The following is a 56,669-nucleotide window of genomic DNA, read 5'->3' as shown; positions in this document are numbered from 1 at the left end:
CCGGCACCCTGAGAGGCGAAATTGCTTTAGCGGAAAATCAGCCAAAGGAGGCTCTGAAAGCACTCCAACAGCCTGGCTTCGAACACCTGAGCGAGCTGCCTGTCGAGCAGCAGATCAGTGTATCCATGGTAAAGGCACGCGCCCTGCAGGCAGACAACCAGACCCTGGCGGCAGTCAAGGAGCGCATTTTCATTGCCCCGCTTCTCAAAAGTGATCAGGCCAGCGCCAACCACGAAGCCATCTGGAGTCTGATTTCGGCTCTTCCTGCCGACCAACTCCAACCTGTGGCAGGCAACAATGAGCTTAATGGCTGGCTGGCACTGGCCGCTATCACTCATTCAAACGGCTCACTGGATGATCAGCTCGCCGCCATTGACGACTGGCGCAAGCAGAATCCAAATCATCCAGCCGCCTCGCATCTTCCGCAAGCGCTTGAAAAGCTGCGCAACCTGGAGCAACAGCCGCTGACACATATCGCCTTGCTGCTACCGCAACAGGGACAACTTGCCAATGTATCCCGCGCCTTACAGGACGGCTTCATGGCTTCGCTTTACGAGAGTCAGCAAAACGGCCAGACACCTCCTGCCGTATCCTTTTACGACAGCACACAGGTCCGCTCCATTGACGACTTTTATCGTCAGGCCAAAGCCGACGGCGCCCAGCTGGTGGTTGGTCCGTTAGAGAAAAGCTTGGTCAAGCAACTCAGCGATCATCAACAGCTACCTTTGCCTACTCTTGCGCTCAACTACAGCGACAGCCAAGGCGTAGGCCCAAAGCAGCTCTATCAGTTCGGTCTGGCGGCAGAGGATGAGGCACGCGAAGCGGCCGACCGCGCAGCGGAAGAAGGCAAGCACACTGCGGTAGCGATGGTTCCGCGCGGCGATTGGGGCGACCGTGTACTGGCAGCCTTTGACCAGGAGTGGCGGGCAAAAGGCGGCATGCTGCTTGGAGCCGAGCGAATCGATCAGCCGGTAGAGCTGGCACGCCAGATTACGCGTCTGCTGCAAAACCGTCAGGGCGGGCAAAGCATCGACTTTATCTTCCTTGCAGCAACACCCCAACAGGCTCGCCAGATCAAGCCTACGCTGGCGTATCAATATGCTGGAGATATACCCGTCTACGCCACTTCACACCTGTATTCCGGCAGCAGCAACCCTGCTCAGGATCAGGACCTGAACGGAATTCAGTTCTGCGAAACACCGTGGCTGCTTAATACCAACGATCCTGTTCGCCGCAAGGTCGTTACCCAGTGGCCCCAAGCGTCCAGCAGCCTGGGTCGCCTATATGCCATGGGAGTAGATGCCTACTTGCTTTCTACTCGTCTGCCACAGCTCAAGGCGCTCCCCAATACGCAAATAAATGGCCTGTCAGGTGACCTGACGCTAAGCCCAACGCAGCGCGTGGTGCGCAGACTACCTTGGGCCCAGTTCGTCAATGGGCAGGTTCAGCCCGTTTCACAATCCGGTACGCTGTGAAAACCACGACGCGAGAAAGTGGGCAGGCCGCCGAAGATCAAGCGCTTGCCTACCTGCAGAAACAAGGGCTCAAACTTGTAGTCCGCAACTGGTCGCGGCGTAGCGGCGAGCTTGATCTGGTCATGCTCGACAGGGATACAGTAGTATTTGTGGAAGTACGCTCCAGGCGTCATATTGCCTGGGGCGGAGCCGTTGAAAGCATTGACGCCAGAAAGCGTCAACGTCTGATTGCAACCGCACAGCTTTTTCTTCAAAGCGAGTCTCGTTGGGCTAAATCCCCTTGCCGCTTTGATGTTGTTGCGCTCAGCCCTGCTGTCGGCAGTACCTCTTCGCATCTCGAATGGATAAAGAACGCATTCGATTCCTGAGTAGTTTTACAAGGTCAAGCAAACCCGATGGACACGCAAGCCCGCATTACCAAACTCTTCCTGGACAGCATTGAGACCAAGCGTCAGGCCATGGATGTGCTTGTTCCTCACATCGAGCATGCCAGCCAGGTAATGGTCAATGCACTATTGAATGAAGGAAAAATCCTGTCCTGCGGAAACGGTGGCTCCGCAGGAGATGCCCAGCATTTTTCATCAGAGCTTCTCAATCGTTTTGAGCGTGAGCGCCCAAGCCTGCCCGCCCTCGCCTTAACAACCGACAGCTCGACCCTGACCTCAATTGCGAACGACTATAGCTACAACGAAGTCTTCTCAAAGCAAATTCGGGCGCTGGGCCAGCCTGGCGATGTACTGCTTGCCATTTCCACCAGCGGAAACTCAGCCAATATAATCCAGGCCATACAAGCTGCCCATGACCGCGAGATGACAGTTGTAGCGCTTACCGGGCGAGACGGGGGCGGCATGGCCTCGCTGCTTCTGCCAGAAGATATCGAGATTCGCGTCCCAGCCAAAGTAACAGCACGCATTCAGGAAGTGCATCTGCTAGTCATCCACTGCCTATGCGACCAGATAGATCAGCAACTGTTCGGGAGTGAAGAATGAAAAAATGCTTGGCACTGTCCTGCCTCGCCCTCACCGTCGTACTCAGCGGCTGCAGCGGCTTTCTAAGCGCAACCCGTGACGACCCCATCGCGGACAACCGCGGCACGCGGACCATCGGTAGCAAGATTGATGATTCACTGATCGAGACCAAGGCAAAAGTGAATATATCTAAGGCCAACCCTGACCTGGATAAGTCGCACATTGTCGTTGTCAGCTATAACGGAGTAGTTCTACTGGCCGGCCAGACTCCACGTCCAGAACTCAAGGCGCAGGCCGAGCAGGTTGCGCGCAATGTACAACGTGTAAAGCTGGTTCATAACGAACTCCAGGTACTTGAGCCTTCCTCACTACTGGCTCGCAACAACGACACCTGGATCACCACCAAGATCAAAAGTAAGATGCTTACTGATAACAGTGTGCCTGCCTCTCGTATCAAGATAGTCACGGAAAATGGCATTGTTTACATGCTTGGCCTGGTGACGCACCAAGAAGCCAATCTGGCCACAAACGTTGCTCAGAGCGTCTCTGGTGTTCAAAGGATCGTGAAACTCTTCGAGTACATTGACTGATTCGAGCATAAAAAAACCCGCCATATGGCGGGTTTTTTGTGGTCACTTTTCTTACTGTACGGAAGCAGTCTGCTCGGCCAATACCAGCTGACCACCCTGTACGGGGATCTGCTTACCGGGATCACGATCCATGCGGACTTGCCCCACCTTGCCATCCAGTAGATACTTGACGTCGTAAGCCACCACTTTTTCGCTCGCGTCTGTAACCGTGCTGCAGCGCTTTTGCGTGGTGGTATAGGTATCGGAGTTCTGCATGTGCTCCTGGGTTTTGTTACCTACGTAACCTCCACCCACAGCCCCGGCGACAGTGGCAAGCTTCTTGCCATTACCCCCGCCGACCTGATTACCCAGCAGACCACCGACTACAGCGCCGATGGCAGTTCCGGCAATCTGATGCTGATCCTGTACAGGCCTGCGATGTGTAACCGCTACATCCTTACAGACTTCACGGGGCGTTTTGATCGTTTCCTTGACCGGTTGGACGGCTACGACCTCAGCGAACTTTGGACCTCGATCTGAAACACCATAGGCAACAGCACCTCCAGCCGTAACCAGAACTGCGCCCAATACCGTTCCAACGAGCATCGATTTATTCACGTCAATCTCTCCTGATTTACCAACAAGGCATCCACCTTATTCCGAGCCTTGGACATCAAGGCCTGTCATCAAGTTCCTTTGCTGCTGGTGGTATCAGGTCTTCCGAGTTCAAATTCAGCCAGATCAACACAACGTTTGCGATATAGATCGAAGAATAAGTTCCTGCGAGCACACCAATAAACAAGGCAACCGAGAAACCGAAGAGGTTATCGCCTCCAAAAACCAGCAATGCTGTAATTGCCAACAACGTGGAAATGGATGTCGCCAAGGTTCTGAGAAGTGTCTGCGTAGTAGAGATGTTGATGTTATCGATCAGGCTTGCTTTGCGTAAAACACGGAAGTTTTCACGTACCCGGTCAAACACCACGATGGTGTCGTTCAATGAATAGCCAATGATAGCCAGTACTGCAGCCAGAACGGTCAGATCGAACGTAACCTGGAAGAACGACAGCACACCAAGCGTAACAATAACGTCGTGCACGAGAGACAGGATCGCGCCCAACGCAAACTTCCATTGGAAACGAAAGCCGACGTAAAGCAATACCCCGCCCAGCGCCAGAAGCATTCCGAGTCCACCCTGGTCCCGCAGCTCTTCCCCTACCTGGGGACCTACGAACTCGACACGCGTAACAGAAGCCGGATTATCGTTACTGGCCTGCTGCAGCGCAGCCGCAACCTTCTGACCTAGCTGCGCATCGTCGCCAGGCATACGTACCAGCACATCGGTAGTCGCACCAAAGCTCTGAACAACAGCATCCTTGAAGCCCGAACGCTCCAGTTGAGTACGAATGCTTCCCAAATCCGCTGCTTTCTCATAACGCAGCTCAATCAGGGTTCCGCCTGTGAAATCCAGGCCGAAATTGAGTCCCTTGATAGCTAGGCTACCAATGGCAATCAATGTAAGCACCAGTGTCAGGGCGAACGCAACATTGCGTACGCCCATGAAATTAATGGTTCGTTTCATCGCAGCTCCTCAAATCCACAGCTTCTTGATGTTACGGCCGCCAAAGCTCAGGTTGACCATTGCACGAGTCACCATGATGGCTGTGAACATGGAGGTGAAAATACCGAGCGACATTGTGACAGCGAAGCCCTTGACCGGGCCGGTGCCCATTGCAAACAGGATCGCGCCGACGAGAAGCGTAGTCAGGTTGGCATCGACAATCGCACTGAACGCCCTGCTGAAACCTTCATGAATTGCTCGCTGTACGTGCATACCATTCGCCAGTTCTTCGCGGATACGCGAGAAGATCAATACGTTGGCATCAACCGCCATACCCATTGTCAGAACGATACCGGCAATACCTGGCAGCGTAAGCGTTGCATTAAGGACAGACATCAACCCGATCAAAAGAACCATGTTGAAGCCCAGCGCCACTGTCGCGATCACACCAAAGACGCGGTAGATCACGATAATAAACAGGGAGACAAAAGCCATTCCCCAGAGCGCAGCATTAAGGCCCTTGGCAATATTATCTGCACCAAGGCTTGGACCCAGCGTTCGCTCCTCAGCGAAATACATGGGCGCGGCAAGACCACCAGCACGCAACAGCAGCGCAAGTTCGGAGGCTTCACCAGAACCATTCAGCCCTGTAATACGGAAACTGTTGCCCAGCGCTGACTGGATGGTAGCCAGACTGATAATACGGCGATCTTCCTGGAAGCTTGGTACAGCGACATCCTTTTCAACACCATTAACGGTCTGACGCTCGTAGCGAGTCACCGGCTTCTGCTCAATGAACACAACGGCCATGCTGCGTCCAATGTTTCCACGCGTAGCACGACTCATCAGGTCACCACCGTGACCATCCAGTTTGATGTTCACTTGCGGGCGACCATTTTCATCAAAGCTTGCAGAAGCGTCTGTAACCTGATCACCCGTGATGATTACACTGCGTTCCAGCGGAACGGATTGACGACCGGCATCACGGAACTCAAAGCTTTCTGTAGCACTGCGCGGAGTGTCTTGCGTTGCTGCCAGACGGAACTCCAGGTTTGCCGTCTTGCCGAGAATACGCTTCGCTTCTGCAGTGTCCTGTACGCCAGGCAACTCTACTACAATACGGTTGGCGCCCTGGCGCTGAACAAGCGGCTCGGCCACACCCAGCTCGTTCACACGGTTACGAACAGTAGTAAGGTTCTGTTTGATGGAATATTCACGAATCTCCGTCAGCTTCGCCTGAGACAGTTCAAGGCGTAGCACCTGAAGATTGTCACGCGCTTCATTTGTCAGAACGAAGTCGTTGTAATTCTTTCGGATCAGATCGGACGCTTGTTCCAGTGCTTGCGCATCAGCAAAGCCCAGCTGAATGACATTGCCCTGCTGGGGAAGACTGCGGTACCGAACTCTCTCGCGACGAAGCAGTGTCTTCACTTCGCTGTCGTACACCTTCATACGCGCATCGACAGCCTTGTCCATGTCAACGGATAGCAGGAAATGCACGCCACCCGACAGGTCAAGACCCAACTTCATTGGACTTGCGCCAAGCTTGCGCAGCCATTCGGGCGTAGTCGGGGCCAGGTTAAGCGCAACGACATAGTCATCACCCAAGGTCTTGCGCACTACGTCCTGAGCCGGCAATTGATCATCTGCCTTACTCAACCGAATGAGCCCACGCTTACCGTCACTGGCAAGATCGACAGCCTTTACGCTGATATTGGTGTCGGCCAGCGCCTTGGTAATGTTATCCAATTCCGCCTGACTCACCGTCAGCTCCGTGCTTGAGCTGCTGATTTGAATAGCAGGATCATCGGGGTAGAGATTGGGCGCGGAATAAATGAAGCCGACCACCAGCACTGCCAGGATCAGCAGGTATTTCCATAAGGGATATTTATTGAGCATGACACCGCCCGGATTAAGAAACGAGGCGCCTTGCGCGCCCCGTGCATATACCTAGAGGTAGGATTAGATTGCTTTCAACGTGCCCTTGGGCAACGTAGCGGCAATCGCACCTTTCTGGAACTTGAGTTCGACAGTATCGGATACTTCGATAACCACGAAATCATCCGTCACCTTTACTACACGTCCAGCGATACCACCGGACGTTACCACTTCGTCACCCTTCTGCAGATTGCCCAGCAGGTTCTTGTGCTCCTTGGCACGCTTGGCCTGCGGACGCCAGATCAGAAAGTAAAAAATGACCACGAAACCGATCAGGAAAATGAATTGAATATATTCACCACCTGGTGCGGCAGCCGCCGGAGCAGTCTCCTGGGCATAGGCAGCGGGGATCAGAAAGCTCATTGCAATAACTCCTGTTGCAAAGTCTGGAAATCAATCTGCCAACGGCGGGGTAGGCAAGCCGCGGCGCGCATAGAAGGAATCGACGAAGTCGGCCAATTTACCCTGTTGAATAGCATCACGTAAACCAGACATCAGCCGTTGATAGTGACGCAGGTTATGGATTGTATTCAGCATGCTGCCTAGCATTTCGCCGCATTTATCCAAGTGATGCAGATAAGCACGGGAAAAGTTGCGGCAGGTATAGCAGTCGCAGGTCGGATCCAAGGGTGAATCGTCATGCCGGTGGACAGCATTACGAATCTTGAGAACGCCGGTATCAATGAATAAGTGCCCATTACGTGCGTTACGTGTAGGCATTACACAATCAAACATGTCGACGCCACGCCGCACACCTTCGACCAGATCTTCCGGCTTTCCAACACCCATGAGGTAACGAGGTTTGTCAGCAGGCAGATGCGGCGGAAGAAAGTCCAGAACCCTGATCATTTCTTCCTTCGGCTCTCCCACTGAAAGCCCGCCGATGGCGTAACCATCGAAACCGATGTTTTCCAGCCCCTCCAGCGAACGCAGACGTAGCTCCTCATGCATTCCGCCCTGGACAATGCCGAATAACGCCGAAGGGCTATCACCATGGGCAATACGTGAACGCTTGGCCCAGCGCAGCGACAGCTCCATGGAGCGCTTGGCTGTATCGAAGTCGGCAGGATACGGCGTGCACTCATCAAAGATCATGACGATGTCCGATCCCAGCGCTCGCTGAACGGCCATGGACTCTTCCGGCCCCATGAAGACCTTGGCACCATCGACTGGCGACGCAAAGTAGACGCCCTCCTCCTTGATCTTGCGCAGCGCCCCCAGGCTGAATACCTGAAAGCCGCCAGAATCCGTAAGGATAGGGCCCTTCCATTGCATGAAGTCATGCAGATCGCCGTGACGACCAATGACTTCGACCCCAGGCCTCAGCCAGAGGTGGAATGTATTCCCCAGGATGATATGTGCCCCAATCGCCTCAATGTCCCGTGGCAACATGCCTTTGACGGTGCCGTATGTGCCAACCGGCATGAACGCAGGGGTTTCGACTACGCCGCGAGGAAAGCTCAGTCGGCCTCGACGGGCCCGGCCTTCGGTCGCCAGCAACTCAAACTTCATGAAGCTCATTTCAGGACTCTGGCCCTTTGGCGTTTGGGTTACGGGTAATGAACATGGCATCACCATAACTAAAGAAACGGTAGTTTTGCTCAACGGCAGCGGCGTAGGCGGCCATTGTCTCAGGATAACCTGCAAAAGCCGAAACCAGCATCAGCAACGTCGACTCGGGCAGGTGAAAGTTGGTCACCAGCGCATCGACAACGTGAAAAGGCTTGCCAGGATAAAGGAAGATATCCGTATCGCCACTAAAAGCCTTGAGTTGACCGTCTCGCGCAGCGCTTTCCAAGGAGCGGACACTGGTCGTGCCCACTGCAATGACGCGCCCGCCACGGCCCTTGCAGCGCTCGACGGCATCGACGACCGCCTGACTGACCTGCAACCACTCTCGATGCATATGATGATCTTCGATGCGATCGACCCGAACGGGCTGGAACGTACCGGCCCCCACATGCAACGTCACGAATTCGGTTTCGATACCTTTTTCGCGAATGGCTTGCAGCATGGCTTCGTCAAAATGCAGCCCTGCCGTCGGTGCAGCCACAGCCCCTGCATTGCGGGCATAAACGGTCTGATACCGTTCACGATCCTCTTCATCGTCCGGGCGATCAATGTAGGGCGGCAGCGGCATGCGCCCTACCCGCTCCAGAAGCCCCAGCACAGGCTCTGCAAAGCGCAGCTCAAACAGCGCATCATGCCGCGCCAGCATCTCCGCCTCTCCGCCACCCTCGACATGGATGACTGCACCCGGCTTGGGAGACTTGCTGGAACGCACATGAGCCAAGACCCTGAATTCATCCAGGACACGCTCGACAAGTATTTCAAGCTTTCCGCCACTGGCTTTTTGCCCAAACAATCGCGCAGGAATAACCCGCGTATCGTTGAAGATCATGAGATCCTCTGGACGCAGATAGTCCAGCAGGTCGGAAAACTGCTGATGATTGATCGCTCCAGAAGGTCCGTCCAGCACCAGCAGCCGGCTTGCGCGGCGCTCGGATAGCGGATGACGTGCTATGAGCGATTCAGGTAGTTCAAAATAAAAATCGGAAACTTGCATGCAGGCTCATCTCGAAAGGTCGCACAGCTTACCGGAAGAGATGAAATAAGACCATTTAAAGCGTTGACTCGAAACAATCTCATCCCTATACTGCGCCGCCATTGCCTCGGTGGCGGAATCGGTAGACGCGGCGGATTCAAAATCCGTTTCTGGCGACAGAGTGAGAGTTCGAGTCTCTCCCGAGGCACCATACAAAGTTTTCAGGACTTTCCAGCAAGTCCTGAAACATCAGAAGAACCGGCCCTAGAGCCGGTTTTTTTGTGTCTCTCTATCCTGCCCTCTTCTGGCTCTCCCAAGTAATAACTACTTCCTTGGTATAAAGCGCCTCAGGCGTGCCTTGGAGTAGATCATTACAAGCCAACGCGAAAGATTCATCCTCCCGATCTCTCTATGCATCGTTCTGCACCGTTTAACGCAGGCTTGAGCGGTCTTCCTGCCTCACCTCTTTACCCAACCTTTACCTGCCTTGACGTCACGCGACAGCCGTACGGTGCTTTATAGCAGCGAGGCAAAAGCTCTTGCTGAAGGAGGTACGTATGCCAGGTCGAATATTGAAGGTAACCTTACTCATCGGCTGCCTTATCAGTGCAGGTGAAGCCGCGGCTTTTGAGCGTGAGCGGGTTTATGGGCCGCCGCCTCACCATGAGAATTACAAAGCCCCTATTACTTACCGTCAGCTTCAAAGGCTGCACTACCATAGGCTCCACGCAAGACACTATTACGCTCCGCCGCCACGTCATCGTGCCCATTATCAAAGCCTGCGCCGACGTATTACAGGCCCGCTTTCCAATGGTGATTAAAAGCCAGTTGACGCTTTGTCTTTAAAGTCTCGTCTTGCACGAGGCCTTTTAATAGTGCATGAACGCCAGGCACACTCCTCCAAGCCTCTTCCGCCAAACGGCGAGAACTCAGGGACCGGAAGTCATGTCATTCTGATACATCTGAGGGGATATGGATATGAAGAACCTGCTGGCCGCATTAGTCAGTCAACTCGCTTGCGAAGGCAAGGTGGAATGCCTGGAAAGAGATGAGAATTTCGCCAGAGTCATTGTCACGACACCCCACGGCATCATTGTCGAGAGGGATCTACACGCCACCCAGCTTCATCATGCCGTTCTGCTCAAGGCTGTCGCCGATGAGATAAAAGAAGAAATTCAGGAACGAACCCTGCGTCTTTATGGTGATATTTCCGAATGCTAGCGGCACTCGGCTGACGCCCACTTCCCACCGTTTGGTATTTGAGCATAAGGGTTAGCATGATCGTACGCCCTCAGACCCCATCGCTATGGGTGCTGCTGTTTTCTCTGAAAGGCTCCATTATTCCCGCCATTTGGAAGCGAGTGCTCTACACGGTGCTGCTAAGCTCCTTTGTCGTAGCCACGCATGGCACCCTCTACCACTACAAGGTTATTTTGACAGCTACGCCTTTTACACTTTGGGGACTGACGCTGGCGATATTCTTGGGCTTTCGTAATAGCGTGGCCTACCAGCGCTTTTGGGAAGCGCGGACCCTGTGGGGAGAATTGCTCATCGTCTCTCGCAACCTAGTGCGGCAAACGTTGAGTTTTTTTCCTGGAATGACTGTTGAAGAGCGACGCTCCATAGCTCTTCAACTGACCGCATTCAGCCATGCGCTTCGCGACCACTTGAGAAACGATGACCCAACGCCCGACCTGAAGCGCCTTCTGACACAGAACGACTGCGCCCGGGCGCTGGCAGCCGCCAATCGGCCTAATGTGATACTGGGTCTTATTGGACAGAACATCAGTCAGTTGATGCGGCAACACAACTCCAGCGAAATTCTTCTTAGCTCTGTAGATCAACAGATCAGTCGCCTCTCCTATGTGCTGGGAGGCTGTGAACGCATCAGAAATACACCTATCCCCTATCCCTATATTCTGATGCTGCATCGCACCGTACACATTTACTGTTTTCTACTACCGTTCTGCCTGGTGGATAGCATTGGCTGGTTTACCCCACTTGCTGTTTGCGTACTGGCGTATACCTTTTTTGGACTGGATGCCCTGGGAGATCAGATAGCGGACCCTTTCGATAAGATGCCAAACGACCTGCCACTCAATGCCATGTGCAGAGGTCTGGAAATCTCCCTGCTTGAACTGCTGGATGAACGAGACCTCCCGCCCCCTCTACACCCTCAGGACGGTTTATTGCTGTAAGCCTTTCGAGGAAAGACAGGCTTGCCATGCTAACTACCAAGTGTTGCAGTAGAACGCTTATTACGAACAGCAACGCCTCATGCCACGAACCCTATCCCTGCCTACCAGAAAATACCCATCCGCCGGTCTTGCCAGGCGACTAGCTGCAAGCCTCTATGACAGCATTCTGCTTGTTGCCTTGATAATGGTGGCTACATTGGGTTATTTCGGCGGGTTGGCGGCCTGGATGGGAGGTTCCCGCCTCAAGGCAATGGCCGAACAAGGGGAGCTGATAGGCGACCCTATATTGAGCATCCTGATTGTATTGGTCAGCTTTGCTTACTTTGCGGGCTACTGGATACATAACGGCCAAACGCTCGGCATGCAGGCCTGGAAGATCCGAATACAAAATACCGACGGCACAAGGATTAGTCTGCCTCAAGCCGCCCTGCGCTTCGCCGCCGCTCTTTTCTCGTATCTCTGCCTAGGGGTAGGCCTTTTATGGATACTCGTCGATACACGCAGGCGAAGCTGGTCTGATCTGGCTTCCAAGAGCCAAACCATACATATCTTGGAGTAGGACACAAAAAAGGCCGAACAGATGAATGTTCAGCCTTTTTCGTGAGGACATCAGCCCGCTTTACGCAATAACCATATGCCTGCCAATGCACAGACTCCTGCAGGCACCAGGACCGCCAATATGGGTGAGAATCCAAATACCAGACTGGAGGGCCCCAACAGGTCCTGAGCAATACGGAATACGAATCCTACTACCACACCGGTAAAAATACGCTGACCCAATGTTACCGAGCGCAGCGGGCCGAAGATGAATGAAATGGCCATTAATACAAGTGCCGCTGTCACCAGCGGCTGGAATACCTTGCCCCAGAACGCCAGCCAGTAAGAGGCATTATTAAGCCCCTGATCCGCCAGGTAATGGATGTACCACCACAAACCAGAAATGGACAAAGCATCGGGCTCCATCACAACGGTGTCGAGTATTTGTGGTGTCAGTTCGATGTCCCAATTTTCTGTTGGAGCTGTTATGACTTCGGTGTGACGATCACGGAAGTGGGTCGTGGAGATCGTTTGCAGCTCCCAATGGTCGCCTCGGTACTCGGCACGCTTGGCAAAGCTTGCCGACAGCAAATGGCGCTGCTCATCAAACTGATAACGTGTAATACCAAACAGAACACCGTTGGGCTGCACCGCATTGATATGAACGTACTCACGTCCCTGACGATGCCACAGGCCATGCTTGGAACTCTGGGCATCACCGCCGCCCTGCGCCATTGCACGGTTGCTCTGAGCAATGTTTTCCGACCAGGGAGCGACATATTCACCAATAAGCACGCCTGCAAGCATGATCAGCAGCATAGGCTTCATGACAGCCCAGACAATTCGAGCCAGCGAGACACCAGCGGCTCGCATGATGATCAGCTCGCTGCTACTGGCCAGCGAGCCCAGGCCAATCAGACAGCCTATCAGCGCTGCCATGGGCAGGAGCTCATAAGCCCGCCGCGGGCCAGTCAACAGTACATACGTAAGCGCCTGCAGGGCGCCGTAGTTATCATCGAAATCCCCTAGCTGATCGATATAGGCAAACAGCAAGGCCAATCCAAGAATAACGCCAAGAACAGCCAGAATACTGACTAGAACCGAGCGACCTATATAACGATCGAGTTTACTCATGACCTTTCTCCGTAGCACGGCGGCGCATGGACAGGCGCAACGGCTCCCAGAAGGCCAGCAGCAAACCTAACGCAAGAAACAACAGATGAACCGGCCAAAGACCGATGGCAGGCGGAAGCTTGCCCTTATCGAGCGAGCCACGGGCGGCAATCAGCAGGGAAAGGTAGGCCATATAAAGCAGGATGGCGGGCAGTAGTTTAAGGAAGCGTCCCTGACGTGGATTGACACGCGATAACGGCACGGCAATCAGCGTCACGATGAAAACCAGCACCGGAATGGAAAGACGCCACTGCAGCTCGGCCTTCTGACGGATGTCATCGCTGGACATCAGGGCACGTGTCGGAATCGCTTCGCGCGCACCTACATCCGTACTGACTTCAGGCTTAGGAAGCAACACTCCGTAGGTATCGTATTGAAGCGCACGATAGTCCGCCTGACCTGGGGTACCGTCATACCGGAAACCATTTTCCAGAATCAGGTAACGACTGCCATCGGAATGGATTTCCTGGTGGCCCTTATCGGCGATCAGCACACCAATGCCCCGATCAGACCCGGCCTTGGCTTCATTCTTTTCAGAAATAAAGACGCCCGAGAGCTGGGTACGATCATTGCTGAGCGCTTCGGTATAGGTCACCCGCGAGCCATCACGCAGCGACTGGAAGCGACCGGGCGCCAGGGTATCGAACTCGGTCAGCGCATCCTGCTGATTCAAGATCTCACCCACACGCTGAACGCCCATAGGGGTCAGCGACAGACTCAACCAGGCAACAACAAACGCAATGAGTGTTGCCGGTGCCATCGTATAGGCCAGGAGGCGTTGCTGACTCATTCCGGTAGCGGAAAGGACCGTCATCTCACTTTCCAGGTACAGACGGCCATAGGAGAGCAGAATCCCCAAAAATAGACCAAGCGGCAGAATCAGCTCTAGGAAACCGGGAATCCGGTATCCCATGATCATCATCAAGGCGCCAGGATCCAGGATACCCTGCGCAGCTTGAGCCAGATATTTAATGAAGCGACCACTCATGATGATCACCAGCAAAACGGCGCTTACCGCGCCCATGGTGGTGAGAACTTCACGTGCTAGATAACGAAAGACGATCAAACAAGGCTCTCCAGGGTTGTCAGGCTCAGGCGCGTACGCTCAAACTAGCCGCCGTTGCTAAACCGACCCGCGCAAGGCAGCCCGCAGGGCGGCCCCGGCGAAAATAGCTGGCATTATCCTGCAAACCTACTCGTTTGTCTTGGGGAGCTTCTCGTAATGGAATTTCTCGTTAAAAGTGCAAGTCCGGAAACACTGAAAACAGCCACACTGGTTCTTGCTGTTGGTGAACATGGTTATATGGACGCTTCGGCGGCCACGGTCGATACCGCTACCGGTGGCGCCCTGAGCGCTGCAGTCAAGCGCGGTGATCTGGCAGGCAAACCGGGGCAGACGCTGCTGCTGACCGGCCTTACCGGTCTGAAAGCCGAGCGCGTTTTGCTGGTGGGCACTGGAAATACTGAAGAAGGCCTGGGCGATCGCGCATATCGCAAAGTGGTCAGCGCAGCATTAGGCGTACTCAAAGGTTTGGGCGGTACTGATGCTGCCTTCTTCCTCGGCGATGTCAACGTCAAGCAGCGTGACAGCTATGCGAAGGCTCGCCTGCTGGCTGAAACGCTGGCGGATGGCCTGTATGTTTTCGATCGTTTCAAGAGCAAGAAAACCGAGCCTCGTGCTCTGAAGAAAATCATTCTGGCAGGCAGCAAGGCCGCTCAAGTTGATATGGAGCGAGGCCTTGCCCACGCCCAGGCCATTGCTGCAGGCGTTGCCTATGCCAAGGATTTTGGCAACCTGCCACCAAACATCTGTAACCCCGCCTACATTGCGGACGAAGCCAAAGCACTTGGCAAGCAGTACAAGGAAACCGGCCTCAAAGTCGATGTACTGGACGAAAAGAAGATGCGCGAGCTGGGCATGGGTTCGTTTCTCGCCGTGGCACAAGGCAGCGAGCAACCGCCCCGCCTGGTAGTGCTTCAATACAAGGGTGCTGCAAAAGACACAGCCCCCCATGTTCTGGTCGGCAAAGGCATTACGTTCGATACCGGCGGCATCAGCATCAAGCCCAGCCAGGGCATGGATGAGATGAAATACGACATGTGTGGTGCTGCCAGCGTACTGGGTACATTCCGTGCCGCGCTCGAGCTCAAGCTCCCAATCAACCTGGTAGGCCTGTTGGCTTGCGCCGAAAACATGCCTAGTGGAACGGCGACCCGCCCTGGCGACATCGTCACAACCATGAGCGGTCAGACGGTGGAAATCCTCAACACAGACGCTGAAGGCCGTCTGGTGCTGTGCGATACACTAACCTATGCCGAGCGCTTTAAGCCCCAGTCCGTGATCGATATCGCTACACTGACCGGCGCCTGCGTCACAGCCCTGGGGTCGGTTGTCTCTGGCCTGCTAGGTAACGATGACAACCTGATCCAGCAGATCAAAGCCGCCGGCGATGCGGCTGATGACCGCGTATGGCAGTTGCCTCTGCATGATGAGTATCAAGAGCAACTCGACAGTCCCTTCGCTGATATCGCAAACATTGGTGGCCCTAAAGCAGGCACCATTACGGCAGCGTGCTTCCTGTCGCGCTTTGCCAAGAACTACAAATGGGCTCACCTGGATATCGCTGGCACCGCCTGGATCAGTGGTGGCAAGGACAAGGCCTCTACCGGCCGCCCCGTCCCATTGCTTATGCAGTATCTGCTAGACCGCAGCCAAGGCTGAATCGGTGCAGCGCGATAGGGTTCGCTTCCCTATCGCGCCGCTGCTGCCAGCCATACTCCGGAGCCAGACATGACCCGTGTCGACTTCTATGTTCTTCCCAGCGACGACCCTGACGCCCGACTGACGTTTGCATGCCGCCTCGCCGAAAAAGCGTGGAGACAGCAGATGCAGACGTATATCCATTGCGCTGACGAAGCCCAACGCAGTCAGCTGGACGAACGGCTTTGGGACTTCCGTCCCGACAGCTTCCTGCCTCACGATTTTGCCGAGGACAAGCCGGATAGCCCAGTCCTGCTGGGTATTGACACCCAACAGGAGCGAACCGGCGAAATGTTGATCAACCTGGATACTCGTATTCCTGCTTTTTTTGCCGGCTTCAGCAGAATTGCCGAACTGGTCATCGAAGAGGCTTCAATACGCAAAGCGGCTCGTGAGAATTTCCGCTTTTACCGAGAGCGCGGCTATGCTTTACAAGACCATCGTCTGTCGCGAGTCTGACAATCATGGACAAAGACCTCCCGCCTCGCCCGGCACATCTCATGAATGATCTGGAATCGATCCGCCAGCTACTGGATAAACACGACCTTCCCATGCTTACCGACCGGCTGGACCAGGATGGTATTCCTGTACTGTCCGATGTAGTCGTACCCTCTATTGAACGGCTAAGCGCTATTCCTCCGCTGCTTGATCAGATCGAGCCGGAGCGCGTTTCTCGACAGGATGAGGAATCCCTGGAGGAGCTACTTCGCCAGGAAGCGCGCCTCATACTCCAGGAGGTCATTGCCGAATTCGCACCTAAAGTTGAAGCCGAACTGCAAAAACGCCTGGATGCCCGCCTCGATGAACTGATCAGGCAGCGCGAGCAGGTCTGATTACAAGACGGTCAGTGTTGCGATCAATCGCACCTGACCGTTATCCCCGTTATACTCAAAGGCTTTCCCTCTTCAGACGCCTTTGCCAACGTACATGGACAAGACTTACCAGCCACACGACATCGAAACCTCTTGGTACCAGACCTGGGAATCCAAGGGATACTTCGCGCCTCAGGGCTCCGGCGAGCCCTATACCATTATGATTCCGCCGCCCAACGTCACCGGCAGCCTGCACATGGGCCATGGCTTTAACAATGCCATCATGGACGCCCTGATCCGCTTCCGCCGCATGCAGGGCCGCAATACCCTGTGGCAGCCCGGCACGGACCACGCAGGCATTGCCACCCAGATGGTGGTGGAGCGCCAATTGAGTGCGCAGGGCGTCAGCCGTCATGATCTGGGTCGCGAGAAGTTTCTAGAGAAAGTCTGGGAATGGAAAAACGAGTCTGGCGGCAACATCACTCGCCAGATTCGTCGCCTGGGCTCTTCCGTAGACTGGTCACGCGAACGCTTCACGATGGATGACGGTCTGTCTGAAGCAGTCAAGGAGGCCTTTGTCCGTCTACACGAGGACGGCCTGATTTATCGCGGCAAGCGCCTGGTCAACTGGGATACCAAGCTGCATACGGCTATCTCCGATCTGGAAGTCGAGAACCATGATGAGAAAGGCTCATTGTGGAACCTGCGCTATCCCCTGGCTGATGGTGCCAAGACGGCAGAGGGCAAGGATTACCTGATCGTTGCCACGACCCGCCCGGAAACCATGTTGGGCGACTCCGCCGTAGCGGTACATCCTGAAGATGAGCGCTACAAGGCACTGATCGGCAAATTCATCGAGCTGCCGCTGGTAGGCCGTCGCATCCCGATCGTGGGCGACGATTATTGTGATCCAGAATTTGGCACAGGTTGCGTCAAAATCACCCCTGCTCACGACTTCAATGACTATGAGGTCGGCAAGCGCCATAACCTGCCCCTGATCAATATTTTCGATAAAAACGCAGCGGTACTCGCCACCGCACAAGTATTCAACCTGGATGGCAGCGTAAACACTGAAGTCGACGCAGGGATTCCGTCCGCATACGCGGGCCTGGATCGTTTCGAAGCCCGCAAGCAGATCGTAGCGGCCTTTGACTCTGCCGGTCTTCTAGAGAAAATTGAAGACCATGCGCTGAAAGTACCCAAGGGCGATCGCTCCGGCACTGTTATTGAGCCTTGGCTGACCGATCAATGGTACGTCTCCACCAAGCCTCTGGCTGAAAAAGCCATTGAGGTCGTGGAAAACGGCTCTATTCAGTTCGTACCCAAACAGTACGAGAACATGTACTTTTCCTGGATGCGTGATATTCAGGATTGGTGCATCAGCCGTCAGCTCTGGTGGGGCCACCGTATTCCGGCGTGGTATGACGAGGCTGGCAACGTCTACGTTGGTCGCGATGAAGCGGAAGTCCGCAGCAAGCACAATCTGGGCGAGATCGCGCTGCGCCAGGACGACGACGTTCTCGACACCTGGTTCAGTTCGGGTCTGTGGACATTCTCTACCCTTGGTTGGCCGGAACAGACCGAATTTTTAAAGACGTTCCACCCCACCGACGTTCTGGTAACCGGTTTTGACATCATCTTCTTCTGGGTCGCCCGGATGATCATGCTGTCTACTCACCTGACTGGGCAGATTCCGTTCAAAACCGTCTACGTTCACGGTCTTGTACGCGACGGTCAGGGCCAGAAGATGTCCAAATCCAAGGGCAACGTGCTTGACCCGCTGGATATCGTCGATGGCATTGATCTGGAGAGCCTGCTGCAGAAGCGCACCAGCGGCATGATGCAGCCAAAGCTGGCGGAAAAGATTGCCAAGCAGACCCGTGCTGAATTCCCGGAAGGCATTGCCAGCTACGGTACTGATGCCCTGCGTTTCACATTCTGCTCCCTGGCCTCCACCGGCCGCGATATCAAATTCGATATGGGCCGTGTCGAAGGCTTCCGCAATTTCTGCAACAAGATCTGGAATGCGGCCAACTTCGTGCTGGAAAACACCGAAGGCAAGGACTGTGGCGTCAATGACGAACCGGTCGAATTGTCTTCTGTGGATTGCTGGATCATCTCTCAACTGCAGCGTACAGAAGCTGAAGTGACTCGCCAGCTAGAACAGTTCCGCTTCGACCTGGCTACTCAGGCACTCTATGAATTCATCTGGGATGAATACTGCGCTTGGTATCTGGAGCTAGTGAAGCCGGTATTGTGGGATGAGAATGCCTCTATCGAACGTCAGCGTGGTACGCGTCGCACGCTAGTACGTGTGCTGGAAGTTGCGCTGCGTCTGGCACATCCGTTCATGCCCTTCATTACGGAGGAAATCTGGCACCGTATCGCGCCGCTGGCCGGCCAACAGGGCGAAACCCTCATGCTGCAGACTTGGCCCATTGCCAATGAGGCCCGTATCGATAGCGCAGCTGAGGGTGATATCGAGTGGATCAAGGCGCTGATGCTAGGAGTGCGTCAGATTCGTGGTGAGATGAACATCTCCATGGCCAAGCGCATCGACATTCTGCTCAAGCATGCCAGCGCTGAAGATCAGCGACGCATGAGCGAAAACGAGCCCCTGCTCAAGAAGCTGGCCAAGTTCGAGTCGATCCGCATTCTGGCTGCCGATGAAGAGGCACCGCTTTCTGCTACAGCGCTTGTTGGCGAGATGGAAGTGTTGGTACCGATGGCAGGTCTGATCGACAAGGCTGCTGAACTGGGTCGTCTGGATAAGGAAATCCAGCGTCTGGAAGGCGAGGTAAAGCGCGTCGGAGGCAAGCTGAACAACGCCGGCTTCGTGGACAAGGCGCCAGCCGAGGTGATTGCCAAAGAACGCGCCAAGCTGGCCGAAGCCGAGCAGGCGCTCGCCAAGCTGGCCGAACAGCGTGGACGAATCGCCAGCCTGTAACGGTTGAATGCCACCATAGGCCCGCTTAGGCGGGCCTTTTGATTTGTTATCGATGGATGCTCAAGGATTGGACAATGGACGTAAGCAAAACCAAGACAAGCTTCTACCGCCGCCTGTACGTCGCCTGGCTGGTCGACTCTGGAGTCGCAACGAGTGTACCGGCCCTGATGGAAGCGACAGGCATGCCCAGACGTACTGCACAGGACACCCTTTCGGCGTTGAGCGATCTGGATATCGACTGTGCATTTGAGCAGACCGAAGGCGCTCGCAACCATGCAGGACATTATGTCATCCGTGATTGGGGCGCTATCGATAAGCGCTGGATCCGCTCCAACCTCCCCACCATAAAAGCCCTGCTGGGCTACCCCTAATCGTTCGAGCCTTTTCATGACTCAGCCACCCAAGCGCCCCGCTGCCCCCAACCTGAATAAAGGGGTTCTGCATCCCCGCAACCGTCACCAGGGGCGCTATGATTTTGCCAAGATGATTAAGGCCTGCCCTGAACTGGCGCCCTTCGTCATCATCAACCCCTACGGCAAGCAAAGCATCGACTTTGCCGATCCTACCGCTGTCAAAGTCTTCAATCGCGCCCTGCTCCGGCAATATTATGGAATTGCCCACTGGGACATCCCGGAAGGCTATTTATGCCCCCCTATTCCAGGCCGCGCCGATTATGTTCATTCCTTGGCAGACCTGCTGACTGAACGTAATGAGGGTATTGTTCCTCGTGGCGCTATGATCAAGGCGCTGGATATAGGGGTTGGCGCCAACTGCATCTATCCGCTGATTGGCCATCACGAGTACGGCTGGCATTTCGTTGGGGCCGATATCGACGCAACGGCGCTGGCCTCCGCCAAGACCATCCTGCAAGGCAATCAGCTGACCAAGGCTATATCGTTACGGCAGCAGACCGAGCCGAACCGCACGTTTCGAAACATCATCGCCCCAGATGATCGTTTCGATATAACTCTCTGCAATCCGCCCTTTCACACCTCTCTGGAAGAAGCGCGCAGCGGCAGTCAGCGCAAGTGGAAAAACCTTGGCAAACTGGACCCGAAGCGCAAATTGCCCGTACTCAACTTCGGCGGTCAGGGCGCTGAGCTATGGTGCAAGGGCGGTGAAGCCCGCTTTGTACGCACCTTGGCAGAAGACAGTGCCTGCTATGGTCCGCAGGTGTTCTGGTTTAGTACTCTGGTGTCCAAGGTCTCTAATGTCGACAGTCTGGTGGCTGCTCTAAAGCAGGTCCATGCGGTAGATATCCGTACGATCGACATGTCCCAAGGTCAGAAACGCAGCCGGCTGGTGGCCTGGACTTTTCTTTCACCGGATGCTCAAGACCAATGGCGCCGCACACGCTGGATCAAGAATGCCGATTAAGCCCGTCGCACGGGTGCGGTACACTATCAGGCCACATCTGATTTTCGCGGCAATGTCGCCTGCGCTTCATTGATAGAGAGTCCCATGCCCATTCGCCATGCTATCGTTCACCTGATCGACAAGAAACCCGACGGTCAGCCCGCTACGCTGCATGCCCGTGAAGCCGAGCTCGAGGCATCCCAGGCCATCGAAAACCTGATGGCCGATCTCAACGAAAGCTATAACGCCAAACCCAACAAGGCCTGGGGGCTGTTCCACGAGGAGTCTGGTGCCTATCCCTTCAGTGGCTGGCTCAATGAGTATCTGGACGGCGGCAAGAACTTTGTTGCATTCAGCCAGCAGGCCGTCGAGCACCTCAAGCAGCTTATGGAAGGCTCAAACCTTTCAACAGGCGGCCATGTTCTCCTTGCCCATTATCAGCAAGGCATGACGGATTACCTTGCCATTGCCCTGCTGCATCATAGTGAAGGCGTAACCGTAACCGACACCCTGGACGTAGCGCCCGCCAAACACCTGGACCTCGGGCAGCTTCATTTGGCGGCACGCATCAATATTTCCGAATGGCGTAATAACAAGCAGTCCAAGCAATACATCTCCTTTATCAAGGGCAAGGGCGGCAAGAAGGTCTCGGATTATTTTCGTGACTTCATTGGCTGCCAGGAAGGTGTCGATGCGCCCAGCGAGACGCGCACCCTGCTCAAGGCCTTTAGCGACTATGTAGAAAGCGAAGACCTGCCTGAGGAGAAAGCCAAGGAAAAAACCGACACCCTGGTCGACTATGCCAGCACCCAGGCCCGTATTGGCGAGCCCATTGCCCTGGATGAACTGTCGGAGCTGATGAGTGAAGAGCAGCCCAAGGCCTTCTATGATTACATCCGCAACAAGGACTACGGACTTGCGCCTGAAATCCCTGCAGACAAGCGCACCCTCAACCAATTCCGCCGCTTTACGGGGCGCGCCGAGGGACTATCCATCAGCTTCGAGGCTCACCTGCTTGGCTCCAAGGTAGAGTACGACGAGTCTCAGGACGTATTGATCATCCGACAAGTCCCTACCCAGCTAAAAGATCAGATCAAGCGCCGCAAGGACTGACCGCCAGGCAGAGTGACAGCCCTGATCGCTCTGCCTGTCAGCCTCATCGCGTTTCGATATTGAATCCTATCCTGGGAAAGTGAACATGGACAATGCCGGCACGCTCGTCCTCACGTCTTAGAATTACTTCCTCTGTCCCGGCATAGAGCAATTCACCTTCTACCTCCTCCAGTCCATAATCCTGAGCTGAAACCGCTACACGATCGCCTTGAGCAAGGCCCGCCGGCAAGAACATTTCCCCTTCTGGAATAGGGGCAGGATCGGAATCATACGCAATGCGTATGGCCTCCTCTGCGCTCAGGTCGGAATAAGTGCCATGACCGAATCCCAGCACTCGACCTAGCCAGGTGGATACTTCAGGATAAGTGTCCACCAGAGGCGCAGTCTGGCGAGCTGACTGCAAAAACCAGAGGCAATGCGCCAGCGAGAAATCTGCGATAGAGGGAGCATTGAAGAGGTATTCGCCACTGCTGCGCGCCAATTGCTCCTCAAGTCGTGCCATTAGGGTGGGCCAATGTTGGGCCGCCTGCCTTGCCGTAACCCGAGGTGCATTTCCCTTTTCAAAAAGCGCCTTACGGTCCGCCATGAACGCGTGAGCCTGCTCAGGCGGAACATTGGCCATGCGCTCGGCGATGACGTCGGGCTGGAAAATCAGTGCCACGGCGTGCTGGAACACTACACTATCGGCCCAGGCTGCAAAGGCGCGACAGGCAAACTCCTGGCCCTCTGGAAAGAGCGTGGGAGTGGCCTTAGCCTGCTCCAGGCGCTGCGCGATCAGCGCCGTATCACAATAGATATCCGCCCCGACCTGAAGCACAGGCGTCTTGCGATAGCCGCCGGTCAATGCGGTGAGATCCGGCTTTGGCATGACACGGGGAATAATGACGGAGCGCCAGGACAGCTGCTTGAATCCCATCAGCAGATGCACTTTCTCGGCAAAAGGAGAGGTCCAGTAGTGATGCAGGATGAGATCGGTCATGCGCACGTCCTCTTATTGGAGAAGCGCAGAGTAACCGCCCTCCCCCTTAAAGACTATCCTCCCTGAGCCACTATCATGGCTTCCTTGATGTTCTTTTTGAGTTTTTTAACGGCGCGTTCACGGCGAAGCGCTGCAGATTTGTCTACACACGGCTCCGTATAGACCAGTGCCTTGGCAGGACTTGAATGAAAAAAGCGAGCCCCCTTGCCTTGCTGGTGAGCCTTGAAACGGCGTTGAGGGTCATCGCTGATGCCGCAGTAGAGTGAGCCATTTTCAGCTCTGACCAGATAGACGAACCACGGCCGCAGCGGATGAGTCATGGTCAAGGATAAGGGTAAAGCGTCCACGTACAGCAAGCCATTCAACCAGAGAGCGTAGCTGTATTCTCCCGCTTGGCCCGATAAAAGGACAGCCTAATAAGAAAGGCGCCCTGAGGCGCCTTTCTTGATGGATCAGTGGAGGATCTGACCCAGGAAGAGCTTGGTACGCTCGTTTTGAGGATTATCGAAGAACTGATCCGGCGGGGCCTGCTCGACGATTTCACCCTTGTCCATGAAAATCACACGGTTTGCTACCGTTCGGGCAAAGCCCATTTCGTGAGTCACGCACAGCATGGTCATGCCATCCTGAGCAAGGCCGATCATGGTATCGAGCACCTCCTTTACCATTTCCGGGTCAAGCGCTGAGGTAGGCTCGTCAAACAGCATGATCTTGGGCTTCATGCACAACGCACGGGCAATGGCCACACGCTGTTGCTGACCACCGGAGAGCTGTCCTGGATACTTGTGAGCCTGATCTGGAATGCGTACGCGCTTCAGATAATGCATCGCGACTTCTTCGGCTTCCTTCTTGGGTAGCTTACGTACCCAGATAGGGGCCAGCGTACAGTTTTCCAGTACCGTCAGATGAGGGAATAGATTGAAATGCTGGAAGACCATCCCGACTTCACGGCGAATGGCCTCGATGTTTTTCAGGTCCCCATTGAGCTCTACATCATCAACGACAATATTGCCCTTCTGATGCTCTTCCAGGCGGTTGATACAGCGGATCGTGGTCGACTTGCCTGACCCTGACGGGCCGCAGAGCACGATACGCTCGCCCTGTCGGACCGTCAGGTTGATGTCCTTAAGCACGTGGAACTGACCGTACCATTTGTTCACGTCTTGCATCTGGATCATGATCTTGTCACCGATGCCCAGAGTCTTGGCATTTTCACTCATGCTGATTCGCTCCTTAGCGGCGATGGCCGGTGTCGAGACGGCGTTCCAGACGCTGACTGTACTGCGACATACCGAAACAGAAAGCCCAATAAATCAATGCGCCAAAGACATAGCCTTCGGTCGACATACCCAGCCAGGCTGGATCAACGGTAGCCTGGTGCAGGCTGTTCAAGAGATCGAACAGACCAATGATGATCACCAGACTGGTATCCTTGAACAGCGCGATAAACGTGTTCACGATTCCCGGGATCACCAGCTTCAATGCCTGAGGCAGTATGACCAGCCCCATGGCGCGCCAGTAGCCCAGTCCCATGGCTGACGCCGCTTCGTACTGCCCTTTCGGGATCGCCTGCAAACCACCACGCACGACTTCGGCAATGTAAGCTGACTGGAACAGGATGACGCCAATCAGTGCCCGCAATAGTTTGTCGAAGCTCATGCCTTCAGGCAGGAACAACGGCAGCATGACGGATGACATGAACAACACCGTGATCAGCGGAATGCCCCGCCAGAACTCGATAAAGGTCACGCACAACACGCGTACGGCCGGCATCTCCGAACGACGTCCCAATGCCAGGAATATACCCAGCGGCAGCGCACCGGCAATACCGACAGAGGCAATGACCAGTGTCAGCGTCAGGCCACCCCAACGGCTGGTGGGCACCGCGTCGAGACCCAGCACGCCGCCATGCAGCAATACCCAGGCAACAACGGGATAAACGATCAGGAAAACGATGCCATAAACTACCTTTCGGGGCATCGCCTTGATAAACAGCGGTGCAGCACCCAAAACCGCGAGCACCAGCGCCACATCCACACGCCAGCGCAGCTCCGGCGGGTAAAACCCGTACATGAACTGACCAAAGCGCATCTTGATGAATACCCAGCACGCGCCTCCTGGCGTACAGTCGGAGCGTTCGGTCCCGCTGAACGTTGCATCCAGGAAAGCCCATTTGATCATGGGCGGAACCAACAGCCAGACCAGATACAGAGCAAGTAACGTAAGCAGCGTGTTGTAAACGCTGGAAAACAGATTGGCCCGCATCCAGGCCCACGCACCGACCGAGCGATTCGGCGGCGGCAGATCAGGTTTGAACGTATGTGTAGTCATGATCGCCTCTTATCGCTCACGCAAAGCCATTCGCTTGTTGTACACGTTCATCAACAGCGAAATGCTCAGGCTGATAACCAGATAGACTGACATCGTGATGGCAATGGTCTCGATCGCCTGCCCGGTCTGGTTCAGTACCGTACCGGCAAACAGCGACACCATGTCCGGATAGCCAATACCGGCAGCCAATGATGAGTTCTTAGTCAGGTTAAGGTATTGGCTGGTCAGTGGCGGGATGATGACCCGCATGGACTGGGGAATGATGACCAGGCGTAGCGTCCGACTAGGCTTCAGCCCCAGGGAATTGGCTGCTTCGGTCTGCCCATGGCTCACCGACTGGATACCCGAACGAACCGTTTCAGCAATGAATGCTGCGGTATAAACGGAGAGTGCCACCAGCAAGGCGAACAGCTCAGGAATCACCACCCAGCCGCCCTGAAAGTTGAAGCCCTTGAGCTGCGGAACGATCCAATGGAACGGTGCACCAAATATCAGGGCTGCCAAACCTGGCAGAACGATCAGCAAAGCGATAATCGAGATCAGCAGCGGAAAGCCTCTTCCGGTCCTGTCACGCCGAACCTTTACCCAGCGCGCCAGGGCAATACTGGCCACAACAGCTAGCGCAATCGCCACCAGGAACGGTACGACACCTTCTGCCGACACGGGTGCTGGAACGTACAGTCCTCGGTTGTTCAAAAACAACGTGTCGAAGAAGCTGAGACTCTGTCGGGGTCCAGGCACCAGACGCAACACAGCGAAATACCAGAAGAATATCTGGAGCAGTGGCGGAATGTTGCGAAAGGTCTCGATATAGATCGCGGCGAGTTTACGTACCAGCCAGTTCGGCGAAAGACGAGCAATACCGATGATAAAGCCCAGCACAGTGGCCAGGATGATACCCAGGATGGATACCAGAAGCGTATTCGCCAGGCCGACCAGAAAGAGTCGGCCATAAGAATCCGATTCCTTGTAGTCGATCAGACTCTGGCTAACGCCAAAGCCTGCGCTATGCTCAAGAAAAGCAAAACCGGAGGTGATCCCCCGGTGTTCCAGGTTGGTTTGTGTGTTGTTGAATAAGTACCAGCCAAGTGCAGCGACCGCCACAATAGCCAGTATCTGAAACGCCCAGGCGCGAGCGCGCGGATCGTTGATCAACGACCCAGACGTGCCTATTGATTTAGACATGATGTTTTCCGAGATGCGATGAAACAAAACGCCGCGACCTGGCTATTAACCAGGCCGCGGCGATAGGCAAATCAGCGCACGGGAGGTGCGTACAGGATGCCGCCTTTGTTCCATTGAGCATTCAGGCCGCGCTTGATCTTGAGCGCGCTACCCATGCCGACGTTACGCTCGAAGACCTCGCCATAGTTACCAACCTGCTTGACAATCTGAACCGCCCAATCTTTGGGCAGCTTCAGGTCGTTACCAAAGTTGCCTTCGGCACCCAGCATACGAGCCACATCAGGATTCTTGGCGTTCTTGGCCATGTCTTCCACGTTGGCAGAGGTAATACCTAGTTCCTCAGCGCCGATCATGGCGAATAGCGACCATTTCGCAATGGCAAACCATTCATCATCACCTCGGCGTACAGCAGGACCGAGAGGCTCCTTGGAGATCACTTCTGGCAGAACCACGTAATCGTCCGGGTTGGCTAGCTTGATACGCTGGGCATAGAGTTGAGACTGATCGGACGTCAGTACGTCACAACGTCCGGCTTCAAGGGACTTGGCGCTTTCGTCAGAACGATCATAAGTGATCGGGGTGTACTTCATACCATTGGCACGGAAGTAGTCAGAAACGTTCAGTTCAGTCGTGGTACCCGCCTGAATGCAGATCGTTGCACCATCGAGTTCTTTAGCGCTGGAAACACCTAGCTTCTTATTGACCAAAAAACCAACGCCGTCGTAGTACGTTACGCCCGTGAAATTCATACCCATGCCAGCGTCCCGTGAACTGGTCCAGGTAGTATTACGGGAGAGAATATCGATTTCGCCAGACTGCAACGCCGTGAAGCGCTCCTTGGCAGTCAATGGTGAATAGCGGACTTTCTCGGCGTCACCGAATACGGCAGCAGCCACTGCCCGGCATACATCAACATCAAGACCTGCATACTTGCCACCCGCCTCTGCATAGGAGAAGCCAGGCAGACCATCACTGATACCGCACTGCACGAAGCCCTTTTTCTTCACGGCATCCAAGGTCGCACCTGCATGGGCGAAGCCACTGACACCCAATACAGCCGCAGTGGTCAGAATCGCCAGGGTGGATTTCACCATTTTCATCGATAACCTCCAGTTGTTATAAAAGTCAGCATCCGGTCCCGCTTGCCCTTTAGGGCTTGTACGCAGCCATGAGAGCAACGTATACATCGCAAGAACCATCGAGGAATTGAGAGGTTCAACCCCTTCGCTCTCGGCTCGCTGCTGGAAATATTTGTTTTTATTTGCTTGACCGAGTGGCCTTTAATACACCAGACAACATGACAACGTTGTGTTACCTGTCGGTGCATCAAAAAGCACACATTGCAGATACAGCAAAAGGCGGACCACTTATAGCGACATGGCAGAATCGAAGCGGCTTAGTAAACTTCACTGAGACTGCAAAAGAATTTATATAAATGCGACACCCTCTTAACGCACCATTTGTTACCGCTGCCGATCAGAACGCACTTTTATGGAGCACACATGCCTGAAATAACTCCGCTGATCATCGAATCCCCCCAACCCGCAGACTCATGCGTGATCTGGCTACACGGCCTGGGCGCAGATCGTTATGATTTTCAGCCGGTGGCCGAAATAGTGCAGCGCGTGCTCACGACGACCCGTTTTGTACTGCCTCAGGCCCCTTCACGCCCAGTCAGTATCAACGGCGGATGGGCCATGCCGTCCTGGTACGACATCCTGGCCATGTCACCTGCACGCGCCATTGATCATTCACAACTGGATGAGTCGGCCCGCTATGTCGATGAGTTGATCACGCAGCAGATGGACATGGGCATTGATGCCCGACGCATTGTGCTAGCAGGCTTTTCACAAGGCGGAGCAGTCGTGTTTCATACTGCTTTCGCCATTGCCCACAAACCTCTGGGTGGCGTACTGGCTCTTTCGACCTATGCACCCGGCTTCCAGGAAACGCTTGCCAGTGAGGCTCAGCGAGACATTCCGGTGCTATGCATTCATGGCACGCTCGATGATGTCGTACCGCTGGGGTTGGGACGTGAAGCCTATGACTTTCTCGCCAAGGAGCAGGTGCCTGTTCAATGGCAGGACTATTCCATGGGCCATGAAGTAACACAGGAAGAAATCGCCTTGATCGCTCAGTGGTTACAGGACCGTTTGGCTTGAGAGTGACGGCTCAACGTCTGTTGTCGTTGAGCCTTTGTACCAGTTCATATACAAAACAAGATAACGCTCACAGTACTGAACAATGGATGAAGAACTTTCTTTACTTATCTCAGTCAAGAAGTGATCTCTATACGTCCGCTTTCTGTAGTTTTGGAGCGACCATGCCTTCTGGCGCCGTTTTCACCCTTGTAATGCCATGCTGATGATGGCTATTCCTCAGTGGCAGGAAAACCTTCAGCATATACGCCATCTACGGTTGTTCCGGGATGTTGATCTGTCGCACCTTGAAAAACTGGCCCGCACGCTGACCAAGCGTGTTCTAAACCCAGGCGAGATGCTTCTGTCGCCCAGCGAACATAATCACTACCTTTATATGATTGTCCAGGGCCGCTTCAGGGTTCATTTGGAGTCGCTGGATAATCAACCTGTATCCGTTCTGAGTGAGGGCGACTGTGCAGGTGAGGTCAGCTTTCTCGACAATTACAAGCCAACGGCGTACGTGATCGCCGATGAAGTCTGCGAAGTCATAGGCCTGCACCGCAAGGATCTGTTTCAACTGATGGAGCATTCTCCTAAAACCACTCAGAACCTGCTTGAAATCCTGTGTGAGCGTGTCCGCCAGAACAATCGAATCATTCTGGATACCGAGCGCAACGCGAATGTCGACACGCTTACCGGCCTGTTCAATCGCAGGCGCCTTGAACAACTCTATGAGCGCGAAAGTACCCGCTGCGCATTCAACCAGCAGCCGCTTTGCCTGTTGATGCTCGATGTGGATCATTTCAAACGCTATAACGATACGTATGGGCATCTGGCAGGCGACTACGCACTTTGCATGGTAGCCAATACCCTGCGCTCCCAGTTAAGGCCTAAGGACAGCATGTCGCGCTACGGTGGAGAAGAATTTGTCATTCTGCTTCCCGAGCTGGATAAGCCTGAAGCTCGAATGATTGGCGAGCGTTTGCGGGAAAGCCTTGCCAGTATCGCCGACTTTTACTCTCCTGCCGGCAAATTACCAGGCGTTACCATTTCAATCGGCTTGGCTGAAATGCATAAACAGGATACGCTCGAGAATCACATAGAGCGTGCAGATAAAGCGCTTTATGAAGCCAAGCGCAACGGAAGAAATTGCCTGTTTGGCTAAAACAGGCAACACTCCCCTCCCTCCTCTCGATCAAGCCTCATTTGCCAGGCCCGTAACTTGCTTTACACTCCTGGCTTAATTTCTATTCAAATTACGAGATAAACCGTGCTCAAGGCACTAAAAAAACTATTTGGCAAAGGAGATGCGCAAGCACCTCAGCCCACCCCTGAAAAGGTTGCGCCCCTTCAGCGCGACGAAACCCCGTTACAGCCTGAACAGGCACAACCCACGACTCAGGCGAAAGCCGAGCGTCAGCCCAGGCCACCGAAGAAAGAAAACGGGAAACCTGCAGCGACCAGATCACCAAAGCCACGACGCGAGCGCAAGGCGCCTGTCAGCAACTGGACGCTTAATGACTTTGCAGTAGAGCCTCAGGAAGGCAAGGTCCGCTTCCACGACTTCAACCTTGCACCCAGCCTGATGCATGCTATCCATGACCTGGGTTTTCCTTATTGCACGCCCATCCAAGCACAAGTGCTGGGATTTACACTGAAAGGCCAAGATGCCATAGGTCGAGCTCAAACCGGGACGGGCAAGACAGCCGCGTTTTTGATTTCGACCATTACCCAGCTGCTTACCACCCCGCCGCCTGAAGAGCGCTACATGGGTGAGCCACGTGCACTTATTATTGCGCCGACTCGAGAGCTGGTCGTACAGATTGCCAAGGATGCAGAAAATCTGACCAAGTACACGGGCCTCAATGTGATGACCTTTGTAGGCGGAATGGATTTCGACAAACAGCTCAAGCAACTGGAGTCGCGGTTCTGCGATATCCTTGTCGCAACACCAGGGCGTTTGCTGGACTTCAACCAGCGTGGCGAGGTTCATCTGGATATGGTGGAGGTATTGGTTCTGGACGAGGCGGATCGCATGCTCGACATGGGCTTTATCCCCCAGGTCCGCCAGATTATTCGCCAGACTCCCCACAAGAACGAACGTCAGACCTTGCTGTTCTCGGCCACCTTTACCGAGGACGTCATGAACCTTGCCAAGCAGTGGACAGTCGATCCAGCCATTGTGGAAATCGAGCCTGAAAACGTAGCCAGCGAGACCGTTGACCAACGCGTATATGCAGTGTCTTCAGATGACAAGTATCGTTTGCTATACAACCTCATCAGCCAGAACAACTGGGAACGCGTGATGGTTTTCGCCAACCGCAAGGATGAGGTGCGTCGCATTGAGGAACGTCTGACTAAAGACGGCATCAGTGCAGCGCAGATGTCAGGCGATGTTCCGCAGCATAAACGGATCCGAACGCTGGAAGGCTTCCGTGAGGGCAAGATTCGTGTCCTGGTCGCTACAGATGTCGCGGGTCGTGGCATTCATATCGACGGCATTAGCCACGTTATCAATTTCACGCTACCGGAAGATCCAGATGACTATGTACACCGGATAGGACGTACAGGTCGTGCAGGTACCAGCGGAATATCAATCAGTTTTGCAGGCGAGGACGACGCATTTGCCCTACCGCCAATCGAGACATTGCTAGGCCGCAAAATCGCATGTGATATGCCTCCGGCAGAGCTACTCAAGCCAGTCCCACGCAAGCATTCCTGACGACTCGGGGGCGGAGTCGAACACTCTGCTCCCCTTTGCGCGCCTCAAAAGCCAAAAGGTGCCAGCGGTGCCAACAGGTTCAACAACCAGACCTTAACGATACTCCTGTGTGTTGGTTTAAAGCCCACACAACAGAACGAAGGGTCGCTGGTGCAATAGTAAACCTTGATCCTATCGCCTACTGCTACCTGCTCCGCCAAGGCTTTTAGACTGGAAGACGAATACCCCATTAGCGTATCCAGGAAGTTCAGGCTGTAGCGCTGCTCTTGGACCTGATAGCTGAATGTCAGCCGATAGAGTGGGGCCTTTTCCAGAGAAACGATATACCCGTCTGTCAATGCGCTGTCTGTCAGCTTCAGCCATTGCCACAGCTGACAGAGGCTTATGACAAGTACCAGCCCAAGAATGGCTCCCATCGCACACAGCCAAACCATACCTGCCCTCCGGTTTTACGCTGTCAGAGCATGGGCCTACTTCCAGCGCTGGGCAGCGCTGATATCGCTGCTCTTGCCTTCAACCCAGCGTGGGCCTTGGGGAGTGTCTTCCTTCTTCCAGAAAGGCGCCCTTGTTTTCAAATAGTCCATGATAAATGCACAGGCTTCGAACGCCGCCTGACGATGTGCGCTTGCCGTACCTACGAAAACGATGGGCTCACCAGGCTCCAGACGCCCTACCCGATGGATGATATTCACCTTGAGTAGCGGCCAACGAGAGCTTGCCTCATAAGCAATCTTCGCCAGCGACTTTTCAGTCATGCCAGGAAAATGCTCCAGATAAAGACCGGATACATCTAGTCCGTCATTGAAATCGCGTACATAGCCTATGAAGGTTACGACGGCACCTACGCCTACATTGGCCGCATGCATTGCGCTGGCTTCGACGCCAGGGTCGAACGCCTCGGCCTGCACTCGTATGGTCATGTCTAACCTCCCGTTACAGTCGGGAAGAAAGCCACTTGATCACCGTCAACCAACGGCTCATCCAATGTGCACAGCTCTTCGTTACGTGCACACATCAGGTTCCGCTCGCCTAACACTTCAGCCCACACCCCACCTCTAGCGATCAGGTGAGCACGAAGATCGTTTAGCTGAGTAAATTCATCCTGCCATTGAATGCGCTCGTGCTCGCATTGCAATGCTTCACGGTACCGTGCGAAATAATGCACTTCGATCATGCGTCGTGCTCCACTTTGAAATGGCCGCTCTTGCCACCCTTCTTTTCCAGCAGACGAACCGCTTCGATACTCATACCCCGATCCACAGCCTTACACATGTCATAGATCGTTAAGGCCGCCACGCTGGCAGCAGTCAAGGCTTCCATTTCCACGCCCGTCTGGCCTGACAATTTGCACGTTGCCTGAATATGAACGCTATCGGGCTCGCAGGCAGTGAGCTCAACTTTCACGCCTGTCAGCAGAAGCGGATGACACAAGGGGATCAATTCATGGGTTTTCTTGGCCGCCTGAATACCGGCTATACGCGCCACCGCAAAGACGTCACCTTTCGGGTGGCCGCCCTGCTGAATCATTTGCAGCGTTTCAGGGAGCATGCGCACTTGTGCTTCAGCAACAGCCTCACGAAACGTTACCTGCTTGTCGGTAACGTCCACCATGTTGGCGCGGCCCTGGGAATCAAGATGGGTCAGCATGTTTGGCCTTCCGTTATACAGAGGCCCTTGATTCTACTATGGACGAACGGGATAAGCAGGAAACTGGCAATATCCTTTGCCGGTTTCCTGCCAGGAGGTCATTACATATGCGCTTCGGCGTACTCGGCCAGCACCGAGCGAGGCACGCCTTGCAACGTGATATGCACCCCGTGGGGGAAGCCCTTGAAACGCTCGCTCAGATACGTCAATCCTGAACTGGTTGCTGACAGATACGGCGTATCGATCTGCGCCAGGTTACCCAGACAGATGACTTTTGAGCCGGCACCGGCGCGGGTAATAATGGTTTTCATCTGATGCGGCGTAAGGTTTTGGCACTCATCAATAAGGATCAGACTCTGCTGGAAACTACGCCCACGAATGTAATTCAAGGATTTGAACTGAAGCGGCACCTTACTCAGGATGTAGTCGACGCTGCTATGAGGACTTTCATCATCCATATGCAGCGCTTCCAGGTTGTCGGTAATGGCGCCCAGCCATGGCTCCATCTTTTCCGCCTCGGTGCCGGGTAGGAAGCCGATATCCTCATCCAGTCCCTGAACGCTACGCGTCGCGATGATTCGACGATAACGCTTGGTAACCATGGTTTGCTCAATGGCTGCGGCCAGGGCAAGAATGGTTTTCCCCGACCCGGCTGCCCCGGTCAGGTTTACCAAGTGAATGTCAGGATCCAACAGAGCGAACAACGCTAGGCCTTGGTAGATGTCTCGAGGTCGAAGACCCCAGGCCTCTTGATGCAGCAGAGGCTCCTGATGCATATCGAGAATGATAAGTTCATCATCCCGAACAGCCTTGACCCAACCAACGAACCCCTGCTCGTCGATAATGAAGTCATTCAGGTGCATTGGCGGCAAACTATCGGACAGCTGTACCCGATGCCAGACGCGCCCTACATCCTGCCGTGAATCGACCTTGCTGACGCGATCCCAGAAAGAACCTTCAAGGGTGTGATAGCCACGCGACAACAGTGCAATATCATCTACCAGCTGATCGGTATGGTAATCCTCAGCATCAATCCCGCATCCCCGCGCCTTTAAACGCATGTTGATGTCTTTGGTTACCAGTACTACGCGCTCACCGGGATGGTGAGTACACAGTTCAACCAGCTGATTGATGATGCGGTTATCATTGTGATTATCAGGCAGCCAGGTAACAGGGGCCGCCCGCTTGTTCATCAGAATGGAGAAATACCCTTTCGTCTCCCCTTTGCCGCGCGGTATGGGCACACCTTTTTCGACATCCTGAGGAGAGGCCTCAGCAAGAACGGTATCAATCAGCCGAATCGCCTGACGGCACTCGGCAGCCACGCTATGTTTCCCGGTTTTTAACTTATCGAGCTCCTCCAACACCGTCATCGGAATAGCAACGTGATGTTCTTCGAAGTTCAGTAGTGCATTAGGATCGTGAATCAGTACGTTGGTGTCGAGCACATAGAGGGTGGGCTGGGTGGGGCGGGAGCGTCCATGATCATCCATACTCGTTCACCTCATCGAGAATCCCAACGGGACTCTTGTGGCCAGTCGACGGAGGCCAATACGGCGCTCCGCAGCGAAAGGTGCCACCACACCTCGGGGCTTCAGGGCCAAGCCTGCAACTCAAGGGCAACCCCGTTCGTGCAGCGGACATCTTGGTAATACCCTAATCTTTGAGCAGGCAAAACCCCTTTTTTCTAACTGGACACCATTTTTTTCTTATTGGCTAATACCACTGGCAACGTTGCCGATGTGGTACTAAAGTTTTTACCCGCTGTTTACAGAGCCTCCTACCTTCATATGCCATATAGCTTTTTCCAACTGGAGCTACGTTTTGTGCACGGCCTACAATGAGCCGTTAATCGAAAGGAGCTCTATACCATGCTGATGGTGATTTCACCCGCCAAAACCCTTGACTACGAAACACCGCCAGCCACTCGGCGCTATACACAGCCTGAATGCCTCGACGACGCTCAAGCGTTGATCAATCAGCTCGTTACGCTTTCGCCTGCCGATATCGCAAAACTCATGGGAGTTTCAGACAAGATCGCCGGCCTTAACGCTGCACGCTTTGCCAGCTGGTCTCCAGACTTTACGCCTGAAAACGCCAAACAGGCTCTACTGGCCTTCAAGGGTGACGTCTATACCGGCTTAGCGGCTGAGGATTTCGACGACGCTGACTTTGACTTTGCCCAGACACACTTGCGCATGCTGTCCGGCCTTTATGGCATCTTGCGTCCTCTGGACCTTATGCAGCCCTACCGGCTGGAGATGGGAACCAAGCTGGTCAACTCACGCGGCAAGGACCTTTACGCCTTCTGGGACACGCACATCACACAGCGATTAAATGATGCGTTGGAAAATCAGGGCGACGATATTCTCATCAACCTGGCCTCGAACGAATATTTCGGCTCCGTCAAACGTGCACAACTCAAGGGCCGCGTTATCGATATCGAGTTTAGGGATCTTAAAGGCGGTCAATACAAGATCATCAGCTTCTATGCAAAAAAAGCCCGCGGACTCATGACGCGTTACATTATAAAAAACCGGTTACGAGACCTTGCCGATTTAAAGTCATTTGATGTTGAAGGGTATGTTTTTAGTGAACAATCTTCTACTCAGGAAAAATTGATCTTCCTGCGAGACAATATTGTTTAAATGAACAGATAATTTCTTCATATAAGCCTTCCCTATTAATCATGCTTTAGTTTCGCCTGCCTGCTTTTGTTAAAGCAGATGAAAATTTTACAATGGAGATAGATCCAATGAGCGCACCCGACACCAGTTCTACACAAAGGCAACACCTACGCGTTCAGCTACCAGCCAGGATCCGGTATCAAGGCGCCCACCGTGAAGGCATGGAGCATCAATTGCTTGAGCTTTCCATAGGCGGATTTAGCTTTATCTCAAAATCGATTACCGCCCGTACTGGCGATAACCTCAAGGGCAAACTGTTTTTTTCAATCAACTCCCTTAGTCTTGCTATTGACGTAACATTTGAAATCAAATCAGTTGACCGGGATACAGGTCGGGTGGGTTGCGCCTTTTATAACCTAGCCCCCAAAGAACTTTCTGCGCTTCAATATCTGATTGAGGCTTATCGCTTTAATGATGACGTTACCGTCAGTCATATGATCGACTCGGCATTTGCCCAGAAACGGCTAAGCAGAGGAGCCGCCGGGCTTATAAAAGAAAGCGGAACAGTACCACTCATCGAAGGACGGTTTGAATTCGATGAGTATCGCCTTGTTCTGCCAGGCTCGTCAGTCGACTTTTATCTGTTCGATGAGCAACAGCCAAGGTCAGGGATCATTACCTCCTTAACGCTTGAGGCAGCTGGCGCCACTTACGTAGTCATTGCGACCATTGAGCCTAGAACACAAATTCCCGCGGCCTATACAGGTACCCCTGTAAAGATCTTCGCTGCCTCTCACGCCTAGCCGTACCTCCTCTCTTGCAGCTCTAAACAAGGGCTGCTTTTCTCCTTCGTGGCTTGACCCAGATCACAAAAAGAAAAGAAGCCACTTTTTTCGGTGAACGATTCACAGAAAAGAAGTCTCAGAGGAACTAGCGTTACTACAGTTGATTCCTGCCCTGGCATTTTGGAGTGCTTAGGCTTTAATGAACTTTTTTAAGAGCACTATGTCAATGAAGACCTTGATGGCACAAAGGAATCATTCGAGCCATCTTCCTAAATTATCATTCTAATCAGCGGTAACGATCATCGTTTGGGTGGAGCAATTCAATGCTTATTAGCCTGGGGATGATGTACTGCCTATAAGCTGTAATTAATTTGTAACTAAAAAAGCTAACTAATTAGCCTGGCTTTTATTTTTTATTTCATAACCCTGCTCAAGCAGGAACTAGAAGCACGGACGCTTCGTCCCGCCCGAAGGGACTGCGACCTACAACTCAGCAAGCGCTGAAGGAGAATGCCATGATTCCAGTGATTCTTTCCGGGGGAAGCGGTTCACGACTCTGGCCGCTATCTCGAAAAATGTATCCAAAGCAGTTCCTAGCTTTGGCAAGCGAAAAGACCCTATTCCAGGAAACCATATCAAGACTGGCCTGCGAAGAACGCATGCAGCAGCCCTTGATTGTTTGCAATATCGAGCACCGCTATATTGTTGAGGAGCAGCTCAAGGCTGTTAAGTGCCAGCCTCAGTCCTTGATCATGGAACCGTTTGGTCGCAATACGGCTCCTGCCGTAGCGATTGCTGCCATGAAGTTGTTGGCCGATGGCAAAGATGAACTGATGCTGGTTCTGCCAGCAGACCATGTCATCGAAGATATCGATGCGTTTAAAGCATCCTTGAATTCGGCCACCGAAGCCGCTGAAAAAGGCGAAATGGTGCTGTTCGGTATTCCTGCACTGCGCCCGGAAACCGGCTACGGCTATATCAAGGCAACCCACTCAGCCAACCTGCCTGAAGGGGTCAATCGCGTCGAGCGCTTCGTAGAGAAGCCAGACGCCATTCGCGCGACCCAATACGTAGAATCTGGGGATTACTACTGGAACAGCGGTATGTTCATCTTCCGCGCCAGCCGCTTCCTGGAAGAGCTGAAGCTGCACGATCCTGATATTTACGATACCTGCCTGCTTGCGCTTGAGCGCAGCCAGGTTGATGGCGATCACATCATTATCGACCGCAACTCGTTTGCCGTCTGCCCGGACAACTCCATTGACTATGCTGTCATGGAAAAGACCACTCGCGCTTGTGTAGTTCCAATGTCTGCCGGTTGGAACGATGTAGGCTCCTGGTCAGCCATCTGGGATGTGCATGACAAGGATAGCGATGGCAACGTTACCAAAGGTGACGTGGTTCTGCACGAAGCCCGTAACTGCCTCGTTCACAGCACCAACAAGCTGGTCTCCCTGATCGGCATCGAAGATGTCGTGGTTGTAGAGACCAAAGATGCGGTCATGATCGCACACAAGGATAAGGTCCAAGACGTCAAGAAGGTGGTCAACAAGCTCGAAGCGCAAGGTCGCCAAGAGGTCAAGAGCCATCTGGAAGTGTTCCGTCCTTGGGGCTCTTACGATTCCGTCGACATGGGTCAGCGCTTCCAGGTCAAGCGTATCACTGTCAAACCAGGCGCTCAGCTGTCTCTGCAGATGCACCACCACCGCGCCGAGCACTGGATCGTGGTCTCTGGCACAGCGCAGGTCACGTGCGATGACAAGACCTTCCTGCTGACCGAAAACCAGTCCACTTACTTGCCGATGACGTCTGTACATCGCTTGGCCAATCCTGGCAAGGTACCGCTGGAAATCATTGAAGTACAATCAGGTGGCTACCTGGGCGAAGATGATATCGTTCGCTACGAAGACGTTTACGGTCGCGTCGACGCACCACAGACCAAGAGCACTAACGCTGTAGCGCGTTAATCGCTCTGAGCTGAGCCAAGAGAAAAATAAAAATAAGAGTCCTCTTGTCTCCAGATTCAACAACACCGGCCCAGCGCCGGTGTTGTGCTTTCTAGGCCGAAGTGATCTCAATCGCTAAAGCAGGTACCCTGGATCCTTTCAGCTCTTGCAACCTTATCAGGACGTTATTTTCCATGACGCCATCCACGCCCCTTCCTCACCTTGTTTCCCATTCTGATCTGGATGCTGTATGCGATCAGTACGATGGATTTATTCTCGACCTATGGGGGGTACTGATTGACGGCTACGACGCCTTTCCCGGTGCGCAGAACTGGCTGGCACGGCGTGCAACCGAAGGCAAACCTGTCTGGTTCCTGAGCAACGCATCCCGTGATGCCGCTTCCATGACGGATCACCTGGTTGAACTGGGTATCGCTCGAGAGCAATTTGCCGGTATAACGACCTCAGGGCAGCTGGCCATCGACGCCATTAGCCAGGAACCAGCACTGGCACAGGGGGGTATCTATCTGACCGGACCTGGCGAAGGTCAGACTGGCTGGCCCGAGCACATACGCAGCCGATTCGTAATCGACATCCAACAGGCATCCCTCATCCTAGGCGTAGGGAGCTTCCCTCAGGATGAGCTGGCGCTTCGTCAGGCCCCGCTCAAGGACTTCACACATTTACCGTTTCTCTGCGCCAACCCTGATCGCACAGTAGTCTCTGGCGGCCTACCCTACTACGCCGCCGGTAAGCTGGCCGACTACTTCGCTTCGCTGGGCGGAAGTGTGCGCTGGTACGGAAAGCCTGATCCCTATGCGTTTCTTTGTGCTCAACGAGAACTGGCAACTTTAGGCGCCACCAAGCTGCTGTTTGTGGGTGACTCACTGGTCACCGACGTACCGGGTGCAGTTTCGGCCAACATTGATTGCTTATGGCTGGCGTCAACTGGAATCCACCGCGAGGCATTGGGTGCAGAGTTCAATGAGCAACCGGAGCAAGAGCAACTTGAGCGCTTCCTGATGGATTATTCGATACGCCCTCAATATGTCGCTGCTGGTCTAGTCTAAAGAGACTAAACCCTAACGGAGATCCGTTGCCCGTGAGAAAGAATGTCGTTATCTATAATCGTCTTCCCGCTCCACTGGTTCAACAGTTGAGCGAAGCCTTTAACGTTACCGTCATTGATACTCAGGGCAATGTCGATGAGCAGTTCCAGCATGCCCTCCTTCACGCACACGGCCTGATTGGTGCCAGCAAGACACTAGGCCGCCATGAGTTGCAACATGCAGAAAACCTGGAAGTGATTTCCAGCGTTTCGGTTGGATATGACAGCTATGACGTGCCCTACCTGTCCGAGCAGGGCATTCTACTGACCAACACCCCCGATGTACTGACCCAGACCACAGCAGACCTTGGATTTGCTCTGCTGATGAGTACCGCTCGCCGCCTGCCTGAGCTGGATGCCTACACCAAAGCAGGGCAATGGACAAAAGGCATAACGGAAGAACATTTCGGTACAGACGTTTATGGAAAGACGCTGGGAATCGTAGGTATGGGTCGCATAGGTGCAGCCATTGCAAAGCGCGGCCACTTCGGCTTCGACATGCGGATTCTTTATCATGCAGGCAGCCGCAAGCCCGAGCTGGAGAAAGAATTCAAGGCAGAGTATCGAGACCTTGAAGCTCTGCTTCAGGAATCCGATTTTATTTGCCTGGTAGTCCCTCTGACAGACTCCACTCGCCAGATGATCGGCGCACGTGAACTAAGGCTCATGAAGCCCAGCGGTATTCTGATCAATATTGCACGCGGGCCAGTGGTTGATGAAGCGGCTCTAATCGAGGCGCTTTCCAACCAGCACATTCGCGGCGCAGGCCTGGATGTTTTTGAGCAGGAACCACTTTCATCATCGCCCCTGTTTTCGCTGAAGAATGTCGTCACCTTACCGCATATTGGTTCAGCGACTCACGAGACACGGTATGCCATGGCAGAGCGCGCTGTCTCCAATCTGACAGCCGCCTTAAGCGGTAATCGGCCACAGGACTTGGTTAATCCTGAAGTATGGAAGGGTTAAATCAAGCCAATCTGAAACCAGCGCTTAACAGCAGACTCTTTAGATAAGCCATGCTGTCGTAATTAAGTGATATCTATTTGAGCAACCTGAGCGACTTCAGTACGGGGACGCTTTCGGTCTGTGGCACAATTACCCGTTTGTGCTTCGTGTTACAGGCTTCATATGCGTCTACGTTTCGACCATCTGCACTGGCAAGACTGGAAAGGCTCCTTTACTGAGCGCAACTATGAGCGTGGCCGGCGCTATGCTCAAGAAGGTTACGCCACGGTCCGGTCAGCCGCCGATGGGCTGGTCTATGCCATATGCAGCAGTCCTTCGGGATTGGATTACCGCCAATCCATCACGCTCAAGCCTGGTCCAAGAGGTTGGTTTGTTGATGGCCGGTGCACATGTGGGGCTGGCAGAAACTGCAAGCATACTGCTGCCGTGCTGTTCGAGCTGGAGCGCCTTCAGCGGGCCGGCAGCCCTCCTCCGCGCCGCGAAGCGGCCGAGACAGCCATCAATCTGGTCAAGCCGCCCAAGCCATTGTTGGTATTGGGTAGCCACACACAGGTTGACTATGATCGGCAAACCGCACGCATGCGCCCCGTCACCCGCCACAGGGCTGCCCTGGCGTTTCTTTACGACGGTAAAAAAGTGTTCGGCAAGCCTGTACCGGGTCGTAGTAGCGCGGCAACGCTGCCAACACGCCACAGTGAAGCCGAGCAGCGCCTACGACAAGTCTTACAGGACGCAGGCCTCCGAGTAGCGACACGGCGAAGCGCAGCCTTGCCCGAAGATGCGGGCGAGATGTTTGAAATGCCTGATGACTCCAGTTGGCTGCGCTTTATCGAAGTCACACTTCCGCAGCTGCGTGAAGCGGGCTGGCAGATAGATATGCGTCCAGAATTCGCCTTTGAGCTGACCGAGGTGGAGAATTGGTACGGCGAAATTGAGGAGGCGCCTGATCATGAATGGTTTGATCTGGAGCTCGGCATCGTCGTACAAGGGCGGCGCGTCAGTCTGCTGCCTATCCTAATCGATCTTATCCGGCGGGATCCTCAATTATTCGAACCGGGAGCACTGGCCAGACGCTCTGACGATGAGCGCCTGCTGCTCCGCGTGGAAAGCCCTGCTGCGCGCAAGCAAGGACGCCCCGCACGTATCGCCCTGTCTCTAGGTAGACTAAAGCCCTTGCTTGCCGCACTCATGGAACTGCATGGGCATTCGTTACCTGCTAATACCAAGCAGATACGCCTGTCTCATCTGGACGCCGCACGGCTGGCTGAACTTGAAGAAAATATTCCACTGACATGGCAGGGTGGTGAGCAGCTCAGAAACTTCGCCCATCGACTACGCCATTACTCAGCTTCGCCCCTGCACGTCCCGGAAAGCCTGCGTGCCGAGTTAAGACCGTATCAGCGCGATGGCCTGGCTTGGTTGCAGGCACTTCGCGAGCTGGATGTGGGCGGGATCCTGGCCGATGACATGGGTCTTGGTAAGACCTTGCAAACCCTGGCTCATATCCTGGTAGAGAAAACGGCTGGCCGGTTGACCAGCCCTGCCATGATCGTCATGCCTACCAGCCTGATACCTAACTGGCAGGACGAAGCAGCCAAGTTCACACCTGAGCTGAAAGTACTGGCCCTCCACGGTACTCAACGGCGTAACCTGTTCGAGCGGATACCTGAGCACGATATCATCCTGACTACCTACGCCCTGCTACCGCGCGATGCCGAGCAGTTGGCCAGCTTCTCCTTTCATCTTCTGGTATTGGATGAAGCACAATCCATTAAGAATGCGGCAACCAAAGCGGCGCAAGCGGCGCGGGGACTCAATACGCGACACCGTCTATGCCTGACGGGCACCCCGCTGGAAAATCATCTGGGTGAGCTTTGGTCTCAGTTCCACTTCCTGATGCCAGGCTGGTTAGGCGATATAAAAGACTTCAAGCGCGACTACCGAACACCGATCGAGAAAAATGGCGATACCCAACGCCTCGCCCAATTAAAGGGACGAGTAAAGCCTTTCATTCTGCGTCGTACCAAACAGCGAGTAGCCAGCGAGCTGCCACCCAAGACAGAAATTGTCCAGTTGGTCGAGCTGACTCAGCCACAGCGCGATCTTTATGAAACGGTACGTGTTGCACTTGATGAGAAGGTCCGTAGCGAAATCTCCAAGAAAGGCTTGGCCAGAAGCCAAATTATCGTTCTTGATGCACTGCTGAAACTCCGCCAGGTCTGCTGCGATATCCGACTAGTCAACGGCAACGAAACATCCGCCAAGTCGTCTGGAAAGCTACTCGGCTTGCTGGAACTGCTCGAAGGCCTATTGGCCAATGGCAGTCGTGTCCTGCTGTTCTCGCAGTTCACTTCCATGCTGGCGCTGATCCAGCAGGCGCTGGATGAAAGACGGATCGACTATGTCACCCTTACCGGTGAAACCCAGGATCGCCGTACGCCTGTCGAACAGTTTCAGTCCGGTGAGGCCCCGGTTTTCCTGTTGAGCCTTAAAGCAGGCGGTACGGGACTCAACCTGACTGCGGCCGATACGGTGATTCACTTCGACCCCTGGTGGAACCCTGCGGCGGAGAGCCAGGCCACAGACCGTGCCTATCGCATAGGGCAAGATAAGCCGGTTTTTGTGTACAAGCTCATTGCAAGAGGCACCCTGGAAGAGAAAATCCAGCAATTGCAGCATGAGAAATCTCGCATTGCCGCAGGGATTCTTGAGGAGAACACAGCCGACTGGCGAATGTCGGAAGCGGATATCGAAGCGCTTTTCACCCCATTGGGTAAATAGACTTTCCTCCTTGGCCGTTCTGCTTGCCTGAGCAGAGCGGTGCATCACTCGAGAAGCGGTCTAAACTTGTCAAACATAATAAAGTCCATATCTCTTATGATCTGGATGGTGTTTGTCTGCGCTTACCCTGCTGTGGCATGGGGTTTGGGAGATTGCGATGGAGTTACCGCGCCAAGCCTGCCTGGATGCGCTCAACCGTGAGCCACCTGCTATATTTGAGGCAGCACTCTGGATAGCCGCCGAACATGACCTGACCTTTCAGCCTGAAATGGCTCAGCATCTTCTGACGGATCTCATTCCTTCTGTCGAGGCAGCTATTGATCATCAAGGCTCGTCCGCCGAGCGCGCGCAGCAGCTCGTACGCCGGATGATCGAGCTGGGTTTTCACGCCGATGACTGGCCGCTGAAGCCTCAGGCAGCGTTGCTGCACAAGGTGCTGGCTCGTCGAAGGGGACAGCCACTTTCCTTATCACTGATCGCGATGGAGCTGGCCCGCAGACTGGACATTCCTCTGGTCGGCGTCAACTTTCCAGGCCATTTCCTGCTACATGTCCCTGAGGCGGATCACCTGCTTGACCCTACCAGTGGAAGACGACTTTATTCCAAGGATTGCCGCGGACTGCTCGCCTATCAGTTTGGTCCACATGCCCAGCTGCAAGCGCAGCACCTACGCACTGCTCAGCCTCGCGAACTGCTCCAGAGACTGTCTCGAAATCTTCGTCAGTTGCATGAATTTGATAACCAACTATTGGCAGCCCTGAAAGATGCGCAGCGGGTATTGGAAGTAGGGCCGCCCAGCGTCTCGGATCATCTGGCTCGTGCAGAACTGTATAGCCGGCTGGACTGCCCTCAGGCCCAGCGTTATGACCTTGAGCATGCCCTATTGTTAAGCGATGACCCAGCCGAGCAACTGCACCTGAGCCGTCGCCTGGCCGCACTGAGTGATAGTCGCCGCCGTCTTCATTGATAGATGTGGAAACATGCCTTAACAGTCAGAACCTTCTGTCTCCAGCCAAGCGGGTATCAAGTCCTGTCAAGCACAGCCGATAGCCAAGCAACCTCCTTTACGCTGTACTTAGCAGGACCTAAGCAATGACCCTTCGTAACTTGAATATCGCACCTCGTGCTTTTCTGGGGTTCGCGTTCATAGCTGTACTCACTTTGTTCCTGGGCGTTTTCTCGCTCTATCAGATGCGTGATATACGCCAGAACAGTGTTACTTTTGAGCAGAACGTACTTCCTAGCGTAACGAGCCTTGATGACATTACATCATTAACTCTGCGCCTACGCGTCCTTTCATACCGTTTGCTTATCAACCGTGAGCCAGAGAATCTACAAAAGACGTTGGCACTGTTTGATCAGCGCACTAGTCAGGTCGAAACAGCTAGCGCCAACTATGAAAGGTTAATTTCATCAGATACTACACGTGCTTTATACAGCGAATTTCGAAAGCTCTGGAGTGATTACCTTCAGTTGAAAAATCGTATGTTGGAGCTTTCTTCGGCTAACCAGCTTGATGAACTCAAGATCGTTCTGAACGAAGAATTACTTAAAAACTCTGATGCCATTAACGCTATTCTGGCCAAGCTCATTCAGTACAATACTGACGCAACAAAGGAAATGAATCAGAGCGCTGCCCAGAGCTATTCCACCTCTGTGGCCACCGCTATTACTTTGTTGGTCATCGTCGCATTACTGACCGTACTCCTGGCTTGGCTGCTGACGCGTAGCATCGTGCAGCCGGTTGATCAGGCTCTGCGTGCCGCTGAAGAAATTGCCAGCGGTGACCTGACCAAGCACATTCAGGTTACCGGCAAGGATGAGCCCGCTCGTCTCTTGACGGCCATGCGTACCATGCAGGAAAAACTGCGTCATACGTTAGAGCGCATCTCAGGCTCCTCGAGCCAGTTGGCTGCCGCCTCCGAAGAGCTCAGCAGCATCACTGACGAGAGTGCACGTGGCCTGAATCGCCAGAATGACGAAATCCAGATGGCTGCAACGGCCGTAACGGAAATGAGCTCGGCGGTAGAAGAAGTGGCTCGCAATGCCATGACAACGTCCGAAGCCTCCAAGCACTCTGCCAGTGCGGCTCAGGAAGGTCAGGGTCGCGTACTGGAGACCGTTTCGTCCATTGAGCACATGACCTCGGAGGTTCAGACGACCGCATGTCTGGTCGGTGAACTTGCCAGTCAATCACGCGATATTGGCAAGGTGCTTGATGTGATTCGTGGCCTGGCTGACCAGACCAACCTGCTGGCACTCAACGCCGCTATTGAAGCGGCCCGTGCGGGAGAAGCAGGTCGCGGCTTCGCTGTCGTCGCCGACGAGGTACGAGCTCTGGCGCATCGTACCCAAGAGTCGACTCGTGAAATTGAGCAAATGATTATGAGTATCCAGAATGGCACTGAGCAGGCCGTGAACTCAATGGAGTCCAGCACGACCCGAGCAGGTTCTACGCTGGAAGTGGCTCGTCGTGCCGGCGAAGCGCTGGAAGAAATCACCCGCGCCATCAGCGAGATTAACGAGCGCAACCTAGTCATTGCCAGCGCAGCCGAAGAGCAGGCACAGGTAGCCCGCGAAGTAGACCACAATCTGGTCAATATTCGGGATCTGTCAGTCCAGAGCTCGGAAGGTGCTCGTGATACCACGGCAGCCAGCCAAGAGCTGTCGCGCCTGGCTGTTGAGCTGAATACCTTGGTATCTCATTTCAAGGTTTAAGGATGAACGTGGTGCAAGGATGCACCCCCTCCATCAAAGCACCCAGATCAGCAGTTGGGCGCCCAACAGATTCAACAAGCCGGTCAGTACCATCGTCAGTCCGGCCACTGTCCCCTCCTCAATGCCTACCTCGTAAGCGCGGCTTGTACCGGCACCATGGGCACCTACACCGAACATCGCACCTCGCGCCAGAGCAGAGCGCAACGGAAGAAAGCGCAAAAGAAGACTGCCTACCACAGCGCCAAAAACACCTGTGACCAATACGAAAGCAGCGGTCAGTTCAGGTACGCCCCCCAGATCCTTGGACATAGGCATGGCAAACGGTGTCGTAATCGAGCGTGGCAGCAGGGATAACGTGACAGGCGCTTCCAAAGCCAGCAAATGGGCCAATGCCCAAGAGCTGAAGATTGACACAAAGCTGCCTACTACAATGCCGGCCATAAGTGCTCGCCAATAACGGACCAGAAGTCGACGCTGCTGCCAGATCGGTACGGCAAACGCGACGGTAGCCGGCCCAAGCAGGCTGATCAGCCAACCGGTGTAGTGGGAATACTGCGCATAGCTCGTGCCTGTCGGAATGGCAATCAGGTAAAGAATAGTCGGCACAAAGACAATAGGAGCCAGCACATACCACTTGATGCGCTTGTAAATCATCCGGCTCAGGATATACCCACCCAGCGTCAGAAGCAGCCAGAACATGCCAGTCCAATCAAGCATCCTGGCGGCTCCTGCGACGAAACATCCATTCCACCGTCAAAGCGGTGCTGATCATGACCAGAAGCGTGCTGAAGCACACCGCCATAAGAATACGGATGCCCTCTTCCCGGACGAGAGGCCCATAATCAAGCAGACTCATCAGCGCTGGGATGAAAAACAGCAGCATCTCACCGACCAGCACACGGGCACCGCTTTCAAGCCACTCTGGCTTTATCACTCGCAGCGCAAGAGACAGCAGAAGGATCGCCAGACCTAGAACACCTGCCGGGATAGGCAAACCGAAATACTGTCCAAGCCATCCGCCTAGCCACCAGATACCTAACAACACAGCCAACTCAACCAGCGTCCGCATGTAACGGGGAACCATAAGACATCCATTACGTTTAACTGGCTTCAAGGATACGCCCGGCCTTACTATCCCAGAAGCGAATTATTAGAATCAGAGCCATTCCAAAATGGAATTCAAACAACTCCGCATGTTTGTCGAGGTTGTACGCCAGGGCGGTTTTACTGCCAGTACACGCGTGCTTCACGCGACTCAATCGACCGTCAGCAAGCAGATTGCCCATCTGGAGCAAAGTCTGGGGTTGCGTCTGCTAGATCGGACAGGCCCCGCCCTACAATTGACCGATGCAGGACATGTTGTGCTCAAATATGCTGAGCACATATTGCGCCAACACCGCGAAATGCTGACGGAGCTGGATGATCTGGCCCGCCTGGGTCAAGGACAACTACGCGTTGGGCTGCCCATTCTGGGTGCAGAAACATTGTTTGCAGCACCCTTTTCCCTCTACCGTAAGCGCTATCCGCAAATTACGGTTCACTTGGTGGAAGGTGGCAGCAAGCTCATGGAGGAGTTGGTCATCAAGGGTGATATAGAGATTGGTGGCTGTCTTACCCCTAATGATCCTTTTTTTGATTATCAACCTTTTTGCAATGAGCCATTGGATGCCGTGTTGTCATGTATTCATCCATTGGCCAATAGGTCCCGATTGGCATTAGCGGAGCTGGCCGCTACGCCCTTCTTGCTATATCAGCAGAGCTATACCTTGAACGATCGACTGTTACAGGCGTGCCGCGAAGCGGGCTTTACGCCCCAAGAAGGTGGCAGAAGTGGACAGGCGGACTTTCTAATAGCATTGGCAGCAGCAGGACAAGGCGTTGTTCTCCTACCCCGAATCGTGGCCCAAAAGCTGATACGTCCCGATGTCGTACGCATTCCTCTGACCCAACCTGACCTCCGGTGGGACGCCTCCTTTATCTGGCGGCGTGGTGCATACCTTTCCCGGGCGGCAAGAGCCTGGCTCGATCTCATGCAGGAAGTCAGCCTGGAGCAATTCGGCAAACTGGATACTTGAGTCTGAATATCTTGAATTAGAGTCTGCCATGACAACATAGTCATCAAGCTATTAGCGCCTGATGACTTAGCAGGCTGCCGCTCCCCTCAGCGGATCAAGGCTGTTATCAGACGATCCAGCCACGGCTCCGCGTCTGTTTCGGGAGTAACGGTTTCACTGGCATCGAGCTTTAACATAGGCAGCACTTCCTGCAGTCCAAGTTCGGCAAACAGCTCCTGCATTTGCATGCCACCACCACAGTAAGTATCGCCGTAACTGGCGTCCCCCAAACCGATCACGGCTGCGGGCCTGCCACGCCAAGCCGGAAGCGTATCGCGCAGAGCATAGTAAAGCGGCTGTACGTTGTCCGGCAGCTCTCCCATTCCGGTTGTCGATGTCACGGCAAGAAACGCATCGGCATCGAAAGCCAGCAAATCGTCCAATCCTCCACGCAAATTGAGCCAGACCTCATGCCCACCTGCCTCCAGAATCTGCTTGGCGTGCCTGGCGACCTCCTCGGCCGTGCCGTAAACAGAGCCACATAAAATGGCGACTTTCATGACACCTCCTTAATCACTGGTATGCCTAACCTTACCATGCTGCCTTTTGGTTCACACACAGCGCTTCTTGCACTGACATGACGCCTACTACTTAGGTCTAGCCAGCGCTCATCGGCATTTAACGCAAATGGAATGAACCTTGTATATGCTTGCACAGCCTGATACTCAGGCGATCGAAGCACTCCAAAACGAGCCGCTTCCTGTTCTCGACCGCAGTGTCTACCCGGCGCTGTGTAATCAGACCGTCCTATCCGGATAGTTGCATGTGGAGAGTTCTATGATGCATCCCGTCACCCTGATGGTGGCTCGCCGTGTCGCCGATGGCTGTTACGATAATTTTCTCGAATGGCTCCGCGAAGGTGAGCGCTTGGCGACCTGCTATGAAGGCTATCTTGGATCGGGCGTCCTCTCCCCACCGCCAGGCGATAATGAAGTCCAGATCGTGTTTCGTTTTTCTAATGAGCAGACATTAGGTGCGTGGGAACATTCCTCGACGCGTCAGCACTGGCTTGAGCGGGGCAAGGATCTCTTCGAGCAGCCGCAGGAGCTGCGTGCACAGGGCCTTGATACCTGGTTTGGCGATGCCCGCCGCACACCCCCTCGCTGGAAGCAAAGCATTGCTGTCTGGCTTGCGTTCTTTCCTGTATCGCTGCTATTCAATGCCTTGTTAGGCGACAGGTTGGCTGGGTTGCCACTGATACCCAGAATATTGCTCAGCACCCTGATCCTGACCCCTATCATGGTGTGCTTCTTTATCCCATGGGTAACTCGCCTGCTTTCCGGCTGGCTCAATAGTGATGCCTCGCAGGCTCGCCGGAGAACACTCCGGCCTGCTACGACCCGTCATTCATGATGTCACGATGGTGAAGGGTTTGCGATAATCGAAAGCTGTCTGCAGAGTATCGAAGCTCTAGCAGACAGCCCTTTCGTCTGTCGGAGCCCCATCCCATGCATCACACGTTTGCTGCCCCGCTGATTATCACGGGCGCCAATAAACGAGTCGGCCTTGCCTTGACCAAGACATTGAGCAGTCAGGGGTATAAGATCGTAGCCACGTACCGCAACGATCCTGGCGAGCTGGTGACGCTGGAAAATGTTTACCCTGTTCAGGTAGACCTGACCTCCGTTGAAGACAGGCAACGGTTTATCGACTATGTACTCACTTATGCCAAAAGCCTACGCGGCATCATTCATAATGCATCGCTTTGGCTGGACGACTCGCTTCATCATTTCCAGACCATGTATCAGGTGCATCTCGAAGCGCCGTATCACCTGAACCTGGCTCTGGAGCCGCTCCTGCTTGCCAGTATGCGCGCCGATATCATCCACATTTGTGACGACAGTGCCTCCCGGGGCAGCAAGAATCACATCGCCTATGCAGCGACCAAGGCGGGGTTGAGTAACATGACCCTGTCGTTCGCTGAAAAGCTCGCACCGACTGTCAGAGTGAATACCATTGCTCCCGGTCTCCTCATTTTCAAAGAAGACAGCAGTGCTGATTATCAGGAGGCTACGCTGAAAAAGGCTTTACTTCCGTATGAGCCTGGAGCCGCGCCGATCATCGAGGCTGTGACCTATCTGTTGCAGTCCACCTATACAACAGGCAGTACGGTTACGGCCAATGGTGGCCGCCACCTGCGTCATTCGAAGAATGCCTGATTGTCCCAGGCATTCATTTTTGGAGGAATCGATCCATGACCGAACAAGAGCTCATTGAGCTGGAGGCTGCGGCCTTTCGTACATTAGTAGAACATTTGCGCAAGCGTACCGACGTACAAAACATCGACCTGATGAACCTGTCAGGCTTTTGCCGGAACTGCCTATCGAAATGGTATAAGGCGGCGGCGGATGAAAAGGGCGTGGAACTGAGCATGGACGATGCACGTGAAGCCGTCTATGGAATGCCGTATGCCGAGTGGAAATCGCGTTACCAGAAGGAAGCCACACCTGAACAGGCTGCTGCTTTCAAGGAGAGTGCCAAGCCATGACTCCCCTCGAGACCTTTCGCGCTCGGCTTCGTAGTGATGAGCATCTGTTTGCCGATACCCTGGCTTTCATTGCAGATCACTATGATTACACGCCTCAAGCCTTTGTAAATGGTTCGGTAGAAAACGCAGTTGGCCAAAATGAAGGCTCCTGCAAAACCCTAGGCCTTGCGCTGCTGGAGAGCTTCGAGACACAGGAAGCCCTGTTGGCCTTTGGGGAGCATTACCGTAGCGTTATTGCGACTCCTGAAGGTGCTGATCACGCCAACATCCGTTCGCTGATCACCCATGGTCTGGCGGGCGTCCGCTTCGCCCAGCTGCCATTGGCAGCAAAACAGTCGGTTTGATCTGTCGCTTGCGCCTTGATCCGAAACGATCAAGGCGCAACAGTGTTACTCATAGCTTGTTCGCGCTCAGTGGCTAGATCCTACTTACCTAATTGAATCAAGCCGTGCCTTCAGCTCATGGGTCAGTAATAATAGGCAGCGACTGCTTTCTAAACCTGTGACTGCCAATGCGCCTATCTCGCTTTTATGTCGACCTTCCCCTTTCGCTCGGGCAACAGATCCTCCCTGAAGCACAGGCTCATTATATGGGACGTGTATTACGTCTTACCTCGGGTACAGCCGTACAGCTATTCGATGGGTCTGGCTATGAATACAAGGGAGTGCTAACCGAGACCGGGAAAAAATCGGCGCACGTGGACATACAGGAGCGCTTTTCCGGAATGGAGGAATCAACGCTTCGTGTCCATTTAGGGCAAGGTCTTTCCCGAGGGGAAAGAATGGATTGGGCTATACAAAAAGCGACAGAACTGGGCGCCGCCGAAATCACTCCTATCATGACGGAGCGCTGCGAGGTGCGCCTGAAAGATGAGCGAGCCGACAAGCGTCTTCTACATTGGAAGCAGGTCGCCATTAGCGCCTGTGAGCAGTGCGGACGTTCAACCCTCCCTATCATCCATGCCCCCGTCACGCTAGCCGAGTGGCTTGGAAAGGTCGAGGCCGATTTGAAGCTTGTACTTCATCCCGTTGCGGAGCCGCTTACCAGCCACACGCCACCCTCTAGTCTCGCCTTTCTGATAGGCCCAGAAGGTGGTCTTACTGATAACGAGGTGGCAGAGTCCCAAAAGGCCGGTTTTGTTTCTGCACGTCTGGGACCGCGTGTACTCAGGACTGAAACAGCGCCGGTTGTGGCGCTGGCTGTAGCACAGCAGCTCTGGGGAGACTTCTAGAAGGTTAGAAAGCCTGGTCTCAACCGGGCTTTCTGATTAGATCACTCCGATTTCAGCCAGCTTTTCTTCCAGCGCAATCAGATCGGGAATCTTCACTACACTACCCTGATGCTTCACAGCTGCCAGCTCCAGAGGGTCCAGAGGAACATCAGCCGACTCAAGGTCAGGTGTAACTCTCATGGAACGCGGAATACCTTGCACGAGGATGGCCAGGAAACGCACATGAGCACGCCCTCCCAAGGCATTGATGATCGCGACCCGGGCTGACGTACTGTTACGGTCAAACTGCAACGGCGCTCCCGAGGCGGCTTCGAAGCTGAGCAGCGGGAGCCGAAGGTCTCGCCACGCTACCTGCCCCAAACACCAGTCAGGCTGATCGGCCAGCTTGGCAACCGGTCGATACGGTATCAACTCAGCCACAGCAACGTTAGGCAGCAAAAGCGTGCGGTCCGTAAGGGAAAGCAGCAGTCCTGTCAGGTTTTCAGGTGTGCTTGTGAGTGCTGGTGTTTGGCTCATAGGAACTCCTTTCAATGAGCATGCTGCTTGGCTAGGCGGTTGACCAGCGCTTCGGCCAGCCCCCGCGGATCACTCGTGAACGAAGAGAATCCTGCCTCCCGAAGTGTCTCTGGCATACTGGCGCAACTACAACTGTCGGCGCTTTGAGTCCATATCTCCGCACCTCTTCGGCGCATATAGGCTGCCGAGCTGCTACCGTCATTACCCATGCCACTAAAAATGATCATGCCGCAACGCGAACCGAAATGTTGAGCCAGATTGAGCATCATCTGGTCGACCGAAGGCGTATAGGGCTCCGGCCATTTGCGGCTCAGGACATCCAGCTTGGAATCATTACGAAAGCTCAGCTCGTTCTGTGTTGGAACGACTATGACCTCACCACACCTGACCTCAAGTCCCGGCTGCGCAATTTGTACATGCCATTGACTGTGGCGACCTACCGCCATTGGAAGTGTCGCCTCAAAATTGGCATCGATATGCTGCGCATAAAGAAAGCCAATCGGCAGTCCGCCTGGCAAAGCGTCAAGAAAAGCCTTTACTGCATCAGGTCCGCCCAGCGATGCGGCCAACAGCCATACCTCTTTGGCAGACTCCCCCATCTGCAAGGGCGTTGAGGCCAGAGACGCTGGCAAACTCAGTCGCTCCGGACGCTCGGTATCAGCCAGAAGCGCCTGAAGGCTCGGACCAACTGCCTCGGTCGTATCACCCACCAAATGCTTCAGCTTGGTAATAAGGCGGCGCTCCCAGCGCGGGAAAAGATCCGAGCTGAACTCAGGTGCCTGGCCTTCTCCAAAGAGGACGGGCGTAGAGGTATGTTCAAGCAGATCCTCCAGTACGTTGGAATCTTCCGACTCAGCCAGATCCACTAGCCAAAGATCCGTCTCACAGGCTCGCAAGGCTTCCACATCAAGGCGCGTCGGATCGCTGTTGAATACCACCTGATAGCCGTTGCCAGCCAATACCTGCTGCAACACATACCGTTGCAACGAGGTATCAGCCAGAATGGCAACTCGAACTATTGCTTTCTCAGTCATTTACCTTGACCAACTGTTGGATGTGATTGAGAAGCTCATTTTCCTGGTACGGCTTGCCTAGGTAATGATTTACGCCAATAGTGAAAGCACGATCACGGTGCTTTTCGCCTGTGCGTGACGTAATCATGATGATAGGCAGGTCCTTGAGATGCTCATCGTGACGCACGAGTGAAGCCACCTCGAAGCCATCCATCCGCGGCATCTCGATATCAAGCAACAGGATATCGGGCTTGCGCTCCTGAAGTAGAGCAATCGCATCCACGCCATCCTTAGCGGTAATCACGTCCATCCCGCTCCGTTCAAGCAGACGGCTAGTCACCTTGCGAACCGTAACCGAGTCGTCAACCACCATAACCAGTGTCGGCCGCTCAACTTCGGTCTCCACGGCATAGTCGATCGCAATAGAGAGGTCGGCCGGCGCGCCAACGGCACGAGCATAGCGGCTGCGAATCAAGGCCAGCAGGTCAAGAATCACGACTACTCGACCATCCCCTAGAATCGTAGCGCCAGAGATACCATGCACGCCGGTAAACTGTGGGCCTAGGCTCTTTACTACGATCTCTCGCGAACCGGCCAGGCTGTCGATCTGTATAGCCACGGCATGGTCATTCGAGCGCACCAAAATAACCGGCAAGGGAAGCGGCTGGTTGATCAGTTTAGGCCGCTGCCCATTTTCCAGCAGCTCACCCAAGTATTTCAGCTCATACGTCTGGCCTGCATACTCGAAGGAACGAGCACCGGCCTGATAGTAAGCTTCCAGCTCCGTCGCCGACACACGAACGATACCTTCGATTGTGTTCAGCGGAACTGCATACAGGTCCTCGCCAGAGTGCACCATCAGTGCCCGGTTGACCGACACCGTAAAGGGCAAACGGATCGAAAAGGTCGTTCCCTCTCCTGCAACCGAGTGAATACCCATGGTTCCACCCAATTGTTTAACCTCGGAGTGGACCACGTCCATACCAACGCCGCGTCCGGAAATCTGAGTCACCTGTGCAGCGGTGGAGAAGCCCGACTCCAGGATGAACTGCATGACTTCCTGCTCGGAAAGCTCACTGCCCTCATCCATCAGGCCGCGTTCTATGGCTTTGCGACGTACCGCAGACAAATCGATACCACGGCCATCGTCAGAAAGCGTCAGCAGAATATCACCGCCCTCACGACTCAAGGAGAGGTGGATATTGCCCGTTTCGGGCTTGCCTGTTTCCTTACGTGCTTCACTGTTTTCGATACCATGGTCTACCGCGTTACGCAGCATGTGCTCGAGCGGAGCGACAATGCGCTCCAGCACATTGCGATCCATTTCGCCTTCGGGGTTGTTTACCTCAAACTCAACCTGCTTTCCCAGCTCACCCGCCACCTGCCGAACAACGCGGCGCAGGCGTGGAACCATACGGTCGAAAGGCACCATGCGCGTACGCATCAGGCCCTCCTGAAGTTCCGTGTTGACGCGAGCCTGCTGTAATAGCAGGGTCTCCGCATCACGGTTACGGGATGCCAGTGTGTTTTTCAGATCGAGCAAGTCAGACGCCGACTCGAACAAGGAGCGGGACAGCTGTTGCAGTTGCGAGTATCGGTCCATTTCCAATGGATCGAACTCTTCATAGCCCGCACGCTCATGCTCATCCTGGTGACGGCTGAGGATCTGGGCCTGCGTTTCGGTATCCAAGCGACGTAACTGATCGCGGACCCGCTCAATGGTCGCCTCCATCTCACTGAGCGTGGCACCGATATCACTAACCTGCTGCTCGACACGACCTCGGAAAATGGAGGTCTCACCGGCCAGATTAACCAGGTTTTCAAGCAGATCAGCCGGAACGCGTACCAATTCCTGAGGAGCTCGACGGTTACTGTCTTTGCGCACCGCTTCCTGCGCCCGTTGTACGAAAGGCAGCACCTGAACCTGATCATTGGACTCTTGCGGTGCGGCGGCCATGACAGGGGCAAGCACCTCCAGAGGTTGCTCGGGCTCGCTCACTGGTTCAGGTTCAATCGCTACAGCCAATGCAGGCATGGGCGCTGCGGTGAAATGTTCACGCAGGTCCGCAATTCGTGCCCCTAGATCAGCCAAGCCGTCACGGGCCTTGCCTTTCAACTCAACAATACGGTCCGAGGCAACGGGCCCGTTTAATGGGCTGGCGTCCCCCAGCTCCTGTTCAAGCAAGTGGGCCTGGTCACCCAGTGCGAACTGGCCTGCGAGACGAGCACCACCTTTCAAGGTATGCAGGCAGCGCAGCAGATCATCAACGGCCTCATTCGAGCCTTCGACTTCCTCCCAACGATGGAGCGCCAACTCCATATTGGTGAGCAAGTCCTCAGCCTCCTCGATAAAGATCTCCAGAATTTCGTCTTCATCGGAGTCTTCTACTTGAGCAGGCGGCAATGTAATGCTGACAGGTTGCTCCAACTGCTGATCCGTGCTGGTACGGAAAGCATGAATGGCCTCCACCAGACGCTGGCCAGACGGTACAGGTTGGCGATTACGGACACTTTCCAGCATCTCAAGCAACAGATCGTGGCTTTGATGTAGAAGGCCAAACAAGTGCTCACTTGAACGGAGGCGTCCTGCACTCAATCCTTCGTATAGGAATTCAAGCTCATGGGCCAAATCGCTGACGGGTGTGATGTCAGCCATACGGGCACCGCCCTTGAGCGTATGCAGGTCACGCTGCAAGGCTTCCAGCTCAAAGCTGTTATGCGTATCCATCTGCCAACGTTGCAGAGAACCTGCCGCGCTTTGAAGAATATCGAAACCTTCCTCAAGGAAAATATCGATCAGTTCCTCGTCAGCCTCGTCCAGAGGCTCGAAAGGTTGAACCTCTGACGTTGACGTGTCCTCGGAATACGCAGCGTCTTCATCCTGCTCGACCTGCTGCGTCCGCTGTATACCCTGCCGATAGGCCTGAATCGCATCGACCAGGTCATCAGGCTGACTAAGCGCTTGATGATTCTGCAACTGGTCAAGCTGCTGAGCCAAGCGGTCATGACAACGCTGGAGCAGCGGTTTCAAGTCGTCACTTGGTTGGTAACGACCGTCAACAAGCCCCTCGTATAACGTCTCAAGTTCATGGGCCAAAAGACTGATGGGCTCGATATCAGCCATCCGCGCCCCGCCCTTGAGGGTATGTAGGTCGCGCTGCAGAATCCAGAGATTGTTATGGTTGGTCGGCTCCTTGAACCAACGCTCAAGTGCCTGCCCAGCGCTATCAAGCAGGTCGACCGCCTCTTCCAGGAAGATGGCCACCATCTCGCTGTCAAGCTCATCGTCAACTGGAATAGCAGGAGCCTGTGCAACGGGCTCGGCCGTACTGATCGCAGAGGACTCGACTACCGGATCGACATCATCAGCCGACACTGCCTCAGCCTCAGTCTCAGCCTCAGTCTCAGTCTCAGTCTC

Annotated in this window: 57 protein-coding genes, 1 tRNA gene and 1 pseudogene (1 of these 59 cut by a window edge); 34 read left to right on the top strand and 25 right to left on the bottom strand. The window is 54.3% G+C overall.

What is annotated here, in order from left to right; genetic code table 11:
• The 4 genes in view from B3729_RS06730 to B3729_RS06715 are tightly spaced (at most 27 nt apart) and all read left to right on the top strand, a layout consistent with a single transcriptional unit that may run on beyond the window.
• Positions 1–1,475 carry the 3' portion of a penicillin-binding protein activator gene (locus B3729_RS06730; RefSeq protein WP_286787457.1) on the top strand. It extends 280 nt beyond the left edge of the window, so the window shows 1,475 of its 1,755 coding nt (coding positions 281–1,755); its start codon lies beyond the left edge, outside the window; it ends in the stop codon at positions 1,473–1,475.
• Positions 1,472–1,843: a YraN family protein gene (locus B3729_RS06725; RefSeq protein ID WP_010795328.1), complete on the top strand. Its 372-nt coding sequence runs from the start codon at positions 1,472–1,474 to the stop codon at positions 1,841–1,843. Before B3729_RS06730 ends, B3729_RS06725 begins: the two co-directional genes overlap by 4 nt.
• A 27-nt stretch (positions 1,844–1,870) precedes the next feature.
• Positions 1,871–2,464 carry a phosphoheptose isomerase gene (locus B3729_RS06720; protein ID WP_010795329.1) on the top strand — a complete coding sequence of 198 codons (594 nt, stop codon included), beginning with the start codon at positions 1,871–1,873 and terminating at the stop codon, positions 2,462–2,464.
• A complete protein-coding gene (locus tag B3729_RS06715; protein WP_010795330.1) occupies positions 2,461–3,033 on the top strand; it encodes a BON domain-containing protein in 573 nt (190 codons plus the stop codon). The genes B3729_RS06720 and B3729_RS06715 overlap by 4 nt, the downstream gene beginning before the upstream one ends.
• 51 nt (positions 3,034–3,084) lie before the next feature.
• On the opposite strand, the gene B3729_RS06710 is transcribed toward B3729_RS06715, so the two are convergent.
• From B3729_RS06710 to queA, 6 genes are all read right to left on the bottom strand, one after another.
• Positions 3,085–3,630: a glycine zipper 2TM domain-containing protein gene (locus tag B3729_RS06710; RefSeq protein WP_010795331.1), complete on the bottom strand. Its 546-nt coding sequence runs from the start codon at positions 3,628–3,630 to the stop codon at positions 3,085–3,087.
• Positions 3,631–3,685: 55 nt separating this feature from the next.
• A complete protein-coding gene (secF, locus tag B3729_RS06705; protein ID WP_010795332.1) occupies positions 3,686–4,594 on the bottom strand; it encodes a protein translocase subunit SecF in 909 nt (302 codons plus the stop codon).
• A gap of 9 nt (positions 4,595–4,603) precedes the next feature.
• Positions 4,604–6,472: a protein translocase subunit SecD gene (gene secD / locus B3729_RS06700; protein ID WP_286787456.1), complete on the bottom strand. Its 1,869-nt coding sequence runs from the start codon at positions 6,470–6,472 to the stop codon at positions 4,604–4,606.
• Between the two features lie 63 nt (positions 6,473–6,535).
• Entirely contained in the window at positions 6,536–6,874 is a 339-nt protein-coding gene (gene yajC / locus B3729_RS06695) for a preprotein translocase subunit YajC (RefSeq protein ID WP_010795334.1), read from the bottom strand.
• 30 nt (positions 6,875–6,904) lie between these two features.
• A complete protein-coding gene (gene tgt / locus B3729_RS06690; RefSeq protein WP_037030442.1) occupies positions 6,905–8,023 on the bottom strand; it encodes a tRNA guanosine(34) transglycosylase Tgt in 1,119 nt (372 codons plus the stop codon).
• Positions 8,024–8,033: 10 nt separating this feature from the next.
• A complete protein-coding gene (gene queA / locus B3729_RS06685) occupies positions 8,034–9,077 on the bottom strand; it encodes a tRNA preQ1(34) S-adenosylmethionine ribosyltransferase-isomerase QueA (protein WP_286787455.1) in 1,044 nt (347 codons plus the stop codon).
• 103 nt (positions 9,078–9,180) lie between these two features.
• On the opposite strand from queA, the gene B3729_RS06680 reads away from it, so the two are divergent.
• From B3729_RS06680 to B3729_RS06660, 5 genes are all read left to right on the top strand, one after another.
• Positions 9,181–9,267, top strand: a tRNA-Leu gene (locus B3729_RS06680).
• 346 nt (positions 9,268–9,613) lie between these two features.
• Positions 9,614–9,877, top strand: coding sequence for a hypothetical protein (locus B3729_RS06675; RefSeq protein ID WP_286787454.1), 264 nt, complete (start codon positions 9,614–9,616; stop codon positions 9,875–9,877).
• Between the two features lie 157 nt (positions 9,878–10,034).
• On the top strand, positions 10,035–10,277 hold the full coding sequence (locus B3729_RS06670; RefSeq protein WP_010795338.1) for a hypothetical protein: 243 nt from the start codon (positions 10,035–10,037) through the stop codon (positions 10,275–10,277).
• 56 nt (positions 10,278–10,333) lie between these two features.
• Positions 10,334–11,254, top strand: a complete 921-nt coding sequence (locus B3729_RS06665; RefSeq protein ID WP_019364187.1) for a bestrophin family protein — start codon at positions 10,334–10,336, stop codon at positions 11,252–11,254.
• Positions 11,255–11,333: 79 nt separating this feature from the next.
• On the top strand, positions 11,334–11,813 hold the full coding sequence (locus tag B3729_RS06660; protein WP_286787453.1) for an RDD family protein: 480 nt from the start codon (positions 11,334–11,336) through the stop codon (positions 11,811–11,813).
• A gap of 50 nt (positions 11,814–11,863) precedes the next feature.
• Here B3729_RS06660 and lptG read toward each other — a convergent pair whose 3' ends face one another.
• Together lptG and lptF are read right to left on the bottom strand one after the other, a co-directional pair.
• Positions 11,864–12,925: an LPS export ABC transporter permease LptG gene (gene lptG / locus B3729_RS06655; RefSeq protein WP_010795341.1), complete on the bottom strand. Its 1,062-nt coding sequence runs from the start codon at positions 12,923–12,925 to the stop codon at positions 11,864–11,866.
• On the bottom strand, positions 12,918–14,030 hold the full coding sequence (gene lptF, locus B3729_RS06650; RefSeq protein ID WP_286787452.1) for an LPS export ABC transporter permease LptF: 1,113 nt from the start codon (positions 14,028–14,030) through the stop codon (positions 12,918–12,920). The genes lptG and lptF overlap by 8 nt, the downstream gene beginning before the upstream one ends.
• Positions 14,031–14,186: 156 nt before the next feature.
• On the opposite strand from lptF, the gene B3729_RS06645 reads away from it, so the two are divergent.
• From B3729_RS06645 to yejK, 7 genes are all read left to right on the top strand, one after another.
• On the top strand, positions 14,187–15,686 hold the full coding sequence (locus B3729_RS06645) for a leucyl aminopeptidase (protein WP_286787451.1): 1,500 nt from the start codon (positions 14,187–14,189) through the stop codon (positions 15,684–15,686).
• 69 nt (positions 15,687–15,755) lie between these two features.
• Positions 15,756–16,184, top strand: coding sequence for a DNA polymerase III subunit chi (locus B3729_RS06640; protein WP_286787450.1), 429 nt, complete (start codon positions 15,756–15,758; stop codon positions 16,182–16,184).
• Between the two features lie 5 nt (positions 16,185–16,189).
• Entirely contained in the window at positions 16,190–16,558 is a 369-nt protein-coding gene (locus B3729_RS06635; RefSeq protein WP_010795345.1) for a hypothetical protein, read from the top strand.
• Positions 16,559–16,652: 94 nt separating this feature from the next.
• Positions 16,653–19,484, top strand: coding sequence for a valine--tRNA ligase (locus B3729_RS06630; protein WP_286787449.1), 2,832 nt, complete (start codon positions 16,653–16,655; stop codon positions 19,482–19,484).
• 74 nt (positions 19,485–19,558) lie between these two features.
• Positions 19,559–19,855 (top strand): winged helix-turn-helix domain-containing protein, encoded by a 297-nt coding sequence (locus B3729_RS06625; protein ID WP_010795347.1) that lies wholly within the window; start codon positions 19,559–19,561, stop codon positions 19,853–19,855.
• Between the two features lie 16 nt (positions 19,856–19,871).
• On the top strand, positions 19,872–20,861 hold the full coding sequence (gene rlmF / locus B3729_RS06620; protein WP_286787448.1) for a 23S rRNA (adenine(1618)-N(6))-methyltransferase RlmF: 990 nt from the start codon (positions 19,872–19,874) through the stop codon (positions 20,859–20,861).
• 84 nt (positions 20,862–20,945) lie between these two features.
• Positions 20,946–21,953, top strand: coding sequence for a nucleoid-associated protein YejK (gene yejK / locus B3729_RS06615; RefSeq protein ID WP_286787447.1), 1,008 nt, complete (start codon positions 20,946–20,948; stop codon positions 21,951–21,953).
• 43 nt (positions 21,954–21,996) lie between these two features.
• On the opposite strand, the gene B3729_RS06610 is transcribed toward yejK, so the two are convergent.
• From B3729_RS06610 to B3729_RS06585, 6 genes are all read right to left on the bottom strand, one after another.
• Positions 21,997–22,932: a glutathione S-transferase family protein gene (locus tag B3729_RS06610; RefSeq protein ID WP_286787446.1), complete on the bottom strand. Its 936-nt coding sequence runs from the start codon at positions 22,930–22,932 to the stop codon at positions 21,997–21,999.
• Between the two features lie 53 nt (positions 22,933–22,985).
• A complete protein-coding gene (locus B3729_RS06605) occupies positions 22,986–23,252 on the bottom strand; it encodes a GIY-YIG nuclease family protein (protein ID WP_286787696.1) in 267 nt (88 codons plus the stop codon).
• A 132-nt stretch (positions 23,253–23,384) separates the two neighbouring features.
• Complete coding sequence (locus tag B3729_RS06600) at positions 23,385–24,152, bottom strand: amino acid ABC transporter ATP-binding protein (protein ID WP_010795352.1); 768 nt, start codon at positions 24,150–24,152, stop codon at positions 23,385–23,387.
• A gap of 13 nt (positions 24,153–24,165) precedes the next feature.
• The gene (locus tag B3729_RS06595) at positions 24,166–25,263 is read right to left on the bottom strand and encodes an amino acid ABC transporter permease (protein WP_286787445.1); all 1,098 of its coding nucleotides are present in this window, start codon (positions 25,261–25,263) and stop codon (positions 24,166–24,168) included.
• A gap of 9 nt (positions 25,264–25,272) precedes the next feature.
• Complete coding sequence (locus B3729_RS06590) at positions 25,273–26,448, bottom strand: amino acid ABC transporter permease (protein ID WP_286787444.1); 1,176 nt, start codon at positions 26,446–26,448, stop codon at positions 25,273–25,275.
• 71 nt (positions 26,449–26,519) lie between these two features.
• Positions 26,520–27,548 carry an amino acid ABC transporter substrate-binding protein gene (locus tag B3729_RS06585; RefSeq protein WP_074824850.1) on the bottom strand — a complete coding sequence of 343 codons (1,029 nt, stop codon included), beginning with the start codon at positions 27,546–27,548 and terminating at the stop codon, positions 26,520–26,522.
• 402 nt (positions 27,549–27,950) lie between these two features.
• Between B3729_RS06585 and B3729_RS06580 the strand changes: the two genes are divergently transcribed.
• From B3729_RS06580 to rhlB, 3 genes are all read left to right on the top strand, one after another.
• On the top strand, positions 27,951–28,610 hold the full coding sequence (locus B3729_RS06580) for an alpha/beta hydrolase (RefSeq protein ID WP_286787443.1): 660 nt from the start codon (positions 27,951–27,953) through the stop codon (positions 28,608–28,610).
• Between the two features lie 205 nt (positions 28,611–28,815).
• Positions 28,816–29,754 carry a GGDEF domain-containing protein gene (locus tag B3729_RS06575; protein ID WP_286787695.1) on the top strand — a complete coding sequence of 313 codons (939 nt, stop codon included), beginning with the start codon at positions 28,816–28,818 and terminating at the stop codon, positions 29,752–29,754.
• Positions 29,755–29,859: 105 nt separating this feature from the next.
• Positions 29,860–31,311, top strand: coding sequence for an ATP-dependent RNA helicase RhlB (gene rhlB, locus B3729_RS06570; protein ID WP_286787442.1), 1,452 nt, complete (start codon positions 29,860–29,862; stop codon positions 31,309–31,311).
• Positions 31,312–31,355: 44 nt separating this feature from the next.
• Here rhlB and B3729_RS06565 read toward each other — a convergent pair whose 3' ends face one another.
• The 5 genes from B3729_RS06565 to B3729_RS06545 all read right to left on the bottom strand — a co-directional run bounded on the left by B3729_RS06565 (position 31,356) and on the right by B3729_RS06545 (position 34,451).
• Positions 31,356–31,745, bottom strand: coding sequence for a DUF3592 domain-containing protein (locus B3729_RS06565; RefSeq protein ID WP_010795359.1), 390 nt, complete (start codon positions 31,743–31,745; stop codon positions 31,356–31,358).
• 36 nt (positions 31,746–31,781) lie between these two features.
• On the bottom strand, positions 31,782–32,231 hold the full coding sequence (moaE, locus tag B3729_RS06560; RefSeq protein WP_286787441.1) for a molybdopterin synthase catalytic subunit MoaE: 450 nt from the start codon (positions 32,229–32,231) through the stop codon (positions 31,782–31,784).
• A gap of 2 nt (positions 32,232–32,233) precedes the next feature.
• Positions 32,234–32,485: a MoaD/ThiS family protein gene (locus B3729_RS06555; protein ID WP_150346831.1), complete on the bottom strand. Its 252-nt coding sequence runs from the start codon at positions 32,483–32,485 to the stop codon at positions 32,234–32,236.
• Positions 32,482–32,958, bottom strand: a complete 477-nt coding sequence (gene moaC / locus B3729_RS06550; RefSeq protein ID WP_010795362.1) for a cyclic pyranopterin monophosphate synthase MoaC — start codon at positions 32,956–32,958, stop codon at positions 32,482–32,484. The genes B3729_RS06555 and moaC overlap by 4 nt, the downstream gene beginning before the upstream one ends.
• Before the next feature lie 101 nt (positions 32,959–33,059).
• Positions 33,060–34,451, bottom strand: a complete 1,392-nt coding sequence (locus B3729_RS06545) for a PhoH family protein (protein WP_286787440.1) — start codon at positions 34,449–34,451, stop codon at positions 33,060–33,062.
• 378 nt (positions 34,452–34,829) lie between these two features.
• On the opposite strand from B3729_RS06545, the gene yaaA reads away from it, so the two are divergent.
• From yaaA to B3729_RS24750, 9 genes and pseudogenes are all read left to right on the top strand, one after another.
• Positions 34,830–35,606 carry a peroxide stress protein YaaA gene (yaaA, locus tag B3729_RS06540; RefSeq protein WP_010795364.1) on the top strand — a complete coding sequence of 259 codons (777 nt, stop codon included), beginning with the start codon at positions 34,830–34,832 and terminating at the stop codon, positions 35,604–35,606.
• Between the two features lie 107 nt (positions 35,607–35,713).
• Positions 35,714–36,388 (top strand): PilZ domain-containing protein, encoded by a 675-nt coding sequence (locus tag B3729_RS06535; protein WP_286787439.1) that lies wholly within the window; start codon positions 35,714–35,716, stop codon positions 36,386–36,388.
• A 497-nt stretch (positions 36,389–36,885) separates the two neighbouring features.
• Positions 36,886–38,337 carry a mannose-1-phosphate guanylyltransferase/mannose-6-phosphate isomerase gene (locus B3729_RS06530; RefSeq protein WP_074824873.1) on the top strand — a complete coding sequence of 484 codons (1,452 nt, stop codon included), beginning with the start codon at positions 36,886–36,888 and terminating at the stop codon, positions 38,335–38,337.
• A 173-nt stretch (positions 38,338–38,510) separates the two neighbouring features.
• On the top strand, positions 38,511–39,386 hold the full coding sequence (locus tag B3729_RS06525; protein ID WP_286787438.1) for a TIGR01459 family HAD-type hydrolase: 876 nt from the start codon (positions 38,511–38,513) through the stop codon (positions 39,384–39,386).
• A gap of 32 nt (positions 39,387–39,418) precedes the next feature.
• A complete protein-coding gene (locus tag B3729_RS06520) occupies positions 39,419–40,390 on the top strand; it encodes a 2-hydroxyacid dehydrogenase (protein WP_286787437.1) in 972 nt (323 codons plus the stop codon).
• Between the two features lie 162 nt (positions 40,391–40,552).
• Complete coding sequence (locus B3729_RS06515; RefSeq protein ID WP_286787436.1) at positions 40,553–43,171, top strand: DEAD/DEAH box helicase; 2,619 nt, start codon at positions 40,553–40,555, stop codon at positions 43,169–43,171.
• Between the two features lie 157 nt (positions 43,172–43,328).
• Positions 43,329–44,138 carry a SirB1 family protein gene (locus B3729_RS06510; protein ID WP_286787694.1) on the top strand — a complete coding sequence of 270 codons (810 nt, stop codon included), beginning with the start codon at positions 43,329–43,331 and terminating at the stop codon, positions 44,136–44,138.
• Between the two features lie 125 nt (positions 44,139–44,263).
• Positions 44,264–45,031, top strand: a pseudogene (locus B3729_RS24755) (MCP four helix bundle domain-containing protein); the annotation flags it as partial.
• The gene (locus B3729_RS24750; RefSeq protein WP_409438617.1) at positions 45,017–45,889 is read left to right on the top strand and encodes a methyl-accepting chemotaxis protein; all 873 of its coding nucleotides are present in this window, start codon (positions 45,017–45,019) and stop codon (positions 45,887–45,889) included. The pseudogene B3729_RS24755 and the gene B3729_RS24750, both read left to right, overlap by 15 nt.
• Positions 45,890–45,922: 33 nt before the next feature.
• Here B3729_RS24750 and B3729_RS06500 read toward each other — a convergent pair whose 3' ends face one another.
• Positions 45,923–46,606 carry an LrgB family protein gene (locus B3729_RS06500; protein WP_286787434.1) on the bottom strand — a complete coding sequence of 228 codons (684 nt, stop codon included), beginning with the start codon at positions 46,604–46,606 and terminating at the stop codon, positions 45,923–45,925.
• On the bottom strand, positions 46,599–46,973 hold the full coding sequence (locus B3729_RS06495; RefSeq protein WP_010795374.1) for a CidA/LrgA family protein: 375 nt from the start codon (positions 46,971–46,973) through the stop codon (positions 46,599–46,601). Before B3729_RS06495 ends, B3729_RS06500 begins: the two co-directional genes overlap by 8 nt.
• 88 nt (positions 46,974–47,061) lie before the next feature.
• On the opposite strand from B3729_RS06495, the gene B3729_RS06490 reads away from it, so the two are divergent.
• Positions 47,062–47,964: a LysR family transcriptional regulator gene (locus B3729_RS06490; RefSeq protein WP_286787433.1), complete on the top strand. Its 903-nt coding sequence runs from the start codon at positions 47,062–47,064 to the stop codon at positions 47,962–47,964.
• A gap of 86 nt (positions 47,965–48,050) precedes the next feature.
• On the opposite strand, the gene B3729_RS06485 is transcribed toward B3729_RS06490, so the two are convergent.
• A complete protein-coding gene (locus B3729_RS06485) occupies positions 48,051–48,503 on the bottom strand; it encodes a flavodoxin (protein ID WP_286787432.1) in 453 nt (150 codons plus the stop codon).
• Between the two features lie 280 nt (positions 48,504–48,783).
• Between B3729_RS06485 and B3729_RS06480 the strand changes: the two genes are divergently transcribed.
• From B3729_RS06480 to B3729_RS06460, 5 genes are all read left to right on the top strand, one after another.
• On the top strand, positions 48,784–49,356 hold the full coding sequence (locus B3729_RS06480) for an antibiotic biosynthesis monooxygenase (protein ID WP_286787693.1): 573 nt from the start codon (positions 48,784–48,786) through the stop codon (positions 49,354–49,356).
• A gap of 95 nt (positions 49,357–49,451) precedes the next feature.
• Positions 49,452–50,162 carry a dihydromonapterin reductase gene (gene folM / locus B3729_RS06475; protein WP_286787431.1) on the top strand — a complete coding sequence of 237 codons (711 nt, stop codon included), beginning with the start codon at positions 49,452–49,454 and terminating at the stop codon, positions 50,160–50,162.
• Between the two features lie 35 nt (positions 50,163–50,197).
• Positions 50,198–50,491: a DUF1244 domain-containing protein gene (locus tag B3729_RS06470; RefSeq protein ID WP_286787430.1), complete on the top strand. Its 294-nt coding sequence runs from the start codon at positions 50,198–50,200 to the stop codon at positions 50,489–50,491.
• A complete protein-coding gene (locus tag B3729_RS06465; protein ID WP_286787429.1) occupies positions 50,488–50,835 on the top strand; it encodes a HopJ type III effector protein in 348 nt (115 codons plus the stop codon). Before B3729_RS06470 ends, B3729_RS06465 begins: the two co-directional genes overlap by 4 nt.
• A 167-nt stretch (positions 50,836–51,002) precedes the next feature.
• Positions 51,003–51,722, top strand: coding sequence for a 16S rRNA (uracil(1498)-N(3))-methyltransferase (locus B3729_RS06460; RefSeq protein ID WP_286787428.1), 720 nt, complete (start codon positions 51,003–51,005; stop codon positions 51,720–51,722).
• A 36-nt stretch (positions 51,723–51,758) separates the two neighbouring features.
• Here the strand turns inward: B3729_RS06460 and B3729_RS06455 are convergent, their stop codons facing one another.
• The 3 genes from B3729_RS06455 to B3729_RS06445 all read right to left on the bottom strand — a co-directional run.
• A complete protein-coding gene (locus B3729_RS06455) occupies positions 51,759–52,238 on the bottom strand; it encodes a chemotaxis protein CheW (protein WP_010795382.1) in 480 nt (159 codons plus the stop codon).
• 11 nt (positions 52,239–52,249) lie between these two features.
• Positions 52,250–53,272, bottom strand: a complete 1,023-nt coding sequence (locus B3729_RS06450) for a chemotaxis protein CheB (RefSeq protein WP_019364357.1) — start codon at positions 53,270–53,272, stop codon at positions 52,250–52,252.
• Positions 53,265–56,669 (bottom strand): Hpt domain-containing protein (locus B3729_RS06445; protein WP_286787427.1); only part of this gene is annotated, 3,405 nt, incomplete at its 5' end. The genes B3729_RS06450 and B3729_RS06445, both read right to left, overlap by 8 nt.

The sequence above is a fragment of the Pseudomonas sp. UBA3149 genome, from assembly GCF_002364655.1.
GTDB lineage: Bacteria > Pseudomonadota > Gammaproteobacteria > Pseudomonadales > Pseudomonadaceae > Chryseomonas > Chryseomonas luteola.
This window is presented reverse-complemented; position numbering and strand designations above follow the sequence as displayed.

Excerpts from the sequence above, each read along its gene's own strand:
- B3729_RS06720 (WP_010795329.1), top strand. The coding sequence starts at position 1,871 with ATGGACACGCAAGCCCGCATTACCAAACTCTTCCTGGACAGCATTGAG.
- B3729_RS06715 (WP_010795330.1), top strand. The coding sequence starts at position 2,461 with ATGAAAAAATGCTTGGCACTGTCCTGCCTCGCCCTCACCGTCGTACTC.
- secF (WP_010795332.1), bottom strand. The coding sequence starts at position 4,594 with ATGAAACGAACCATTAATTTCATGGGCGTACGCAATGTTGCGTTCGCC.
- secD (WP_286787456.1), bottom strand. The coding sequence starts at position 6,472 with ATGCTCAATAAATATCCCTTATGGAAATACCTGCTGATCCTGGCAGTG.
- yajC (WP_010795334.1), bottom strand. The coding sequence starts at position 6,874 with ATGAGCTTTCTGATCCCCGCTGCCTATGCCCAGGAGACTGCTCCGGCG.
- tgt (WP_037030442.1), bottom strand. The coding sequence starts at position 8,023 with ATGAAGTTTGAGTTGCTGGCGACCGAAGGCCGGGCCCGTCGAGGCCGA.
- queA (WP_286787455.1), bottom strand. The coding sequence starts at position 9,077 with ATGCAAGTTTCCGATTTTTATTTTGAACTACCTGAATCGCTCATAGCA.
- B3729_RS06675 (WP_286787454.1), top strand. The coding sequence starts at position 9,614 with ATGCCAGGTCGAATATTGAAGGTAACCTTACTCATCGGCTGCCTTATC.
- B3729_RS06670 (WP_010795338.1), top strand. The coding sequence starts at position 10,035 with ATGAAGAACCTGCTGGCCGCATTAGTCAGTCAACTCGCTTGCGAAGGC.
- B3729_RS06665 (WP_019364187.1), top strand. The coding sequence starts at position 10,334 with ATGATCGTACGCCCTCAGACCCCATCGCTATGGGTGCTGCTGTTTTCT.
- B3729_RS06660 (WP_286787453.1), top strand. The coding sequence starts at position 11,334 with ATGCCACGAACCCTATCCCTGCCTACCAGAAAATACCCATCCGCCGGT.
- lptG (WP_010795341.1), bottom strand. The coding sequence starts at position 12,925 with ATGAGTAAACTCGATCGTTATATAGGTCGCTCGGTTCTAGTCAGTATT.
- B3729_RS06645 (WP_286787451.1), top strand. The coding sequence starts at position 14,187 with ATGGAATTTCTCGTTAAAAGTGCAAGTCCGGAAACACTGAAAACAGCC.
- B3729_RS06640 (WP_286787450.1), top strand. The coding sequence starts at position 15,756 with ATGACCCGTGTCGACTTCTATGTTCTTCCCAGCGACGACCCTGACGCC.
- B3729_RS06635 (WP_010795345.1), top strand. The coding sequence starts at position 16,190 with ATGGACAAAGACCTCCCGCCTCGCCCGGCACATCTCATGAATGATCTG.
- B3729_RS06630 (WP_286787449.1), top strand. The coding sequence starts at position 16,653 with ATGGACAAGACTTACCAGCCACACGACATCGAAACCTCTTGGTACCAG.
- B3729_RS06625 (WP_010795347.1), top strand. The coding sequence starts at position 19,559 with ATGGACGTAAGCAAAACCAAGACAAGCTTCTACCGCCGCCTGTACGTC.
- rlmF (WP_286787448.1), top strand. The coding sequence starts at position 19,872 with ATGACTCAGCCACCCAAGCGCCCCGCTGCCCCCAACCTGAATAAAGGG.
- yejK (WP_286787447.1), top strand. The coding sequence starts at position 20,946 with ATGCCCATTCGCCATGCTATCGTTCACCTGATCGACAAGAAACCCGAC.
- B3729_RS06610 (WP_286787446.1), bottom strand. The coding sequence starts at position 22,932 with ATGACCGATCTCATCCTGCATCACTACTGGACCTCTCCTTTTGCCGAG.
- B3729_RS06605 (WP_286787696.1), bottom strand. The coding sequence starts at position 23,252 with ATGACTCATCCGCTGCGGCCGTGGTTCGTCTATCTGGTCAGAGCTGAA.
- B3729_RS06600 (WP_010795352.1), bottom strand. The coding sequence starts at position 24,152 with ATGAGTGAAAATGCCAAGACTCTGGGCATCGGTGACAAGATCATGATC.
- B3729_RS06595 (WP_286787445.1), bottom strand. The coding sequence starts at position 25,263 with ATGACTACACATACGTTCAAACCTGATCTGCCGCCGCCGAATCGCTCG.
- B3729_RS06590 (WP_286787444.1), bottom strand. The coding sequence starts at position 26,448 with ATGTCTAAATCAATAGGCACGTCTGGGTCGTTGATCAACGATCCGCGC.
- B3729_RS06585 (WP_074824850.1), bottom strand. The coding sequence starts at position 27,548 with ATGAAAATGGTGAAATCCACCCTGGCGATTCTGACCACTGCGGCTGTA.
- B3729_RS06580 (WP_286787443.1), top strand. The coding sequence starts at position 27,951 with ATGCCTGAAATAACTCCGCTGATCATCGAATCCCCCCAACCCGCAGAC.
- B3729_RS06575 (WP_286787695.1), top strand. The coding sequence starts at position 28,816 with ATGGCTATTCCTCAGTGGCAGGAAAACCTTCAGCATATACGCCATCTA.
- B3729_RS06565 (WP_010795359.1), bottom strand. The coding sequence starts at position 31,745 with ATGGTTTGGCTGTGTGCGATGGGAGCCATTCTTGGGCTGGTACTTGTC.
- moaE (WP_286787441.1), bottom strand. The coding sequence starts at position 32,231 with ATGACCATACGAGTGCAGGCCGAGGCGTTCGACCCTGGCGTCGAAGCC.
- B3729_RS06555 (WP_150346831.1), bottom strand. The coding sequence starts at position 32,485 with ATGATCGAAGTGCATTATTTCGCACGGTACCGTGAAGCATTGCAATGC.
- moaC (WP_010795362.1), bottom strand. The coding sequence starts at position 32,958 with ATGCTGACCCATCTTGATTCCCAGGGCCGCGCCAACATGGTGGACGTT.
- B3729_RS06545 (WP_286787440.1), bottom strand. The coding sequence starts at position 34,451 with ATGGATGATCATGGACGCTCCCGCCCCACCCAGCCCACCCTCTATGTG.
- yaaA (WP_010795364.1), top strand. The coding sequence starts at position 34,830 with ATGCTGATGGTGATTTCACCCGCCAAAACCCTTGACTACGAAACACCG.
- B3729_RS06535 (WP_286787439.1), top strand. The coding sequence starts at position 35,714 with ATGAGCGCACCCGACACCAGTTCTACACAAAGGCAACACCTACGCGTT.
- B3729_RS06530 (WP_074824873.1), top strand. The coding sequence starts at position 36,886 with ATGATTCCAGTGATTCTTTCCGGGGGAAGCGGTTCACGACTCTGGCCG.
- B3729_RS06525 (WP_286787438.1), top strand. The coding sequence starts at position 38,511 with ATGACGCCATCCACGCCCCTTCCTCACCTTGTTTCCCATTCTGATCTG.
- B3729_RS06515 (WP_286787436.1), top strand. The coding sequence starts at position 40,553 with ATGCGTCTACGTTTCGACCATCTGCACTGGCAAGACTGGAAAGGCTCC.
- B3729_RS06510 (WP_286787694.1), top strand. The coding sequence starts at position 43,329 with ATGGAGTTACCGCGCCAAGCCTGCCTGGATGCGCTCAACCGTGAGCCA.
- B3729_RS24750 (WP_409438617.1), top strand. The coding sequence starts at position 45,017 with ATGCGTACCATGCAGGAAAAACTGCGTCATACGTTAGAGCGCATCTCA.
- B3729_RS06500 (WP_286787434.1), bottom strand. The coding sequence starts at position 46,606 with ATGCTTGATTGGACTGGCATGTTCTGGCTGCTTCTGACGCTGGGTGGG.
- B3729_RS06495 (WP_010795374.1), bottom strand. The coding sequence starts at position 46,973 with ATGGTTCCCCGTTACATGCGGACGCTGGTTGAGTTGGCTGTGTTGTTA.
- B3729_RS06490 (WP_286787433.1), top strand. The coding sequence starts at position 47,062 with ATGGAATTCAAACAACTCCGCATGTTTGTCGAGGTTGTACGCCAGGGC.
- B3729_RS06485 (WP_286787432.1), bottom strand. The coding sequence starts at position 48,503 with ATGAAAGTCGCCATTTTATGTGGCTCTGTTTACGGCACGGCCGAGGAG.
- B3729_RS06480 (WP_286787693.1), top strand. The coding sequence starts at position 48,784 with ATGCATCCCGTCACCCTGATGGTGGCTCGCCGTGTCGCCGATGGCTGT.
- folM (WP_286787431.1), top strand. The coding sequence starts at position 49,452 with ATGCATCACACGTTTGCTGCCCCGCTGATTATCACGGGCGCCAATAAA.
- B3729_RS06470 (WP_286787430.1), top strand. The coding sequence starts at position 50,198 with ATGACCGAACAAGAGCTCATTGAGCTGGAGGCTGCGGCCTTTCGTACA.
- B3729_RS06465 (WP_286787429.1), top strand. The coding sequence starts at position 50,488 with ATGACTCCCCTCGAGACCTTTCGCGCTCGGCTTCGTAGTGATGAGCAT.
- B3729_RS06460 (WP_286787428.1), top strand. The coding sequence starts at position 51,003 with ATGCGCCTATCTCGCTTTTATGTCGACCTTCCCCTTTCGCTCGGGCAA.
- B3729_RS06455 (WP_010795382.1), bottom strand. The coding sequence starts at position 52,238 with ATGAGCCAAACACCAGCACTCACAAGCACACCTGAAAACCTGACAGGA.
- B3729_RS06450 (WP_019364357.1), bottom strand. The coding sequence starts at position 53,272 with ATGACTGAGAAAGCAATAGTTCGAGTTGCCATTCTGGCTGATACCTCG.